Genomic DNA, 57671 nt, shown 5'->3' with positions numbered 1-57671 from the left:
ATGTGCCACTATGAATAGAATAAAGAAAAGCCTCCTGTATAATAACCTTGCATGCTAGCAAGCATGACATTATTATACAGGAGGCTTTTTTATGGTTAATTACCGTAAGATTCTGGAACTTTATCTTGAAGAAGTTAGTCAAAGAACGATTAGTTCTAGCACAGGGCATTCAAGGAATACAGTTTCAGATGTTGTTCAACGTGCCAAAAAACTTGGTGTAGAAAGCTTGAATGACACCATGACCAATCCATGGCTAGAAGCATTTCTCTTCCCAGAGAAACAGGCTGTTGAGAAAGGGTACTTCCCGATTGATTGGGAAAGAGTGCATAAGGAACTGCAAAAGAAAAATGTAACCCTGTCACTATTGCATCACGAGTATTCGACAGAGGCACGTGAAGGTGGAAAGATTCCCTATGCCTATCGTACTTTTTGTGAGAACTATGGAAAATATGCGAAAAAGTATAAACTAACAATGCCTATTCGCAGAAAACCAGGTGAAGTAATGGAAGTGGATTGGGCTGGTACCTACATTGAAGATTAATGACCGTTCAACAGGAGAAACGATTCCAGCGTATGTTTAGGAACATGATATAAAATAAATTCAGTGTAAGGTATGTGTGATATCTAGTTTTAATGGATGTTAATTTACATGTATTATTATTATCAATCTGTTACAATTAAGAAAATAGTAGAGTTCTTTATATATAAAGAGTTTGGAATATTAACCCCTCATCTAATATAGGAGGATTCAGATGAAAATAAAGAATATAAGGCTTAAGAATGTAAAAAACTTTAATGAAAAAACTATAGATTTTTCAACAGTTGATGGTAATAATCCTTCTGTAATAGCACTTCTTGGGGATAATGGAAGTGGAAAGTCTACAATTTTGAAGGCTATAGTATCAGCATTGAGTCTATATAATCCCTCTTACGGTGGTGCCATATTTGATAAGAATGATATTCGGATAGGTGAACACTTCTATCAGATAGACTTGGATTTATTGCTTAATGATATGGAAAGGGATCAATTGAATTCTGAGGACCACCTAAATATACAAAAAAATCACACATTAAAAGTTGGTAAAGTAACATATGAAGATAAAGAGTGTATTGATGTTTTTTTTGTAGAAGATAAAGATAACAAGAGGTTCAATACAATCAAAACTAAATTCTCTTCGAATCATTTTAAAGGGGGATATATTTTTTACTTTGATCCTTTTCGTTTTTTACCTAATGAAGAGTTGGAAGGTCCTAATTCTTTAACAATGCCTAAGAATCCTAGAGAAAATGCTTTAACAAGTTCCATCGTAAATAATTCTTCTCTTAATAAGAAATTTTTATATATTAAACAGTGGCTAATTAATCTGGATTTTAAACGTTTAAAAAGTCCTACCCCTGAAAATGAGTATATTTTTAGACATGTTACTGAGGCATTTAATACTTTATTCAGTCCTTATATTTTCGAGAGAGTCAGTGAAAAAGGACAAATTTTGTTTAGAAATAATGATAAAGTAATTGAGATAGATAAATTAAGTGAAGGGTTTAAAAATTTATTTATAATCATAGGGGAAATCTTCTTTAGGCTATACATTGCTGCTGATAACAATAGCCTGTTTTTTGAAGAGGAAGCAGTAATATTAATTGATGAGATTGATTGTCATATACATCCCAAATGGCAAGTCAATATAGTCCCGTATTTAAAAAAGATGTTTCCTAATTGCCAATTTATTATTACTACTCATTCTCCATTTATTGTCTCAGAGCTTGAAAAAAATGAAATAATAAAATTGGAAGGTGATTGAACTTGAGCACAATCTTAATGTTTGAACACTCGTCAATTCCTTTGGATGATTTTATTTATACTACAGACAAGTATTTCGGAATATCGGACAACCAATATAGCTATACTCATAACATACATCTCTTTGCGGAAAGGGTGAAAAAAGTGAGTGTAGAACATCTGTTCAGAAAGGAAGAATTAATAAGATTTATAAAAGATAATACGAAGAAACATAATAAGGACCTATTGGATGTATACATTTCAAAAGCCCCAATTACAAAATCAAAAATAAAAGATACCTTTGGAAAAACTATATTTGAATCTTTAGACACTAATGGTTGGATGGTTTTTGTTGATCCTTGTAAGATTGCTAATTGGTCTCATCCATGTGAATATTGGTTTGTTGTTGATAATGAACAATTTGAATTTAAGTATGGGGAGAAGTGGAAGCCTTCTTCTGAATTAGAATATGAAAGTATAACAGAATTTTTGGATTATTAGAAAAAATATTAGAGGGAATAATATGAAAAAATATGCACTTTTATTCGCAGGATGTATAGAAGATAAATATAACTATAAGAGATATGCAAATGATTTGGCATACATGTATAATGTTTTGAGTCAAAGCGAGTACGAGCTTATAAAGATTTTGTACTCTGATGGTTCTGATATTGACTATAATGGTGTGTCTCTCAGAACGGCAGAGGGGAGCCTTGCAAACTTTAATCAGGTTATCAGCGATTTGCAACTCTCTATGCAGGAGGAAGACCAGCTGTTCATAATGGTAAGCAACCACGGAAATTTGTTTTCTAATAGAGAGGCTGGTATTAATTGTTGGGGGAATAGTTATATTACCCAATCGTTTTTTTCTAAAAAGCTATCCATAATAAAAGGAACTAAAGTAGTGGTGCTGGGGCAATGTTATGGAGGTAATTTCCTTGAAGAATCTATTCCCAATTCGGTAATAATTAGTGCCAATGTTCCGGATAAAGTATCCTTTGGCTCATTATATACTGAATATGATGAGTTTTTATACCATTTTACTTCGTACTACAATGGTTCATACCCAGATGGAAAACCTTTGAATAACAGTAAGGGTCAAAAGGATATTTACTCAGCTTTTGAGTATGCCAGAGATAATGATTATCATTATTTACATAGCACACCTTATTTTGATTCAAATATTCAACAGCAAGTTGTTATTCATGAAGAACCACAAATTAAACTTAATGATACAAATGCTTCTGAAATATATATAACTTAGTAGAATTAAAGCACAATTTAACTATAGGAACTTAGGAAAAGATAATACTCTGTCAGAAAATGGACACTTAAAGATGACTTCCTGTTTCCCCTACCGCTCTAACGCTTGGTGGCCTCCTGTAATAGATCAGGGGGCCAGATTGGTGTTCTCTTCTTTCCCTGCGATACTTTCGTTCAAAGCCAAGTGTGGAAATAACTATGGTCACAGTGACGCCCCGAGATTTGTCGAAGGTTTTGGGGTGTTTTTTTATTTTTGTTGAAGGTTTTTTGGTTGTTTTGTTGAAGCTTAGGTTATTGGTTTTTTCTTCTGTTTTCTCCCATTCATTATTCTCCTATTGTTACTTCTGTTTTTTTCTTCTTTTTGTTCATTTCTCTTTTTTTATCATCATGAAATTTAAAATTGGAGGCTGGTTTATGATGAGTAAGGTGACGAGTGTTGGTTTGAAGGGTTTGGAGGGCTATCGGGTTGGGGTGGAGGTGCGGATTTCACAGGATACTGAGTCGATGGTGATTGTGGGTTTGCCTGATGCTTCGGTGAAGGAGTCAAGGGAGCGGGTTTTGGCTTCTCTTGCTCATTTTGATTTGGATGTGACGGATAAGAAGGTGGTGGTGAATCTGTCTCCTTCTGATCAGAAGAAGAATGGTGCTTTGTTTGATTTGGCGATTGCGGTTGCTTCTTTGAGGGAGTTGGGGGCAATAAAGTGTGATATTCCACAAGAGACGGCGTTCATTGGCGGATTATCGCTCGATGGTTCGGTTGTGAGCGGGGATGGAATGCTGCCTGCTGTTATTGCTGCCAAAGCGCTGGGAATTAGGCTGATATACTTGCCTGATGATCCGGCAATTCCTCTGCATATGCTGCAGGAGATAGAATGTGTTGTGGTTCGTCATATTGAAGAGGTGGTTCAGCATCTGGAAGGTCAGGAAAGTTTGCTGCTTTCTCCTCGGTTGCGTACTATGGAGCCAGTTAGAGATAAGTCGCAAAAGCATGATAAGGATTTTTGTCATGTGATTGGTCATGAGCAGGCGAAGCAGGCACTGGAGATTGCTGCAGCCGGTGAACATAATTTGCTCATGAATGGAGCACCGGGCTGTGGGAAAAGCTTGCTGGCCGAAACCTTTCCTTCCATTCTGCCACCCCTGACGAATCAAGCCCTCCTTGAAGTCATGAGTTTGTATCAGCTCTCAGGTGAAAAGCGTGTCCACGACCTTTCTGCCCCTTTCCGGCATCCTCATCATTCCGCTTCCGCTGTTGCCATCATTGGAGGCGGTTCGAATCCAAGGCCTGGTGAAATATCGCTGGCTCATCATGGGGTTCTTTTTCTCGATGAGATAGCTGAATTCAGCAAGAAGACCCTCGATATGCTGCGCCAGCCACTCGAAACAGGCAGGGTGACCATCAGCAGGGCCAATTCCACTGTAACGTATCCCTCTGCTTTTATCCTGATCGGTGCCATGAATCCATGTCCATGTGGATATCTTGGATCTCCTCATCATTACTGCACCTGTTCCCAAAAGCAAATTCAAGCCTATCGAAATCGGTTATCCGGTCCTATCTATGATCGTATGGATATTCTTTTATCATTACAATCCATGAATGTCAGTCAGCCCAATAAAGTACAGGAATCTTCTGCCGATATTCGGAAACGGGTAAAGTCTGCCCGCCTAAGGCAGTATGAGCGGTATCAGAAAGAAGTGTCTAATGCCAACGTCCCTTTTGAAAAACTATTGGCGGCCAGTCCGCTTTCAAATGAGCAGAGACAACTGCTCACTCATGTTTCCTCCAAGCAAAATTGGAGCAATCGCGTTCAAATTAAGATTATCCGGTTGGCGAGGACTATTTCCGATTTAGCAGGAGAGGAACAAATAACGGATGGAGGGGTTTGGGAGGCGATGAAGTTACGGAGAAGGGACGTTAATAAACCACAAGTGATTGCGAGGGAAACCTAATTATGCCGTTCAAGAAAAGAATTCATATACCAGAGCGATTTTATCATATTGTCACCAGGGGAAACCGACGGGACGCCTTATTCCGGGATGAAGATGACTTTCAAGCATTTCTCCACATCCTCAACCAAATCTACGAGAAATATCCCTTCGAAATTGCTTCTTTTTGCCTCATGAACAACCATTACCATTTGCAATTGCGTTCGCAGAAAGTGTCCCTTTCAAAAATCATGGGACTGATCAATAAGCGTTACGCCAATTACTATAATACAAAGTACCGGCTTACAGGCCATGTTTACGAAAAGCGTTTTTATGACAAAATCATTGATAGTAAAGAAGGGATGCTGGAGGTCAGCCGTTATATCCATCTCAATCCGGTAGAGGCGAGGATGGTCAGGCGGCCGGAACATTATCCATGGAGTAGTTTTAACTATTATAAGAGCGAACAAGTAGCGTTGCCTGACTTTATGAACCTTCCCAGCTTGCTGGATTATTTTGAAGGGACGTCACACAGAAGAGGGATAAGTATTGCAGTTCCTTCACTTTGTAAGTAAGGGACGAATGATTACTCGTCTAATTTTTTGCTTTACTAGCTTAGAACAGGTTTGTAGGAGAGGCTTTGGAGCCGGCAGTGTATCTATTCGAGATAAACCAAAAATGTTATAATTTCCTTAATGAAGGAGATGAAAAGAATGGAAAGTCGGATTGAATGTATTTTGCAAGAAAAAAGTGCAGAATAGCGCAAAGAATTTTGCAGATTTTTGCCACCCTATTACGAATCACTTTGCCTTTGACAAGGCATTGGAAAGCCTGTAGCTTCCTCCATTGAAAGTTAAAACATGAGCGTGGTGAATCAAACGATCCACCAACGCAGCTGTAAGTCTAGAATCAATAAAAATTCTGTTCCATTGGCTAAACTCCAGGTTTGAAGTAATGATTAAGCTTTTTTGTTCATACCAATCAGCGATTAGCTGAAATAGTAACTCTGAACCTTCTTTGCTAAAGGGTAAGTAACCCATCTCATCTAATATGATCAATTCTACCTTTTCGAATTTCTTCCTAAAAGAAGGCAATTTATCATGCTTTAACGCCTGTTCCAGTTGCTCAATAAGGTAAGACACACGGTAAAACCTAACTTCATATCCCTTCTCGCATGCTTTTCTTCCTAACCCTGTTGCTAAATGAGATTTCCCTGTTCCAGGGGAACCGATTAAAACGACATTTTGCTTTTGCCTAATAAAATCTAGACTCATAAGACCTTCTTTATCAATATGAGAAGGGAATCGGATCCTCTCGTTCCACTCATAATTAGATAGATTCTTTGAGTCTAGAAATTTTGCATTTTTAATTAGACGTTGAACCTTCGCTTGCTCCCGCAATCGAAATTCCTCTTTAAACAGAGCTTCTAAATATTGAGAAGGGGAATCAAAGGAAATCGTTTCGTAAATTTCTGATATATAGGCTAACCTCAATGACTTACACATAGAACGAATAGAATCACTCATGATTGTTCACCCCTTTCTAGAGGAGCCAGGGAATCATATTGAGACCAGTCTAGCCCGAAGGGGTTCTCATTCTTTCCAGAAATTAAATCGTAAAATTCCTCATTAATTCTCTTCATGTCATGGGTCACTAGTAAATTTACGATTTCCTCTAATCGTTCCTTACGGACTAATAGGTCTTCAACCATTAAATACTCAGATACTCGTCCAGGTAAGTATTTTTGATATCTTGAGTAAGGTACTACTCTTGGTTTCCGGATCCAATCCTTAAATATAGAAATCCATGGAATAGCTCGTTTTTTGTTCATGTAAGGTCTGTAATCTTCTAAGAGAATTTCACCTTCAGGTGAGACAGCTTTGAATTTATCCCATGAAAGCACAAAGTAAACGAATGGATAGTTAGCTGCTTTTGGAATATGTACAAGGGTATTATCCAGCTTGGCTTCATTAAATTTATTGACATTGGTTTCAACCTCTTTAAATACTGGATATTCCTCCACAGGTAATTCTAATAAGAAGCTTTTCTCCTTATTCCATAGATCTTCAATCATTACTTCTTTTTCATAATGGAGTCTTTGTCTGTCATTTTCTAATTGAACACGAAGTGTTTCTGTTAAATCTTCAAAACTGGTCATAACTGGTGATGTTGTAAAGAAGTTGTATCGAATATATCCCACTTTATTCTCTACACTTCCTTTTTCATGGCCACTGCGAGGATTACAAACTTGCACTTCAAAGCCATAGTGATTCTGGAATTGGATAAATGCGTCCGTTAACTTTGCCTCTTCAGTCTTTGACCTTACCTTCTTTACTGCCGGTGTTAAGTTATCAATCCTGATTTTTCTCGGTACTCCTTTTGTTTGGTTAAATAAAAGTTTAAGCCCTTGAAGGAAACACTCTTGATTCTCTGATGGCAGTGCTACAGCGAAAGCTGCATTGCTATGTGGATAGGACATAACTAAGACATGAGTGTCAATAAAGTCCCCATCTTTAACAACTTCCATTATTCCGAAATCTACTTGTGCTTCACTTGGAGGATGTTCTAAACGATCATGGCCCTTATCGATTTCTGCATTATGGCTGTTTTCCCAATCGGAAATAAAGTAACAAACGGTCCGGTAGGACCCTTTAAAACCAAGGGTCTGTAATTCTTTAAAGATATGTTTCTTCGTTCTACGCAACTTCATCTTTAACTTGCTATCTTCAAAGAGCCAATCAGAGACAATCTCTCCCCACTTTTCAGTATGCATCATTCCCTTAGGCTGATTAATCTTTGATTTAGGCAATTGATCATCATCTGCATACTTCTTAGCTGTCCTCCAGTTAATTCCTAGAGTTTCCTTGATTTTTGATATAGATAGTCCTTTTTTGTTTCTTAGGTGTTTGATACAATTAATATCAGACATTGCTAGCATCCTTTCTACCTCCACTAATAAATTGCTCGACACAATTAATTTAGTGGGACTTGGGGTGACTGGCAAGTCTTTTTTTTATGCACATAAAATTAGTGCAGGACTCTGCATTTTTCCTTAGCAAAGCTCTGCACTTTTATTTTGCAATAAACAGATTGAAAGAATAGAAGATATGCTTTCGCAATTAATTTCCATGCTAGGAAATATGAAAGTAGAAAATGAACAGCGACACAAAGAACTAATTACTAAGATAGAAAACATAGAATTAGACCAGGATTACATCTGGGAAAAAGTTGTTCGGAATGAAAGAGAGATTGCCCGGATTTCGAAACAGAGAAATTAAACTATTCTATGTGAAGCCTTGGGCATCAAGCCACTCTCATCCTCTTACCTCCCACATACTTTATCCTATGAATGGGTAGATGAACGTTTCCCTCTGTCCCGTAAGCCTCCACACACAAGAAAACTAAGTAGTTTGAGAAAAGACAAAATGATAGACTGCTAATATACAAGTCAAAAAAGAGAAGCCGCCCAACTTTTAAGGAGCCAACATGAAACCAATGAAATTAGATTCTGCATTTGAGCCTTGCCAACCAGTCGAGGGTGAAGAAGTTTTTGCAAACGGAGTAATCAGGTGGAATATCAGCAAGATGCAGGAGTACATTGATGCCCACCCACAAGAAATCGAATTTAAACAAATGGACATAAAACTAATTACAAATGAATATACAAACATCAACCTGAATCATGTCCCAACTGTAAATCTATCAAAGCCTATCATCCTTGTGGAATTCAATCCTAGAATCCAAGACCATCTAATTGACGGCCGTCATCGGTTAACAAGAGCAAGAGAGCTCGGTGTAACCACTCTGCCAGCTTATAAGCTGACACTTGATCAACATATTCCTTTTCTTACAAGTCAAACTGGATATGAAGCATATGTGAGATATTGGAATGAAAAAGCAAGGAATTGGTATGGAGACGAGAGAAAGTTACGATGAATATCGGGTATGACCCCTAGTGCGTGAAAGCGATTGCTGCTAATTCTTCTGCCACCGTTTTTACCACTGCTTGCCGACGATTTTACCAGGTTATTCCAATACAGTTGCCAATATGAATGAAGCCCTACAGGTTAACTCGCAAGAGCCTGGTAGGGCTTATATTTTTTAGCAATCCTCCTCTTCCTCATGGAGTCTTGCTTTTTCTTTGAGATATTGTTCCCAGAGGTAATCTTGACTCATTCCTAATGCATCGGCCAGTTTCCCTATGGTGACGTATTGGGGTTCTACTTTTTGTCCTCTTAGCAGCCTTCCTACATATTTTTCTTCAAGTTTGGCCTGTTCTGCTAAATAGGAAATGGTCCATTTGGGATCGAGTGCTTTCCTTTCCAGCCGTTTTTTTCTTAGTAATCTACCAAGGATTTCTCCATCTCTTTCTTCTTTTTTCAAAGCAATCGTCCTTTTTCACCAATTATCTAGTCGGGAAAAAGGAAGCTAAACGCCCGGGTGGACCCTTTTTGTGTTTCTTTGACGATTAATTATGTATGCTGGCACGATCCCTCTGAATTACCATGGTAAAGGCACTTCGATGCATCTGTTTTCGCAATATATTATAGGATTGTTTGATTAATAGAATTTGATTATTTTTCATTTTTACAATGGAGTGGGTTTTGTTCTGAGGTGATGGTTGTATGGACTGAATATGTTTGGGAAAGAGCCAGCAGCAGTCGAATTGTTGTGGTGAAAGTGTAGGGAAAGCAAAGATGTTTTGCGAAGGAATGATGGGAATCGGAATCTTCTTGTGGTACCCCGTAAAATGTTTGACGGCTGCACGTCTTCCTTCATACGTGGAATAGCCTTCTAAACAGGCTTGTTCAATTAAGCTCAGAATTGGTGTATTGATGTAGTAGGTTTGATCGGTCTCTACAATTTTCGTACAGTAATCAATGTGCCTTTCTGGAAGCAATGCTTGGGTTTTGGGGGAAATGACATACGAGCTAATGATTTGTTTCAGATTCATACACTCCTTTTTATACATAATTAATAGGGTTATGTCATACGCAAGGTGTGTTACAAATATTTACAATTCTATCTTCTGACAGATTTTGCTGGCTGAACACGTCTATATGGGCTCTTTTTGTAGAAAAATGTTGAAATCCTTTTCCAGGTGGCAATATCACTGAAGTCTGATAAAATTTTCTTATAACCTAATAGAAATGGGAGAATACATTTGAAAATGCACAAACTTAGTCTTTTACTAACGATTTTCATAGCACTGGCTGCCTGTTCAAACCAGGAATATGATCGGTATATCGAAAAAGGCCTGGATCATCTAGGTGAGAAGGAGTACCATCAAGCTGCACTGCAATTTGAGAGAGCCCTTCAGCAAAAAGAAGGGGATAGGACTGCAGCGGCTTACTACCATCAAGCCAATGGAATGGACAATGCCCTGGCAGAATACAGCGAAAAGGATTACGACTCTTCCCTGGAATCGCTTGAAGCTGTAATTGAAAGGAAAAATGGACTTGAAACCGTTAAAGAAGAAGCAACCCGGTTAAAATCGCAAATCATGGAGATGGTGAACAAAACAAGGGAAGTTGAGGGTGAGATTAAGCTAATAGAAAGCCTGATTGCGAATGAAAGCTTTACTACGGCTCAAGACAAATTAAACGACCTGCTGCCAAAACTTGAAAAAGATGAAGATCTGGCTGCTTATCAACCTCAGGCCCAGCAACTTATGGAGAAGGCGAATACGGGGCTGAAAGCTATGGATACAAAGGTTCAGGAGGAAGCCCCTAAGAAAGAGCAGAAAGAAGATAAAGCTAAAGTCACTAAAAAAGATTCATCACCTCAAGCGACAAAAGAGATGACCCCAAAATCAAGGGCCTATAATACGTATAACAATGAACGTTTTGGATTCAGCCTGCAATATCCTGAAGGGATGACCATGGACCCGCCATCGACGAATGGTGATGGCGGTACCTTCAGAAATGGCGACCTCACGGTGACTGCTTATGGCGGTCATACCAATACAGTCCAACAAGGGGAAACAATCGGCACCTACTACAAACAAGATCTGGAGAATATCACAGCAAGTATAGCTTACAAAAGACTGGCTGATGACTGGTATGTAATCTCTTATGAAGAAGACGGAACAATCTACTATAAAAAATTCTTCTTCGGGGAACAGTCATTCAACACCTTTATCATTTCATATCCCGCCTCCAAGCAGGATGAATACGGAAGCGTGACCACCCATATCGCTGAAACCTTTACGTCTGGGGCATACTAATTGAGGTATAAAGTTTTACACTTCCCGCAAAAAAGAGACATGGCTGCACGCCATGTCTCTTTTCTGTATGTTGGACAGACACAGGATTGTTAGATGTGTATTGAGATTTTAACTAATTACCATATATACCCCAGATAAGGGAAAATTCTATGTTACTATAGTTAATGGGAAATTAATACTATTTTACAAGGAGTTGCATATGAAAAAATTACAACAAAAAGGTTACTTTATTCTTGGAATCCTCTTTGTATTATTGCTGATCATGCCCAGTGGGATGATGGCAGGGTCTTTTGAAGATAAGCGGATTTATGGAGAAAATCGTTATGAAACGGCGGTGCAAATTTCAAAAGAAGGTTGGAAGGATGGGGCAGATACGGTAGTGATGGCCAGGGGAGACCTGTTTCCGGATGCTCTTTCAGGGGCACCTCTTGCTTATCAATTGAATGCTCCCATTCTACTGACAAAGCCTGGGAAACTCCCGGTTTCTATAAAGGAAGAGATTGAAAGGCTGCAAGCTGAAAAAGTGATCATTCTCGGAGGGGAATCAGCGATCAGCGCAAATGTAGAACAATCGATTACTTCCTTGGGAATGAAGGTTGAACGTATGGCGGGCCTGACGCGGTATGAGACCTCACTGATGATTGCACAGAAACTAAGCAAACAAAGTGACAGAGCCATTGTAGCAACAGGGATGAATTTTCCCGATGCTTTAGCTATTGCCCCTTATGCCTCAGAAAATGGCTATCCTATTCTTTTGACGAAGCCGAATCAACTAAGTGAAGATATTCAAAGCTATGTTAACTCCTTTGAGGAGACCATGGTTGTAGGAGGTATTGCCGCTGTTTCAACTCAGGTTGAGAATCTGCTTCCAAATCCTACGCGTATTTCAGGTGCTAATCGGTATGAAACCGCAGCAGAAATTATACGATACAATTATAAGAAGAATGAACAAATATACATAAGTACAGGTGTGGAATTTGCGGATGCGTTAACAGGATCGATTCTGGCAGCTAAAAACCATACCTCTTTATTGATAGTGGATGAGGATAGGTTACCAGAGGGAACTGATAGAGTTATAGCAAACAATCAAATAAGACGATTCTCCGTACTTGGGGGAGAACAGGCAGTTACTGATAATGTTATTGAAGACATTGACAGTTTAATAGGTGAATTTACGGATTCAGTTGGATCCTTAACAACAGAAAAAGATATCAGAGTGTTAGATTCTGAGGAAATTGAGTTGTTCGAGCAAGCGGCAGATAAGACTGAAATAGTGGATGGTGATACCATTGCTATTACCTTGCCTGAAACAGCAGCTACTTCTCTGAATAGTTATAAGCCTGGCAGCTTATTATACATACCGCCTTCCGGGAATTACCCAATGGGATTCCTTGGCCAGATTTCAAAGGTTGAATCCAACGGAAAACTATTCATTGATCAACCTAATATCGACGAGGTTTTTAAAGAGTTTAATATTCATGAAGACGAGTCCTTAACTCCTAATGAGTTAGTGGATTTCAGGTTAGCAGATGGGGTAACCCTCAATGTAAATGGTGCTGCAGCGAGCTCTATAAGCGATATAAGTGAAAGCAATTCAGGGGTTTCCTTATTGAATGCTGCTGAAGAACCGATTGAGCTAATGATTGATCATACTCTTGTAAGTAAGGGTGACGCAAAATCGGTCAAAATTCAAGGCGGAGTAAAGGTAACTGCAACAGACGTAGATGTAGATCTAAAGAAAAATTTCATAGGTATGATAGAGGAGTTTGATTATCGATTTTCCAGTAATCAAGAGACAAGTATAAAGTTTCTCATGAATTATGAAGGGAAACTATTCGAGGAATTAGATCAATCTAAAAATATTGATTTTGGCGACTGGCTGAAGCTGGAAGGAGTTGACCGGGCAGGGAGGTTATCTCTGGCTACAATGACATACCAAATTGGCACCACACCGATTTTTGGTATAGGGGATAAAGGTTATAAGGAAGTGCCGATAGGCGTTACTGTTTTTGTCACTCTTAATAGCAGCGGTGAAGTGCAAGCGGAATTAGAGGTCGGAATCATTGAACATTCCACCCTTGATGCAGGAGCCGTATGGACTGAAGATGGTTTTGATCCTATTTTTAATCCTGAAGTGGACCGAAAGGAAGTATATCTTAAAGGTGAAGGTTATCTATCTTCTTCTTTAGGAGTCGGATTTGAACCTGCACTGAATATCATGGGGCTGCTGCCTGCTGTGATACAGAATGATTTAACTGCAGATATTGAAATCGAGGGAAATGTTGATGCGAATTATGACCTGAAAGACCAAAAGTCCCTTGTTTCCGGCTGTGTGAAGTTAGACTTTGGGGTTGGGGTAAGTTCCAATCTTAAAGTAAGACTTAAAGCGATTATTGAGAAGTTGAATTATGAAGACAAAATAGAATACAACAAAACTCTTTGGGAGAAAACCTTTTTTAATGAACCGGAAATCGATTGGTGTCAGATTACGGGGGAAGTAAAAGGGAACATCACAGATTCATTAACGGATGAACCGTTACGGGATGTGGAAATTGAAGTGTTTGAAAATGGTGTTTTCTATAAGTCAGCTTCAACTGATGTCGCAGGTAACTTTACCTTCAAGCTAAGCGGTGGAACATACGATATCCTTTTTAAGAAATCAGGGTTTGTTACACATAAGATAGAAGGAATTGAAACTATGGAAGACGTGGAAGAACTTGAAGATTTTAAAATGAATAGGTTACCGAAAGCAGAAGAGTTGGCATGGAACTATGAACCGCATCCTGATATGCATATTTACGATGGGACCATTTCAGATGGAATAGTATATGCAACACTAACAGAAGGAATATATCCGAATGCAGAAGATTATCTAATGGCAGTGGATGCTGAACTTGGCGAAGAATTATGGAGAATTAAATCTTCCATCTGGGAAATGGTTGAAATTGATGACAAGTACCTCTATTTATCTAATTCCGATACAGATGAAATAGTCGGTTACGACAAACGAACAGGCAATATAGAGTTCAAGTTTGACATTTGGGGGAGAGTTGACCAAATTTTTGTTAAAGGCGAAAAGATTTATGTCCCTCAATCATCCCCTGACTATGGAGTTAATCAATTTAAATTGTCTGTTTATAATACAGAAACAGGTGAATTGGTAACGAAAGAGATTATTTATCCTGAGGAATACCTCACTGATTTTTGGGAGGATGGGTATGGAACAGATATTCGTGCTGTAAATTCAGAGGAAATAACCGTGATGTTATATTCATACTTTGAAGGATATAACACTATTATTAAACCTTTTACATTTAACTTTGAGACTGGCGAATTAGAGGTATTAACAAAACCAATAATAGATATAGTTAATGGTGAGCAAACTTGGCTGCCAGAGGGTCAGGTTTTCTTGGGGGAAGGAAATAATAACACCTCTTTCGCTATAGATACACAAGATGATCAAGTGAAGATCCTGGGGTATAATGAGTCGCATATAAAGATGTGGGAAAGGGTCCTTTGGGAACAGAAGCTTCCTCATGAGTTTTTCTCAGGATTTGCAAAGGATGATATCGTTTACTTCTATGATTATGAAGACTTATTTATGATAGACTCTGCAGGCGAAATGAGCCAATATAGTGATTTAGGAAGAATACGGTCAGTCGATGTATCTGCCCCTTATACAATGGTAGTAAGTGATAGAGGGATATCTATGTATACGCCGTTATAGTAAAAAAAGGAATCTCTGCATAATAGTGCGAGATTCCTTTTATTTTTATTTGATGAACTTCTTATCTTGACCAATCAGAATTTTTTATGAAGGGATATTGTGCAGTTGTGATTTTTAATTAATTTGGATTGAACGTCAAGTATATTAGTTCATATATCTTGTTTTTGTGCCTTAAGCAGCCACTTCTAATTGCTGAAGATTGCCAATTCGCTGGTCTGGATCAGGATGACTGGCAGCTAGGTTTGCCCATAATCCTTTTGTACCCTGAACTTCAATTTCATTAAAGCGATCAAGGGTCTGTATCAATGAACTGCCATAGCCGCACTTATGTGCAAATGCATCAGCTTCATATTCATTTTTTCTTACAGAGTGCATAACCAATACAGTTCCAAACTTAGTCCATAACCAATCGGTTAGAAAATGACCGTAGAGAACAAACCTCAAATTTTTCCATAATAGGATTTTTAAATATGATAGACTAGTAGTATTCAACTAGTATTTACTAACATGGGGGTCAAGATTTTGAAAAGAATACTATTAGTGGGATCTCTGGCTGCTTCTTTTAGTTTATTGGGATGCAGCAGCGAGGAGACTGCAGAAAAAACAAAGGAAACAAAAGAAACAATGGAAGAAAAAGAAGCAGAAGAAACTGTGGAAGAAAAAGAAGCAGAAGTGATTGAACAGGAATCAAGTCCGGTTGCTGAAGAAGTTGAAGTAGAGGAAGCCGTTGCTTCTGAAGCAGAGTCATATATGACGTATGCAGAAAAGTTTCATTAGTCTTGATTCGCATGGCCAATGTTTTTATCTCTTCCATTATCATCTCGTCATAAACTTGTGCGAAAATATCTATATAACCTTGATTCCTATTTGGTTCGGCAACTTTAAGCAGCTGTTCAAATTGCACATAAGGTGAATCCGGAGTTACGGTAAAAAAAGTTGAAAGAGGTACATCATACATGTTCCTTAAATTAAACAAATCTATAAGTTCTTGTGACGTCTCAGGATATCCTTTTTTCAGGAATCACTCCCTGACTTTGAGAAGGCCATTATGCTTGTAAATGGCCTGGGAGTTGAGACCTTTCACCTTTATAAATACATACCATTAAATGATGGGTATTCAATTGAAGTTCGTTTATCAGGAATGAACTTTGAACTAAGAGAAGGAATAGAGGAATCAGGTATCGATTGGATAACATAACGATTAATCCAATCTTAGTGGATGAATTAAGTTAATAATCATTAAAAAAGCTGGTTCTGCGGAATCAGCTTTTTCAATAGGTAATGCAATAATACAAATTTAGAGGAATTGCAGAAACATATAATCTATTATGTTACAATTATTACATACATAGTGCATATTTACTAACTAGGGAGGAAACGATGAAAAGATTACTTATTTTGTTAACGGGGGCCGCTATAATTAGTTTGGCTGCATGTTCAGAAACCGCTGAAGAAAACGAAACGGCAACTGTAGAGGCTCAGGAAACAAAGAATGACTCAGGGATAGCACCTTCGGAAAAAGAAAAAGAGGAAGATGTTGAAGAACAAGAAACAACAGCTGCTTCAAATACGATTAATAAAAACTCTCCAGAATATTTATTGGAACAATTAGAGATTGGAAATAACCGAGAAGAAGTCATTAGTTTATTCGGTGAACCTGATGAAGAAGGTTTCAATGAAATTTCAGGTGACGAAACATGGGAATATGAACTTGATAATGAATTAACGTTATTTATCGAATGGGAAGAACAAAGAGTAAAACATTATGCATATATTTCAAAAGACCAGGAGTATAGAGTCTTTGAGCAAGGTATAGTAAAACAGACAAACCTTACTAATGGTGATGTTACATATAAGTATGATGATATAATTTCAGTTCTATCAACAGGCGAATGGAATGTTTGGTATATGGGTACTGAAAAAGTCCCGGAAAACAGTGAAGTAGGAGCATTGAGATTACAAGAAGATGGTAATCAGTTAATAGGTGAGTGGAAGAATCCAAAAGGAACATTTAAAGTGGTTGGGGAAGTAGGCCAGGATAACACTGTAGCCTTAAAGCTCTACTATCAATCACTTGAACATATAAAATCTGATGTGAAGGACTCCATACCAGCAGATGAAAAAGATAAGTTTGCCCAACAGTTATTCGATAGAAAAGATGAATTTTATTCATTGCTTACTATTAATCTAGAAGGTTTAACAGCGACAGGAACTATCAAAGAGATGTCTCCAAGCTGGAATGCTGACACTTATGATGTTGTTGACATTAAGTCTGCGGAGCTGCCGGGACTTGGTACATACAGGTTGGTTAATTCTACTTGGGATTATAATTAAGATAAAGTAGGGTACAGAGGGGGAGGTCCCTCGTCCCGGGACAGAGGGACAGGTTCCTTGTCCCACAATATTTTCACACTGCAGAAAAGACATGTCATCGCGGCATGTCTTTTCTGCACTTTCATTATTGGTTCTTCATCTCCTGCGGCAGCAGTCTGATCGAGGCAATGACAGCTTCAAGCTTCGTTTCAATTCTATGAAGCAGATACATTGTCACGACAATCGGAAAGCCCACTTCTGAGACGAACGACATTACTTCTTCCAACGGATTCACCTCCTTCATTAAATAAGGTGCCCTTTAGCCATAGCCTGGGGGCACCTTTTCATTGTTGGTAGGAAACTATAAAAATTGTCGGTTGTTTGATAGTAGAAATGTTTTCTGCATCCAGCTCCAGCGCCTAGCCCCTCGGGGTCATAAACCAATCCGGCAAGAAGGTTAAAGAGCAACCTTCCCGCCGGCTCGTCTTATGCCTGTCGGGGCTGATCAAGGCACTTGCGCTTTTGTTCTTACACTTCGTATTCCGTGACATTGCGCTCGACTACACGAGCTCCCTCAGCAGAGACAAGGGTACCAGTGTTGCTTTGGAAGACATTCGTTGCGATGATTGTATCCATTACTTGCTTCACCTGGACAGGGTCTACAGGCTCGATGGGTTCATCAACGGAAAGTCGTGCTGTTTCTCCAAATTGGGTAAGGAATTGCAGTTCCAATGTTTTTGCCATTACGTTTCACCTCCATTATCAAACAACTAATCCACTTCATGAGAAAGGCGATAGAATATTGAATTTATCAAAGACTAAAAGACTACAGCTGGTATTTCTGTTGGGGTCACTTGCCATTTTAGGTCCATTCACGATTGACACGTATTTGCCTTCATTTCCTACTATTGTTGATGATTTTCATACAAATGCTTCGCTGGTTCAAATCAGTTTAACCACTTGTTTATTGGGGCTCGGATTAGGTCAATTGATTATAGAGCCTATGAGTGATGTGCATGGCCGCCGTAAACCATTGGTCATCTTCCTCACTTTGTATTTTTTATCCTCTGTAACTTGTGCCATTGCACCAAATATTTATACATTGATCGTTTCTCGTTTTATTCAAGGCTTTGCAGCTGCAGGAGGGCTGGTTATTTCAAGAGCCATTGCACGGGATCTGTTTAATGGGCGGGAACTGACGAAGTTTTTTGCTTCTTTAATGTTGGTTGGAAATCTTGGTCCCATTATTGCGCCAATTATAGGGGGTGCAATTCTGACGATTACGAGCTGGAAAGGAGTCTTTATTGTCCTGGCTTGTATCGGTGTTATCTTCACCTTCACTGTTGCCTTGAAACTTGAAGAAACGTTGCCAACCGAAAAACGGGTACCGGGAAATTTCAAGCAGGTCATTAAGAATTTTGGAATGTTATTGAAGGACCGTGAATTCGCGGGATATGCCTTTACTCAAGGATTTATAACTGCCGGGATTTTTGCTTATGTCTCGGGTATTTCTTTTGTCTACCAAAACATTTATGGCGTTTCTCCTCAAGTATTCAGCTTCTTATTTGGCGTGAATGGAGTGGGACTAATCATAGGGACTCAACTGGTTGGCCGGCTGTCAGAATATATACCGGAAAAGACATTCTTGAAAATTGGATTAGGGCTTTCCAATACAGCTGCTGTATTATTGCTAACAGCCATTATTTTAAAGGCACCGCTAATATTTGTAGCGATTCCTATCTTCTTTTTAGTCATGTGCATCAGTATTATCGGAACAGCGTCATTTTCCCTGGCGATGGAGACGAAAGGGCATGTGGCAGGAAGTGCATCTGCTTTATTAGGGGTGCTGCCGTTCCTGCTTGGTTCCTTAACAGCGCCACTTGTTGGAGTAGCGGGTGAGTACTCCGCTCTTCCAATGGGGATTATTATATTGGCTGCAAGCTTTTTGGCTTTTTTGTCTTACTTCTTATTAGTGCGGAAAGGGTCTTTGCATCTGAAAGGGCCAGACGCTTCTGTTCACAACAATCTGTAATAAATACAATTTAAGAAACACCACTCTATTCGATACCGGATCGAAGGATGGTGTTTTTTTATATTTTCATGAAGGGATGATGTACCTGTCCCTCCGTCCAGCCAGCACATTTCCAAAGAGTGAAAACTCTCATGATACAAAAGGAATGTTTCGACAGTTTTAGTGGCTGTATTAACGTAACGGTCCCATGTTCAGGATCGACTGACTTTCTTTTTTATAAGGAGTAAACTGGATTTCCTGAATCCCTCAGATCTGACGTTGCTTTGTTAATAACAAGTAAGCGTGTCCTCCATAAAACTGCTTCTATTCCACTCTGTTTATTGTTTTTATATAATTTCAAACTAACTGGAATGATATCTGATTTATTAGGGTAATCCGGGATAATTAATTGAAAAACCCATTTGAATCTGTTTTAGCAATCATAGCTTAGCCATCAAGTGCAGCTGTTTCTGTAAATCATATCTCCGAATTTTTCATATCCTGCTCCATACTCTCTTATATCTTCTTAAGCAGTTTCCATTAACAGATTATCGCCATTTTTACTATTTTAATATAACGAATGTGTTAGCAACTTATGTATTGGCTTTGGAGTTATTATCTTGTATAGGGGGTTGGTTTTTATTGGTCTCAACCTGCCCCTATGTCCTGTTAGTACACTTCCCCATTAGTAAAACCTCTCCTGAATCAAAAGTACTGTTTCGACAAAATGAGTGAATTATTTTACCTTGCTGGGGCGATGCACCTGTCCTTTTATGTAGAAAACGCTTTCATAATATAATTTTTAATTTAAATAATTTTTTAACAAAAAACCATTGACCCATCCTATCAGAATAGGATAAACTTACAAACAATTTAAACAATTCAGAAAGAGGGGATCAGATGGCGAAGCAGATTTTCTTGAAAGGCGGCTTGTTGATTGATGGAAATGGTGGAGGAATTCTGGAAAATGCCGGGGTGTTGATAGACGGGGAAAAGATAGCAGCCGTTGGTTCCGCAGGTGAAATTCCTGTTCCTGAGAATGCGGAGGTAGTCGATCTGGATGGCAAGGTGATTATGCCGGGTCTTATCGATGCCCATATCCATCTCGTCGGGGTGAAGAACTTGAACTTGATGCTGGCGGCATTTGAACCGACAGAAGTTCAGATGGGACGAGCATTAAAGGATCTGCCGAAACTTATTGATGCAGGTGTGACGGCTGTCCGTGATGTTGGAAGTTCCATTGCACTCCACATAAGAAATCTGATCCATGAAGGTGTCTATGAAGGTCCAAGAATAAAGACCTCCTACAAAATCCTGGGGCAGACAGGCGGACACGGGGATATACATATGCTCCCTCCAGAGTTTAATACCAACCGCACCTGTGATGGTGTGGATGATTGCCGGAAAGCAGCGCGTGAACAGTTCCGTGCCGGAGCCGATTTCATCAAGATTTGTTCTTCAGGAGGAGTTCTTTCCGAAAAAGATGACCCGCGCTCGCCGCAGATGACTGTAGAAGAAATTGCCGCAATCGTATACGAAGCAGAAGCTGTAGGATCTTACGTTGCTTCCCACGCGCAGAGCACCCAAGGCATCATAAACGCGCTGAAAGCAGGAGTTAAAACGATCGAACATGGAATTCTCATCGATGATGAAGGAATTCAACTGATGCTTCAAAACGACGCTTATCTCGTTCCAACGTTAGCCATCGTGAAAAGAATTGTGGATGAAGGAGCAAAGCATGGTGTTCCGGAATTCGGCCTGAAAAAGGCCAAAACCTATTATGATATCCACATCCAGAATATGAAAAAATCCTATGCAGCCGGGGTGAAAATTGCCGCTGGTACCGACTTCGCAGGCTGTGATCCTGTTGACCATGGCGGAAATGCGTTGGAACTTGAATTGCTTGTAAATGATGTCGGGCTGTCCCCAATGGAAGCAATTGTTTCGGGAACCAAAATATCTGCTGAAGCCATCGGGCTCGGCGGGGAAGTTGGAACCATTGAAACAGGGAAGCTCGCAGACTTGATTGTCGTTGAGGGCAACCCCGCGGAAGATATATCCGTTCTATTAAACACCAACAATATTAAACAGGTATACGTCGGCGGCAAACGTTACAAAAACAATTTGGCCGTTAAGAAAGAAGTAGAGCTGGTTTAAGAGGAGGATCTAAAGGAAAGATGATTTGATGGTGCAAGCCTCCTGCTGGAGTATTTACCAGGTGGCTAACCTCATGCCCCGCGAAGTCAAGTACCTGAAGTGGAATTCAATGGATATTCCGTCTATTATCCACAATATTAACGATATGCTTTTTTTCTAAAACATTGTTGCTTTTTAATTAGTTCTTCAAGTTTTGTTACGAAAGATGATTGGAGCGGAAGGTGCCGGCCTCCTGCGGGACTAGCGGGACAGGTGAGACCCCGCAGGCGCAGCCGAGGAGGCTCACCGCCCGCCCCGCGGAGTCGCGCACCTGTAGCGCAAATCAACTACTTATTCAAAGTAACAATCAATACGAAAAGTGCTTAACGAAAAAAGGAAGAAAAAGATAAGCCTAATAATTAACTAGAAGGGAAGGGATTTATTTGTTAAATGAACCGGTAGTAGCCACTATGATCATCCTTGCTTTGATTGCAGTTGGGGAAGTGATCTCCATCAAGACCAGAGCGAGAGTACCGATGCTGTTAGTTGTGTTATTAGGCTATCTTGTCTTAATGTGGGTCGGAGTCATTCCGAAGGACCTTGTTGCGAACTCCACTTTTGCAACAGTTGGGGCCGTGTTGATCGCACCCATGATCGTCCATATGGGTACGCTCATCCCTATGAAAATCATCAGACAGCAGTATAAGTCAGTCGTCATCGCCCTGATGGGAATCATCATTGCTGCTGGAACAGTCCTGTTGGTTGTATCACCAATCTTTGGTTACAAGACAGCAGCGGCGGGAACCGGGCCGCTTACCGGGGGAATTATCGCTTTTGTTGTAACTTCTGAAAAATTACAGGCATTAGGGTTGACAGCCCTTATAACGATCCCTGTTCTTGTCCTTTCTCTTCAAAGCTTGATCGGACTTCCATTAACTACTTTCTTCCTGCGCCGCTATGCAGAAAAAGTAAAAGCGCAAATGGGAAGTAAGCTGTATGTGGCTGCAGCAAGTGAAGCTGTGGTTCAACAGGGTTCAGTTGATAAATCGGAAGAGGTAGTGGAAAAATCAGTGAAGAAAAACTGGATTCCTGATCGTTACGCAACTTCATCTGTGCTGCTGTTTCAATTGTTTGTGGGCGGATCGATTGCAGTTGTCGCCGGAAGTTATACAGGAATCCACTATAGTATTTGGGCACTGGTGATCGGTTTAGCCGGGACATTGAGCGGTTTCTATCGTGACAAAATGATGGAGCGCGCAAATTCCTTCGGGGTAGGAATGGTCGGTATCATTTTCGTTATCATCCCTTCTATGAATCAAGTAACGTTCTCACTATTTTTACAAAACCTGCCGGCAGTATTCACGATTCTATTGATCGGTGCCGGGGGAATCATTCTTGGAGGCTTCCTTGGAGCAAAGCTGCTAAAGTGGGATGTTAACAAAGGAATTCCGGTTGCGTTAACAGCCATGTACGGATTCCCAGGAGATTACCTTGTTTGTGAGGAAGTCAGCCGAAGTGTCGGAGAAACAAAAGAGGAACAGGAGTATATCTTCAATGAAATTCTCTCTCCGATGCTTGTTGGTGGATTTACGACCGTTACGATCGCTTCGATTTTCGTCGCAAGCGTGCTGATGGGGACATTATAGCGGGACACGGGGGCTGGTTCCTTGTCCCTCGCCAAATTTGCTAGTTTCAAAAATATACAATTTCTAAGATGGGGGAAAATATGAAGACTAAAATAACAAACATTCAGCTATTTGATGGAACAGGCTCACCCCTGACAAAGACCACTATCCTATTTGATGAAAAAACAATCCTCGCCATAGGTGACATGGCGAGAGATGCCGAGGCAGATCAGGTTGTCGATGGAGAAGGCTTAACGTGTGTACCTGGTTTGATCGACTGCCACGTCCACCTCACAATGGACGGAAATGCAGACCCTTTCGTTGACAGCCTCGGAAATTCCGAAGCGGATGATGCTTATAAAGCATACCGAAATGCACAAAAACAGATTGAGAGCGGTGTCGTGACGGTCCGTAATGTTGGCTCCAAAGACAATGTCGATATTGCGCTCCGCAATGCGATAGAGAAAGGGGTGGTCAAAGGACCAAGGATCGTTGCTTCCGGGGAACCGATCGTCATGACAGGCGGCCATGGACATACGATGGCAATTGAAGCTGATGGTGTCGATGAGGTCCGGAAGGCGGCCCGTACCCAGTTGAAGAAAGGGGCAGACCTTCTGAAGTTGATGGCAACCGGAGGCGTCATGACGCCTGGTGTAGATCCAAACTCTCCGCAACTTGGTGAAGATGAGTTGCGGTGCGCCTGTACCGAAGCGACAAATGCGGGGAAAACAACCGCAGCCCACGCACAGGGCGTGCAAGGAATCAAAAATGCGATCCGTGCCGGCATCACTACTGTAGAACATGGTATCTACCTCGATGATGAGGCGATCGACATGATGCTTGAGAGGGGAACGTTCCTTGTTCCGACACTTGCCGCTCCGTATAATATTGTGGAGTATGGACTCGAATCTGGGATCCCGGCACATGCCGTTCAAAAAGCAGAGAGCGTCATGGAAGACCACCAAAAGAGCTTTTATCAAGCTTATAAAAGAGGCGTGAAAATCGCTGCTGGTACAGATGCGGGGACGCCGTTCAATAGGCACGGTGATTTTGTCACAGAGCTGGAGCTGATGGTGAAGAATGGGATGAGGCATGAGGATGTACTGCGTTCCGCAACGAAAGTAGCTTCGGAAGCCATGAAGATCGATAACAAAACAGGAACAGTGGAAGTAGGAAAGGCTGCCGACCTGCTGCTTGTCCAAGGCAACCCGTTAGAAAACATTTCCGATTTGCGCAAGGTCGTTAAAGTCTTCAAAGAGGGCGAATGCTATTTTTCAAAAGAGGTCAAAGAAACAGCTGTAGTAGGCTAACGCGGGACACGGAACCTGTCCCACTAATAATAAAATAGGATGGTGTTAATGTAATGGAAAAATTATATCAACAGCTTGATCACTTGTACGATGAAATGGTGGAAGTTTTCCGCCACCTGCATATGCATCCCGAACTTTCTTTTGAAGAAGTGGAAACGCCTAAATTTATCGCCAACTACCATAACCAACTGGGGCATGAAGTTCGAACAGAAGTAGGCGGCCGCGGTGTTGTGGCGAAACTTACAGGTGGAAAACCGGGACCAACCATTGCTTTGCGTGCCGACTTTGACGCCTTGCCGATTCAGGAAGAAACGGACCTTCCTCACAAGTCCAAGGTGAATGGTGTGATGCATGCCTGCGGACATGACGGCCATACTGCGGAACTGCTTGTACTGGCCAAAGCGCTTAACAGTATGAAGGACGAGCTGGAGGGTACGGTTGTGTTCATCCATCAGCACGCTGAGGAATACCAACCGGGCGGTGCGATTGCCATGATCGAAGACGGTTGTCTTGAAGGGGTGGATGTGATCTTCGGTACTCACCTATGGGCGAATGCGCATGTGGGGGAAGTAGGTTTCCGTTCTGGTCCCGTGATGGCTGCGGCAGATCGTTTCCATCTGAAGATTCAAGGGAAAGGCGGGCACGGTGCTCAGCCTCACCTGACAAAAGACTCTGTTGTAGTCGCATCCCAAGTGGTGACAAGCTTACAGCAAATTGTTGCGCGCCGGGTGGACCCGCTTGAATCCGCCGTTGTGTCCATCGGGAACTTTGTAGCAAAGAATGCGTTTAATGTTATTGCCGATTCAGTGGAGTTAACCGGAACAGTAAGGACGTTTAAGGAAGATGTACGCAATCTAGTAGAGAAGGAAATCGAGCGTGTGGTGAAAGGGACGTGCCTCTCAGCTGATGCTGACTATAAATTTGAGTTTGTCAGAGGTTATCCGGCCTGTGTCAATCATCCGGAAGAAACTGAATTCGTCGCAGAGCTCGCTGAATCTGTTCCGGGCGTAAAAAATGTATATGAGCCAGCTCCACAAATGGGCGGGGAAGACTTCTCTTATTATCTGCAGCACGTAAAAGGAACCTTCTTCTTCACAGGAGCAGGCGACCCGGACTGGGAGGAAACGTATCCTCACCACCATCCTAAATTCAAAATCAATGAAAAAGCGATGCTCGTTGCTGCCAAAACACTTGGAAAAGCTGTGATTGAATATGCGAAAAAACAATCCCGGGTTCCTGTGGGACAATAAGATTATTTTAGCAGATTGACGGTTCTCAGGTAACAAGATAAAAGGGGATAGAAGGACCGGCACCCCACGTCACTATATATCGGAATTTGGGGATTCGCGGCATTACGCTGCTTCAAATGAGCATTATGTTCAGGAAAGCAGTCGCATTGCATACATGATAGTGATATCATTTAAAAAGCGCTTATTTGATTGAAACGAATCAAATAAGCGCTTTTGTCATTATTGATTCTTCATCTCCTGCGGCAGCAGCCTGATCGAGGCAAACACGGCTTCAAGCATTTCAATTCTATGAAGGAAGCTAATCAACCTTGTATCAGAATTGATTAGCTTATTTCTCATGCTTGGTTATGGCTGTTTTCTACTGGAACTATATGTCTGTTCTCGCTGATAACATAAATAGAAGAAAGAATGACAACTGATATTCCAATAATACTTAATGTATTTTCTGAGGTATAACTATAGAGCCAGCCGAAGAAGAAGTTACCAAATGGCATACATAGAATAGCGACTGTAAATACTACACTAAATATTCTTCCTAAGTAATTTTCATCAGAGTTCAGTTGAATATAAGAGATAAAGCTTATGTTAAATAATGTAATAAAGAAACCATAAGCAAATATACAGACGATGAATACTATTTGATTTACCGTTATAAAAACAGGTAGTAATGTAATTCCAGTTAAAAGTAAAAAGTAGGGTAAAGGGATCATCTCTACTTTCTTCTCGAATCGATGTGTAATAAAGGTGGCTAATACTCCCCCTAATGATTGGAAAAGCAATACTTTTGCATACATGTTAGAAGTGAAAAAATCTAAAGAGTGGAAGGGCAGTATAAGAATATAGCCAGCCAAGAAAAAATTAACAAGCGACGCTAAAAGGAGAATCCTCATAAGTTGTTTGTGATTCTTAATATAAATCAGCCCTTTTTTGAAGTCCTCCCAAACTGTCTTATAATCATTCGATGTCTGTTTGTTGTTTTCTGGGTTGTATGTGTATTTAATTCGACTCTCTAAAAAGGCGGCTGCTAAAAATGAAATACCATTTACCAGGAATATCCCCTTGATACCAATTAAACCTATTAGAAATAGACCAATTACAGGTCCGGAAATCTTGATAAGCTCACTGATTCCATTCAAAGAGGCGTTAAATTTAACAATTGAATCTTTATCAATTACATTTGTCACGATTGATTTAACTGTAGGTGAATAAAAAGAGTATGTGATAGCTAACACAACATTGATTATAGAAACCAACACTACATTTACTTCATTCTCTTTTATAAAAAACCATAATATGAAACAGGCAAAACCGCTAATGATATCTGTTACTATGAGTATTTTCTTTTTATTTCTCGCATCGGCAAGAACACCACCTATTGCATTAAAGAAAACACTGAATAATGTTTCAATAGATAATATGATGGCTAGTAACATTGCGCTGCCTGAAACGGCTGCAACCCACCACTTAATAGCAAATTCGAAGACAAAATCACCAAGTTGAGTAATTAATGCTCCTCCTAAAAGAAGGCGCTTATTTGAATTATACATATTCGAACCTCCCCCTCATTGGAACTAAGGGTCCACAGCTAATAAACATTGTTGTAAGACTATCAATCTTCATAATAGACACTGCCATTGAATGCTTTTATGGTTTCTTCACAAATTTGGACACCATTCAGAGGAACTATAATTAGTTTTTTATCGGTCTGAAAACATGTCACATAATGTTTAGTTAAAGAAAATGTTTTTAGAACAATGTTTTTTTCTTTAAGTTCTCTCACGAAGTTCTGAATATCGTTACACTTAATGCCTCCAAGATAGTTAGAACTTACTTTTTGATTATCATCTATAAATAATTCGTATTCTTTATGTTCTTGCTTAACGGAAGGATAGTTATAGTAAAGAATATTATTAATGTTTACTCCTTCTTCAGCTAATTTATATAGATAGGCAAACCGCTCATAGTACTTCGAATAACTCTCACCTGAGTAACTGATTAGAGGGATTGTGGTATGAATATCACCAATCAGATTCGATGCGTCAAAGTCAGTAAATTCCCTTAAGTCAACAAGGCTGCCGCCAGAAATCACATCTAATTGTTGACCGGCCATTATAGCTTGCATAATGACATAATTTAAGTAAGCAACACTTTCGTTTGTGCCATTACCCTTGTAGTCCAATTCTATATACTGAATTTCTTTGTGAGATGGCTTTAGATTTTCTTGAGTTACCAAATCAAAACCGAAATCGAATATCCTTGATAATGTCTCTTCTTGGGTCTCAATGGATCGATTTTGATACTTAATAAATTCAAAATAATTTCTGTCTGGATTTGATATGTTTTTGACTCCTTGCAGTTCATTGGAGATCTTCACCAACAGTAAGTTCAGAGATGCTTGGTCACAAATATGATGGTTAATAAAAACATGTAAATACGAGTTTCTATTATCAGATATAACTAAGAAATATGATAATATCTGCAATTTCAACTCTTTTATATAATTTATTACTTCATCTCTAGCTGCTTCATCAAAAGAGCATTCATATTCTCTTAGTTGAAAGTTAAAGGAGTCTGCACATTTAAAGAACAATTGATTCTCCACCATAGCCAGATATGAACGGAGTAGTTCATTATCTGAAATCACTTTATTTATAGCCTTTTCAATATCAGATAGCTTATAAGAATCGGGCAGGAGAATTTTGTCGTACAATACTTGGTCAAAATGATCGTGATAATAACATTTCTGAATATAGTAAGTTTCTTGCAAAACCGCCTCTCTATTTAATAGGTTGTAAGTGTTTGCAGTAATATTATCTTTAATATAAGGCAATACTTCAGTCCTGGTACTTTCTTTGTCATCATTGATTTCATTCTTTTTGTTATTTGTCAGGTATGCATATAAATCTTTAGGAGTTCTATAGTTAAGAAGGAGGTTACTATCAATCTCAATATTAAAGTATTCCTCCAGGCCGATTGTTATCGCTACTTGATCTAAGGAGTCGATATGAAATTTATTTAATAAATTGTCGTGATAATCTACCTCTTGATTCACGACATCAGTAAAGATTTTTAGATATTCTTCATCTGCATTTAGAGGTGTCTTCAGATCTTCTTGGGTACTTTCAAGTGAATTCTCATAAATATTTATCAGCTTTTTTTCGTCGACTTTTCTATTTAGTGTTAAAGGAAGCTCCTTGATGCTTATAATCTTAGAAGGAACCATATAGTAGGGTAGAAGGGAAGCAATCTTTTGCTCCAATTTCTTTTCGTTCATTTGAACATCGTCAACAATAAAAGAAATAATTTGCTTCTTATAGTAAATGGTTTTATTTTTATTGCTCCCTATTAATCTGGATATAGTATTATCAATCTCGTTTAATTCCACTCTAATACCGTTTATTTTGACTTGAGAATCTATTCTTCCATCAAATATAATGTCTTTCCCATCATAATAGCCGTAGTCACCTGTTTTATAAAATCGCGTGCCATGGATCGTTTTGAATTTTTCATCACTTAGTTTATGATCATTTAGATAACCTAGAGAAACACCATCTCCAGCAATATAAATTTCACCATATTCATTTGTAATTTCATTATTTTGATCTATTAGCACGACCTGTGCTCCTGGTAATGCTTGGCCAATCGGCACCTTGCTGCTCACTGCCTCATTCACTTTCTTATATGTAGCATAAATTGTCGTCTCAGTAGGGCCATACAGGTTGAAAATATTTAAATCTTCTAAGCTTAATAGAGATTTGGCAAGGCTGGCCGGTAATTCTTCTCCAGCTAACAAGAGGTATTTTAATGTTATATTTTCTTTATTTTCTCCAATAATATTATAAATGCTTTTGCATACAGATGGAGAAAGGGCTAAGTGGGTAACCTCTTGATTAAGTAAGTATTTAGGTAATTTTTTAAACTTATCCAAGGGGCTGGCCCCATTTATCAAGAGAACCTTCCCATCCCCATATATCCATGACAGCATCTCATGAAAACAGACATCAAAAGAGGGTGGTGTTGAGATAAGAAATGTGTCATCATCCTTAAAAGGAATCAAGGTATTCATAGTTTCCAGCAGCCAATTCAAGTTTTCATCCGATACTTCTACTAATTTTGGAGTGCCCGTGGTACCTGAAGTTGTCAGTACATAAGAGGTTTTATTTGCAGGCAGAGAAAGATCAATATCAGCGAATCCTTCAATTACTTGCAGGTCATAATTAACCGCATCATTATGTATATTAGCAAATGACTCAATATCGGTTAGCACTTTACTGGCATTTAGCCTTACTGTAATGTCTTTGATTCTTTCATTTGGTGTATCTGAATTAAATGGAACATAAATCTTGCCAGCCTTCCAGATCGAGATCATTCCTAAAATATATTTAATGTCATTTGTAGAATATACGGGTACATGTTCTTGTTGATCAAATTCCTGAACGATATAGCTGGCTAATTTATTTGTGAGTGTTTCAATTTCTGATAATGTATAAGTTTTAACCTGGGATAAAATCACCTCTTTATTTGGATGGGAGATTGTTTTATCTTTTAAAGCTCTAAGAATTTTATTCATGGTATACTCCTTCTTTTAGTGGATTCTCTATTATGGCCAATCCAAATAAGTCGCTTATTTTCCTGCTGTATCCACCATCAATATCTTCTATCTTTTCGTCTATAAACAAATGGTTCTTTACATCACCGGACCGGTAACCTGTTGTGGTTCCATCCAGCAGTTTCATACAACTTATAGAACCAAAGAGAAAGTCTAAGTCATGTCCACTTTCCTCGAATATAGTTAAACTTTTTCTTTCTACAGGGGTTAAATCCATTCCGATAACTTTGTAAATATAGCTTACTCTTTGACACTTCATACAGACTCCACAAGCAACATCATCTTCAGATGGATACCAGCATGAATTAAAGCTTCTCAACCCATCTTCTCCGAATTTACTTTTTAAAATAGTATAAATAGCAAAAGAAGTAGCAGAGGCAAGAGGTACAATCACTTTAAAGTTCACCAGCCCATAGTTTTTGAGCAGATTTTCAAATGTCTTCACTGATTTATATGTTTCAGTAAGACCGAATTCACTGATTAAACCACCATTATCATCGTATACATAATGGTTAATCACATCGAATTGCAGACCAACAGATAAATGAGAAGGACTCATTTCCTTTACGGAAAAATACGGCGCAGCAAAACAGCAGTGCAGATCCTCTTCTTGATAGTAGTTTTTTCCGCTTTCTTCGTATAAGAATTTAGTTGATACCTTTTGGTAGTACGTGCTATTAACAATTTCTAATTTCTCATGGAATTCACTTTTAAATTCTTCTTCATCGAAGTTAATCTTGAATTTTTTCACTTCTGCAAAATCATCCTTAATAAGGTCTAAACATAATTTCGAGTCTTTTCCCCCTGAGTATCCTATATAACACTTGTTAGTATCTAAGTTGATCTTTTTGGAAGGGGAATCAGCGAGCTGGTTATATAGAATTTTCGGGCTGTTTATTTCTAAGTGATGATACCCTTCGCTATAATCAAGCATGTTCTGTATCTCACCGTTTATATAATCAATTTCACTTTGTGTCAGACCCTCTTCAATCTCGTACTCATCAATAGCCAGGCAATCCAGGATGGCATACCGAAGTAGTGTAATGAATACCAGCCTTTTTCCAAGTTCGGTTCCTGGATTTCTTGACTTAAATATATAATTAGAAATATTTTGTTCCCCATCATAAAATCCTACCTTGACTTCTTTATCAGTTATCAAGCTTTTAAGTTTTTTCATTTTCATCCTCCTTTTATATGGTCTCAAGGTTTAATCAGTAATGGCTCTTTGGAATTGTGGGAAGGTTTTGACCCTCTAAGTTTTAAATAGATAATAAGGTTTTGTAAATCATCTAAATACTTGTCCGTGATTCGGCTTAAGTTAATTCGAAAAGAAAATCCAAAGCAAGGGTTCATGTGATTTCTGGAACCAGGTATGAAGCTGATACCAAGATCCAGGATGATAGTTTTAATAAAGCTATCACTGTCACCAAGGCTTGCGTCTAATTCCGAGAAATACAAGGACATGAAACATCCATCAGCGCTTTTGTCGTATTCGACGTCATAGGTTTCACACAATTTTTCAATGGATTTATAGTTTTGATATGTCAGTTCACGGAAGAAAGATTGAAGTTGAACATAATCATCTGATAAAAAGTGATGGATGGCTTTTAGGTTTGAAATAGAAAGACAGCCAGAGATTATATCTATCCATGCATTAAATATTCGTGAGTGTTTTTTTGAAGTGATTATTCCCGAGAATTTATTTCCATTAATACATAGTGATTTATGTGGAGAACATATACTGATTACGTTTTCATGTTCATAATAGTCCCTGATCAACTCATTACCATATAGGCAGAGTGCCTCATCAAAAATGATATACTTCCCTTGCTTAATCCATTTATCAATCAATGAATGAAACTCATCTGAATAATACACACTCGCGCAATAAACAGGGTTGGTAATCCATACAACATCATAATCATCTATTTGTCTAATTGCATTTTCAGTAAGGTGATATTCCTCGTTGTTTCTATCCATATAAAAATGACTGTAGTCAATTGATAAGTTTTCACATACGTAGGGGACGGTAAAGTAGACAGGTGAAAGTAATGCAATAGAATCAATTCCTTTATACTTCAAAAAGTTGACAACATTGTAAATGGATAGAGAGCCGCTCTGTGTGATGATAATGTCATTCACTTCTGTTTCACATCCAAATTTCCGAATTAATTGATCCTTCAATATATTGCTTATTTCATAAGAAAAGATATAGTTAGTCGTCTTAATATCTTCATAGAATGGTATCTTTTTAATCATTTTTTCTGCAAGAGGGGGAAAAGCATTCCAATAGGATAACCGGGTAACCTCTTTGCCTGTTTTTTCTTCATATGCCTTCTCATAATTTTCAATATCATCAATAAATTCCTCTGAAACATCGATCATATGATCACCTCATTAATATAAGTTATATTTACTTTTTCGTAATCCACTGGATGTAGGACAGATGAAAGGTTGTTGAATGTGGTGGGACTTCAACAATAAAGTCATTTATTTCACCGTGTAATTCTATAATTTTACTAATGGTATTTATTAAATCTGCAAGTTGCGTTTTTTCTACTCCCTTGCTTTCAGGGGAGACCATGTAGCCTATCCCTAGGCCAGATTTCGAACTTTCAACCAAATAATCCCAATCCGTATGGTTTAGGGTTACTAGTGGATGAATAAGTTCTTTCTGTATATCGAGCTTAAATACTCCTTTTGATTTAATGTCATAAATAGTATCCTTCTCTAACACTAGGATTAGAGGAACTATAGAGAAATCGTTGATGTCTTTTTGTTTATATCCCTCATACATTATTTGAGCCAGCGTATCCAGGTAGACAATAGGAGAGGGCTTATCAAGATACATGTCTTCATGGGTATAAGGGTTTGCAGCTTTTATTATTTGTATGGGGATCCCTTTAGCATTGTCTGACATACAATCACCTCCCTTAAAGGTATCTACTAAACACTATAGGTAAATTGAATGGTTTAATAAAAGGAGTAAAATTACATTAAGAAAGAATGGAGTTATTCTCAGAATTCACGGAGTAGTTTTACCATTATGTAGGAAGTTACAAATAAAAAAAGAGATGATACTGCTGTTGGAACAGCAGTATCATCTCTTTTTCACATAGTTATTAGCCCTTGATAACAAACGGCCCTGGTTGATTTTCATCGTTTATGGACATCTGTTTGTCGTTACTGTGTAGTTCGGCAGGTACATCTACCTCTATATAGTTATTGAATAGCAGAATTAACATTAGGTTTAAATTTAACAATCCACATATTAATTTTTTCATTTTGAACACCCCTTTAATTGTTAACTTTATTATAGGGGGAAATAGTGGTAAAAATTAACTAGTAAAATATATATATATTATTCCTGAATTTATCATTATTTTACTTAAGTTATTTACTTGATTTTTTTAGTGATTATCTTTATTGGATCTCTTCGTTCATTTGCTCACTATATTTAAGAGCAATTTGATAGTATTTAGCTGCCATTTTATATGCATTAATACTAAAATAATGATCGGCTAACTTGATAGAATGTTTCTTAATTAAAAGGTGTTGATGGTGACTTTCGGCGAAATGAATGATTCGCTGCATTTCTTTTTCGTAACTATAATAGTTATTTCGGACTTTATATAATTCTGCTACCATAGCATGGATCTCTACATGAAGGTACTTCAGATCGTGTTCATTAACCAAGTTAACTGCTTCCATAATGTAATTGTTGACTAAGTTCCATTCTTTTAGTTCAGAATAAACTTCAATTAGCCCCTTTAAGGAATATATTTTTTCTTTTGAGCTGTCCTTATAGAATTCCAAACTCTCATTAAAATACTGAATTGCATGATTGAAATCCTTCATCCCTTGATAGATTCGTCCATAATTATAGTTGATCATGCCTGAAAAAGTTTTGATTTTGTAATCGTTATTCAAAATCTTAGCCCTATCTAAACATTCTTTTGCTTCTTCATACATATCATCCAAGTGATATTGAACCCCAAGGGTGATAAGAACCGATATAATTTTAATGGGCAAGTTGAGTTCTTTGTATAAATTATAAGACTTAAGTGAATAATATCTACTTATTTGCTGGTTCTTTGAAATTCTTTGTTTTACCAGACCCAGATTATAATATAAATTGGCTTTTTGAAAATCATCGGCATCTTCTATAAATTTCTCAGCATTTGTGTAATAATCATTGGCTCTATGGAATAGCTGCTTATTGTAAAAATAATTACCACATGAAATAAAGTAGTAGACCGATTCTTCAAATTGATAGTATTCGAGTCCTCCATCTGGAAGTAACCTTTGGGAATTCTCATAAATCCTGTCTGCATTGTCGTTTTCTTGTTTACTCACATAATAATGGAGAAGCACCCCATGAATTTTTAGAAGAACTGGGACTGAATGTAGTTCTAAAGCATGCATTTCAAGAAAAGCAATTTCTTTATCAGTCAACTCTGTACTTTCTTTATAACTGTCAGAAATTTTCTGAATGGTGTCCTCAAACTTTTGAATATTGCTATCTACAAGGTAATCTAAATCTATATCAAGACGTTGAGATATTTTTTTGAGAAAATTTTTGGATGGCTTTATTTTTCCGTTTTCTATCCTGCTAAGATATGTAATTGAACAGATGCCGTCAACCAATTCAGATTGGTTCAGCCCTTTATGAATCCTCAATTGCCTTATTCTTTCTGCAAGAAACAATATTGACTCCCCCTTTGTATAATTACATGCCCTTTGGCAGGCTATAAACTTCACTAATCAGTACAATTATTAAAATTATATCAAAATACAGATAATTTGTACGCAATTGTCACAGAGGGAGACATGAGAATAGGTCCCCCGTCCCGCCATATAAAAAAGCGCTTATCTGATTGCATCTAATCAAATAAGCGCTTTTTTCATTATTGATTCTTCATCTCCTGCGGCAGCAGCCTGATCGAGGCAATGACAGCTTCAAGCTTCGTTTCTATTCTATGAAGCAGACGATACATTGTCACCAGGATCGGAAAGCCTACTTCTGAGACGAACGACATTACTTCCTCCAACGGATTCACCTCCTTCATTTAATAAGGCGCCCTCTAGCCAAAGCCGCGGGGCACCTTTTCGTTAATTACACTTCGTATTCCGTGACATTTCGTTCGACTACACGGGCACCTTCAGCAGATACAAGGGCACCCGTTTTGTTCTGGAAAACATCGTTTCTATGATTGTGTCCTTTACCTGCATAACCTGGTCAGTATCGACAGGCTCAGGACCTGGCCACCAGTGCGTTAAAGCCCTAAAGTGAGACAGGTTAAGAGAATCTGCCACCTTGGCCAACTTCTTTACCATTGTTCGCCGAGAAGCTTATCAGGGTACGCCAATGTTTAAAAAGCCCTACAGAGGGAAGCCTGGTTCAGGAAATCTACCCGTCCGGTTTATCGGGAGGCCAGAGGGTGCAAGCCCCGGTTCTACTCTCCTATAAATATTATTCATTATTTTTTACTCCTGTTAATAAACTAAAAATAGGAAAATGAAAAAATATAAAACGGTAAATACTAACAGAAAATACCAAAAATAGGTTATAGTTGTTACTAGGTCCAAAAACCTATTCATTAAATATTAAAGGGGAATGGTAGATGAAGAATGGGAAGCTATTGAGAATGATAGTTGTTTCGGCAGTCACAGTGAGTTCTTTATTGTTGAGCGGTGGAAGTACGCTCGGAATTGAGACGGCAGGATCGCATAATTCTATTAAAAAGGGAATACAGGATATTCCTTTTGATACACCGTCAGATTACGAGAGTGAAAAGCTGAATGAGGCGGTTTCCAGGGTGAAAGGGAAGGTTGGGAAAGGTACTTCAGCAGATGAGATGGAATTGCTCGGGGAAGTATATGAGGCAGAACCGAATGATACTTTTGATCTTGCAGATCCTATTAATCTTGGAGATTATGTCATCGGATCATTCGGCTGGTCCCAGGACGTTGATTTTTTTAAGATTAAAATAGATTCCACACAGGATTTGGGATTGGTAGGAACTCAGGAGTCCTATTACAATGATTTAGGATTCATTTTGGTGGATGCTTCTTATAATGCTCTGGAGCCTGATGATGCCGCCATAGAAGACGGTACTAAAGCAATAGTCTATTATGATGTGAGTCCTGGAACATACTACATTTTCGCTGCAGACCTTTTAGAGAATGGTGGAGGCGGACTGTATGCACTGGCTGCCTTCTCTTTGGAAGAAGATGTTCCTTATTATGACAATATTCTAAGGGTTTCGGGCGATAACAGGTATGAAACGGCAGTAGAAATATCGAATATGGGATGGCCGTATGGGGCCGATACAGTCATTTTGGCAAGGGACATTACATTTCCAGATGCATTGGCTGGAGCCCCGCTTGCCTATCAAAAAGATGCCCCCATTTTATTGAACCCTAAGGGTACTTTGCATAGTGCTGTAAAAGCACAGATTCAGAATTTAGGTGCATCGAATGTCATTATCCTTGGGGGAACTAACGCCATATCTTCAAGTGTCGAAAGAGAATTAAGGGAAGGGACGGGGGTGAACGTAAGACGCATAGGAGGCGAGAACCGTTATGATACTGCTGCAAAGATTGCTGCAGAACTTGGTGGTTATAATAAAGCAGTTATCGCCTTTGGTGGGAATTTTCCTGATGCCCTGTCGGTGGCTCCTTATGCAGCTGTAAACGGACTTCCTATTTTACTGAGCGATAAGGATTCTCTGCCGAGTGAAACACAGTCTGCATTGCAGAACGTTAATCAAACTGTTGTTGTAGGTGGAACAAGTGTCATTACAAATAACGTGATCAACCAGTTGAAATCAAAAAATCCACAGAGAATAGCTGGAGAAAATCGTTATGACACATCGGTCCGTATTGCAAAATCCCTACCTATGGCAAGTGATATGGTAACCATCGCAACCGGTGAGAACTTTGCGGATGCATTAACAGGTTCCGTTTTGGCAGCCAAATATTCTGAACCAATTATTCTTGTTGAACAAAACCGGGTTCCTGAAACAGTTGAGAGCTATTTGAAACAGCAAGTGCCGCCTTTTTATACCATTCTGGGAGGAGAAGCAGCTGTATCAAACAACGTCCTTGATAAGCTTGCAAGCTACTAATTAAGGGACAGTTTCCTTGTCCCATCATTTATTACACATAATAAGTACAGGGTGTTTAAACCCTGTACTATGACCTTTTTAGGATAAAACAGGATGCTAAGTTATTTTTTATTCATGAATACCGAATAGCATAATGACTTTTACTAATAGATTTTTTTATATAGAAAAGCCGTTTTGTTTTTTAAAAAAAGGGAGAGGGTTAAATGGATAAAAGAAATGTAAAAGCATTAAGTGAGCTGTTTAGGGATACGAGGATTTACTCACAAAATCGTTACTCGAAAAATTCACCACTGCGAATTTTTCAAAAGGAATATCCTAACCACACATATTCAAAAGAAGTAGACGAGTTTATCTCCACTCAAAGTCTGGAAGCGTTTGGTGATGGCGCAGATCTTCCCTGGTGGGGAGATAAGTACTTTTCAGATATAAAGGCACCAAGAGTTATGATCTTAACACAAGACTCCCTTGGTCCGAATAAAGGGAGTGTGGTAGCTTATATGCCATTTCTTATTGATGAAAGTAAATCATCTTCCGATTTAAATGAATATGTAAGAAGATATGATTGGCAAAAGTTCGGAGCGTTTACTCGTTTTCGTAATCTATTTAAAAAGTTGGAATTGGACAATAGATTTTTGTATGTTACGGATGCAAGAAAGGTAAGTGGTGATTGGAAAAGAGTATTAGAGAAGGAAATTGAAATTGTATCCCCAGATGTTATTTTATGTTTAGGACAAACAGGTTTAGAGTACCTTTCTGACATTAAGTCTGGAGTGACGAAGTTGGTTGATCGTAAAGATACAATCGTGGAAATTACCACCGGAAGACTTCCTCAAATGATAAAGAAACCTGTAGTTGTTGCTTCACTTTTTCCAAGTGGAAGTAATGGACATTATACACATGAAAGGGAAGACAATTCTGCAAACACATTTAATATGGTTATTGAAAGACTAAATAGGGATGGCCTGACCCCCAGTGTGTTACAGCATTAGCAGGTAGAGTATTGCCTTAAAAAAGCACTTATTTGGTTACAACTATTCAAATAAGTGCTTTTGTCCTTATTGATTCTTCATCTCTTGCGGGAGCAGCCTGATCGAGGCAATGACTGCTTCAAGCTTCGTTTCAATTCTATGAAGCAGATACATTGTCACTAGGATCGGAAATCCTACCTCTGAGACGAATGACATCACTTCTTCCAACGGATTCACCTCCTTCATTAAATAAGGTGCCCTTTAGCCAAAGCCTCGGGGCACCTTTCATTCATTACACTTCGTATTCCGTGACATTGCGCTCGACCACACGAGCACCTTCGGCAGATACAAGGGCACCAGTGTTGCTTTGGAAGACATTCGTTGCGATGATGGTGTCCATTACCTGCTTCACCTGGACAGGGTCTACAGGCTCGATGGGTTCATCAACGGAAACTCGTGCTGTTTTTCCAAATTGGGTAAGAAACTGCAGTTCCAATGTTTTAGCCATTACGTTTCACCTCCTTTCTATCAGTCTTCTACACTACTTACGCGTTGATGCCGTAACTATCATTCTTCTCGATCAGCATAAGCGGTCTAGAGCTTAGTCCCGCTACTGCCTGAGCAGCCTGAAGAATTTCGTCCGGTGTTGAAGCGTAGTTGATGTTGGAGTAAGTCTTGCTGGAAGACAGCGGCTTGCCATTCTCATCCACTCCGTTATCATAGATCATTCTCAGTTTGATACTTTTCAAATCTGAAGTTGCCATGTGTCTCACCTCCTTTCACCCTCTATATAGGGAGGAGGGGGAGGAAAGGACACCATGAATTTCGTTTTTCAATTTCTTTCGAATGGCTGGACCTTTTAATCGCATCTTCTTTCGGAAATTCACTTGGTGAGTTTTTAAAAAATTACTCAGCATAGCTTAGTTAACTACCAACTTTGTGACATCCTCTGATGTTGGTGCTTTTTTAGAAAGATCTTTTCTTTTTCTTTTTATCTTTTAATTCTTATTGTTGTTTTCCTACAGTTTTTCTGTCATTCGCCCATCGTTTTGCAGCTGTTTTCCCTTAACTAGATCATCACTCTTTGGAATTAAAACATAATTCTCTGGAGAAAAAAGGGCGAATACTGTGGCTGATCAATGGTCTGCTCAGTTGGAGTGGAAAAGTTTAAGGGTTACTTTACGGGCGGTGGCTCTTACAGATGTTTTTTTTCCTTCATGATTCTTAGCAGTAGTAGGGGATAGGGGCGAGGTTTGGAATCTATCTCTGCCATTACTAGTTTTGCTGATGGAAGTGGCAGTAAAAATATTTACGAGAGAAAGGGTGTCCGTTTTCGTTTTTTTCTCCTATATAGAAGTTGAGAAAAAGTAGGAGGTTGAACAAAATGACAAGTGAAAATCAATATGTGGAATGCAATGTGGAAAAGATCTGGACTGAGCCGTTAACTTTGCGGCTTTTTCTGCTGCTTCTAGTAAGGGCAGTACAAGAGGACTTTGTTTGGGTTGATGGGGTGAAGGTGGAGAGAGGGCAATACTTACGGTCTTATTCAATGCTCTCGGAGGATCTGCTTTATGTGGCAAACGGAAATCTGAAGGTTCCGTCCATCAGCACTATCAAAAGCAGCATTGACCGCCTGGTGGAGCTTAAGTACATACAAACAGAGGAAACGAGGTACGGACTCCTTTTCACAATTTTGTCGGACGGTCGGGAGGAGAATTAACACGAAGAAAATGACAGAACAACTGCTGAACAGTCGGTGAACGACGAAAAAACAACTGCAGTACAACAAGAAGAACTTAAGAAAGAGAAGAAAGAAAAGAACGATTAAGAATCAAAAGAATCTTCGAAGGAGGAAGATGATCCATCACAGACAAAAACAAGGAGGTCACCAATGCCTTCCTGAGAATGCTTGATACCGACTCTCTCATTCCACTTATCCAAATCAGAGCGATTGAACGGGTCTGCCGTCTTGAGGCAGGGAGTGAGGACAGCATGCCTGGATGAAGGAGAATATGGAGCGGCTTGTATTTTGAAAGAGCGGTCATGACCAGGTACAAGGGGGAGGATGTTATTGCAACAACTCCTGTTAGTAGGTGGCAGAAGGGTACAGGACAAATCCGTTCTCCCAGTTATTTTTATATAAGGTTTTAGCTGGAAGAGGCATTCTGCTGGGTTTCAGGGTCAACCATTCCAACTGGTTTGTCTGGCTATACCTTGAACGAAATGAGAGGTTCTCAGATTTGAAGTAAGGCTGGAAGCAAAAAGACTGGTAGTATAAGTAATCTTACCCAGTTTATGAATACTTCTTGCGGGGGAATATATAATACATCTTGAGATTGACCCCTATCTACCCCCTTCTGATTATTCAGGAGGGGATTTTTGATTGTTTTGTCTTCAATAATGGAGTATTACATTTACAATTCTTGACCCGGGGACAAGGGATTGTACAAACGACTGTTGGACATTTAAGAGAAGATTTTTTAAAGGATCAATATATTTTTAAAAAAAATGAAAGGACCCGCCAGTTGGCGAGTCCCTTACATGTTTCTATATCCGATCTATTAGTTTAATAAACCCCTACATTATCCCACGCCGTTTTTACAGCATTATAGGTTGTGCTTCCGCTGCCATAAAGGTCGGCTGCTGATTGAAGGAGGGCTGCACGGGCGTAGCTGAAGTTGCTTGTCGGTGTCAGGTAGACAGTCAGCGCTCTGTAATAGATTTTTTCAGCTTTGGCTTTGCCGATGCTAGCAATGGTGTTATAGGCTGCCTTGTTCGGGATGCCCGAATTTGTATGGACGCCTCCGTTATCGGAAGAAGTGTTGACATAATTATTCATGTGTTCCGGCTGGCCGTATTTGGCTGGGTTGGACAGGCTGCGCAGGGCATCTCCTGAGACATTTGGCGTGTATACATCTTCGCCGATCAAGTAATCTCCTGAATCAAGGAAGTAGCCGAATACATCTGAGAAGGACTCATTGAGTGCGCCAGATTGATATTGATACTGCAAGCCTGCTGTTCTTTCCGTGACGGCATGGGTGATTTCATGGGCTACGACGTCTTTCGCGCCTGACAAGGAGCGGAATGTCGTCCCGTCGCCGTCACCATAGACCATCTGGGATCCATTCCAGAAGGCATTATTGTATTTGGATCCGTAGTGGACCGTGGAGCGGATGGTGGCCCCATTGTTATCAAAGCTGTTCCGGTTATGGGTGTTCAGATAGTAGTCATACACAGCCCCGGCATAGGCATGGGCATCCACATCAGCTCTTTGCGAAGTGGCGGTCCAGGCATTATTGCTGTCAACGGAGTAGGAACCTGGAAGGCTTGTCCCGTTTTTGGCCGTACGGGTTTCGATGACGCCGTTCATCGGCTTTGTTACATCAAATAGATAGTACGTTCCGTTCGAGTAATAAGTATTAAGCTGTTTGGAATCCCCTAACACTCCGGTTCCTGATCCAGTTGTTGCGGCGTCCGTTACGGCGTTGTAAGCTTCAAGGATATCACCGCTGACAGCATCTACATACACCTGCCAGTTGGCGCCGTACGGCTCGATGAATTGAAGCTGTACTTTGTAGGCAAGATTGAATTCCCCGTTATTTTCATGGACCACCAAATCCTTTTTGACGGTGGTGTTCTTTACGTCACTGTGTTTAGGAGTGTCGAGAGTCTCACCGGCTGCAGGGATTGTGTCAGACTCGCTGATCCCGATATGCTTCCAGGCCAGGTTCACGGCATCTTCTTTGTTGATCTCCGCTTTTTGTTTCTTCAGGTTTTTAGAAGCAGCCGGATAGACTTGACCGGATGCGTTTGCGATCACATTGTTTTTGTCCGTATGGACCGTGAAGATGGCTCCATCAACAGGAACCCCTTTTACCGACTGAGAGAATTTATAATGAGTCATGCCAAGGTCATCGGTCGTGGTCTCAAGCAGCGTCAATTCTGCCGAAGGATCGATGCCCAGGACCTCCTGGTTTGCTTTTAATAGATTCTTCACTTCTTTTTCCGTTTTTACAACAGATTTTGAAAGTTTCGCAGAGTAGAATTTAGGCTTATCATTTTGTTTCGTCATAATGGTCTTTGCGGCTTCGATCTTTGCTGAATGATCAGCGATGGAGCCGGCAAAAGCCGAAGGAAGGGCAGCACCAAATACCAGTGAAGTACCAAGAGCAATCGTTAATAATTTCTTTGACATAGTCAGTCAAGCTCCTTTAAATGGCTTAAATTTTTCAAAACTAGTAATTCAGTAACCCGCGCGATTAAGAGTAGTTTAGTTGATTTTTTCAGAAAAAGATACAACTGAATATAGATAATTCTGACTACTGTTTTGCCTGTTGGGGTCAGATTTTTAATAATGAGGGTTGTTATCTGGGTCAATCTCACTCAATCTCTTTTTTTAGTTTTTTGGGAATGGGGTGGGGGATTCAGTGTATCCAAACAAACTAGGGGCGGCTGCTTATTCAGCAACCGCCCCAGTGCAACAACCTTTATTCATTTCCACTATCAGTAAGCAAGGATAGTTCAGCATTTATATCCGTCAAATAATAATCCCAGTCCCTTTTGTTCTTTCCGACATAAGCAATCTCAAAATCTTGTTCCTGCTTCAGGTAGTGCTTTAACCTTAGAAAACTGCTTAAAGGAAATTCGTGTTGGGCCCATGTCTCTTTGTAACCGATTATGCCGTGTTTTTTAATTAATACTTCGAGTTCTTTGATTACTTCTGAAAGAAAGTCGTTACTATTACAAGTTGTTTCAATTACTATTTCACCTTGGTCACTTTCCTTGGAACACATATCCTCAAAGGCTTTAATGAGTAATTGCATATTTTTTTCATTCACTAAAGTGAACTCCCATTCAAGGCCGCTCGGCTCTTCATCCATGATAATCGTAAATGACGGTGATCTTTTCCTATTAGGTGCTGTGGTTATTAACAAATAAACCAATCCATCTAATAAATCTCCAAGTACATCCGTTAGATAGCTGGGATTAAAATCGCATCTTTGTGAATTCACTTCAATATATCCTTCAGCCCAGCCTTGACCTCTAAGAAGATAGTTGAATTTCAAAACATCCACCTCAACATTATTAAAATTAGACTCTTTCGATACCCTTGCCGGAAACAATAAAGTGAGGATTCCCATTCTGACTGATGAGTCTCCAGAACTCACTATAATCATCGTCTTCTGAAGAATCCGGGAAAATTTCTAATGCATATTTTTTTGATAACAAGACCTTTAATCCGCCTATATTATCTGAGTCTATGCCGTCTACAATCAAATCTGATTCGTCTTCCATAAAGGATTTTATTCGTTCATCAAATCTATTGCTTCCCTGATCCTCCCAATTGAAGCCCTCTTCATTTTCATCCCAGTCTGAATTTGGAGAATAAAAGTCTTGTGAAGCTACAATGATTTTATTGCCTTTTGTCATTCGCCATGAACACTGAATATGTAATGTATTTTCAGCTGATTCACTCGTTTCGCCTCTTTTGGTTACAGGAAGCAGATCTCCGAACCCAATCCAGAAAAGGTTCGAGGCTCTTCCGGCACAACTTAATTTTAATCCTGAAAGTTTACCTGCTTCATTCCTGATTGCTTCTTTCATATTTGACTCCTTTTTCATCTAGTAAAAAGCTTATATATCTTCTGGTCACTAATATTTCCGTGTTGGAACATCCAGTATTTACAATTGTATCACGCAGTTCCTCTCGAAAGAGCTATTGGATGCTAATCCTGTATGCAAAATTACGTATGTAACAAAAAAGCAGGTCCAATTCATTTTCGAATTGGCCTGCCATTTCAACTCTATATTTCAGAAGGTGGAGTCTATCAGTGTTTATCTTTATTTAATAGTTTTTTCAACAAGTTTTCTGCTTTCTTTTTTGCCTCATTGGTTTCATCTTCAAGGATCACTGCATTTACTATCGATCCATCCTCGGACTGCTCTAACTCGATGATATCTCCCTCTTTTACATGTTCAGGGAGTTTTTCCTTGGAAACATCTAACTGTACAGATTCATCTTTCCTTAGCAGCAATACCGCCAATGAGCCTTCAAATCGATCGAGTGTGTATTTATTTCGCGAGTTCATCAATCTTCACTCCTTGAGGATCGTATAACACAGCGGCATCGCCTGAATTGTTCCAGATGTAGCCGTTCGTCCAGAGCAGCTGTGCCGGAGGATTATGAACGGCACTTCTTCCAGCTGCCACATTGACGGACTGCCCTTTTTTCAATACAAAGTCGGAAGGGAAGTCAAAGGTTTGATTTCCTTCCACGCTGACGAGTTTCCAGCCTGCCATCGGGATGTCTTTTGAATCAATGTTCTTGATCGTTACAATCTCAGCGCTGAGGTCTAAGGCCATGATATCAAGTTTACCGGTTGAAGCGGCTGGAGCTTCTCCTCCACCTGTAAACGGGGAGGCATTGATTGTGTAAGAATCTCCATCCGTTTTTACGACAATATCTCCTGACTCGTAAGTGGAGTAAAGGGTTACCCCTTTATTCTTCAGCCGGCTGACGATTTCACTTGTTGGATGGCCATAACTGTTGTCTCCGTACGAAAGGATTCCTGCTTTTGGATTCACTTCATTCAAGAATTCCTGTGAGGTTGAAGTGGTGGATCCATGATGGCCGACTTTTAAAAAGGTGGATTGGATATCACGAAGATTGAATCTTTCCATCATGTTTGTCTCTGATTCTGTGGTTGCATCGCCGGTCAGCATAAAGCTTACATTGTTGTAGGCGAGTTTTACCACGACAGACCCGGCGTTATTTTCAGTGTAGCCATTGCCGTTATTCAGTACTTTGAAGCTGATCCCTGAATCTAATGTGAACTCACTTCCTACGCTCGGTACATCAAATGGAATGTTTTTAGCATCAATTAGACCTAGGTAATCAAAGTAAGTCTGGGAGGTGTGTGTTAAACCGGAATCCAGTACTTCTCCGACTGGGATTTGATCTAGAACGTCAATTAATCCACCGATATGATCGGCGTCAGGGTGTGTTGCTATGAGGTAGTCAATGGATGATATGCCAGCGGCCTTCAAATAAGAAACAACTTTATCTCCGGCAGTTCTTGTCCCTCCGTCAATCAGAACGGTTTTCCCTTGGGTTTGGATTAACGTGCTGTCTCCTTGGCCTACATCAATAATATGTACAGCCAATTCATTTGGAGTATCGTAGCCATAACCGCTCAAGACATTGTTAGAAATTGCAGCCATTCCACCTAAAACATAGGTGTCCAGGTTTTTCGCGCTTAAATAGGATTTTGTTACATCATACGTCTTGGTTGGGTGAACAAGCAGAATCTTGGCATTTAATTTGTTCGCTAATCCAGACGCCGCGACAGCATCGGGATAATCCTGCTTGGTTGTTTTGACAGATTCACCGCGAACCACGATCAGCTTATTGGAATTGATGTTGAGCTTATTTGCTGCAGCAATACTCGTCTCATATCTGTTGGCACCGGATATACGGTTGATTGTGATTCCTTGTGACTTAAGTTGACTTTCGACAGAAGCAGAAATTACGGCAGTCCCGCCATAAATATCAACTTGCTTGATGTTTGAAGGAAGATTCACTCTAAGTTTGTCTTTCATTGCCAGGTAAATCGGAACTTCATTGATGGCGGAAGCTGCTGAAGCGGATAAAGCATCTGCAACTGTTTCACCGTTCGCTAAGATGGCTTTCGTTCCTTTGGAAGTCCCGGCAGCTTCGTTGATTTTAAGGGCAGTTTCATAGCGGTTCGCCCCGGCAATCCGCTGAACTTTGTATCCTTTTGATGAGAGGGTGCTTTGAACAGTGCTCGAGATGGCCGCCGTTCCACCCAACAAATATACCTTCTCAGCACCTAGTCTTTGAAGTTCGTTTAAAACGGATGTATCGATGCTGTTAGGGTATGTCAGCAGGATAGGAGAATCTTTTACACCCGAAAGGCTGGACGCAGCTAATGCATCGGCAGGATCATCTGCTCTTGCCATGACGACAGCCTTTTCGGGATTCGTTAATCCGCTTGACCAGCCTGCTTTTGAAACTTCTATCGCTGTACCAAGCCGGTTATCCCCGGATAAACGGGTTAGTATACCTGAAGCTTCAGACTGGGAAGGGGAAAATAAAATCGAGCTTAACGTTAATAAGAAAACAAGAATGACACTACTGATTTTTTTCATTGTATCCCTCCGTGATGATTTTTTGCCAACCACAATGGTAACATACGAAGCCAGGCGTGGGGACGGGGGTGTGCGAACCACCAGATATTTACAGGGTTCTCCGTGTCTCTATCCTGCCCATTCAAAGACTTCGTCAGCCGTTTGTGTGATGACTGGTTTGGTTTCCGGTGAAAGTAGGTCCGGGTTTAGGGTGTTTGGCGGTGTGTCTATTGATGGTGGTTGGTCTACGATGTTTACTGCAGCTCCCTTTGGTACATAGTCAAAGATTCCCTGAACATCTTCGTTCAACAGCCGGATGCAGCCGTGGGATTTTTCCTGGCCGATGGACTGTTCGTCGCTGGTTCCGTGGATGGCGTAATCCCCCATGCCCAGACCTGCAGCGCCGAACATATTTTGGTGATCTCCCTGGGGTTCCAAGACCCGATTTTGGATGAAGAATGTCCCTTCAGGAGTGGAGTTGTTTTTGCCTAATCCGATTGGTTTTGTCGCGATGATGTAGGGAGAGTTTTTTACCGTCAGGGTAAAGGTGTTCTTATCAATTTCGATTTCCACCGGATTAAACGGAATATGGATAGCGTCCTTTGAGGAGCTATCCATAATATTGGGATATAGCATTTCGTCTATCGTTTGAGCGTTTGCGTTATAGACCCAGCCGCCGTTTCCGGTGAAGGCGGGGGAAATCCCGTTCGAATTATGGTAAAGCTCTTTTGGAATGAAGCTGAGATAGTTGTCTGGATAATCCGCTGTAAGGTTTTTCAGGTCCGTTGGAGGGGCTCCCTTTTCATCGATGTATGTCTTGAGGGCTGTTCTGAGAAGGTTCGTGCTGATGTAGGTGTAGGTATATGGGTCTTCCTCCTTGTTTGTGTTGTTTAGGAACCGGATTCTGACGGGCTGGTCTAGGGCGGAGTTGTATTCAGCGATGACGAAGGCCTGCTCCTTTATCTGGTTGCTTTTCAATGGCAGGGTTTCAAGTGAGAGCGCTGAGTCTGTTGTGCGGACACCGTATAACAACACATTTTTATTGGAAAGCTCCTTGCCCATACTGAGCGCCTTTTTATATAGAGAGTTTTCGACTTCCTCCGGCGGGGTGTCAGCCGGGATGTAAAATACATAGGGAATGTCTTCCGTTTCATAGACGACTTCCATATCCGTTCCCCAGGCTTTCAGCTGTGAGGCGACCACTGTTAGGGAGTCTGCTTTCCAGAACAGCAAGGCCAGAATGCAAAGGTTCAGTAGAATAAGAGATCCGATGATGGCTTTCAGGCGGAAAGGGACTCTGGATGTTGGTTCCGTTATTTGAGCGGGCGGCTGCTCGATTATTTTCTCCAGGGACTTACAGGCAGCCTTCGCCTGGTAATAGTAGGGCGAGTCCACCTGGGCGGCCTTTTCATAGTGCAGATAGGCCTTCATCAACACGCCTTCTTCTTCCCATTTCTGCGCAAGACGGAAGTGTGCCTCCGGGGATTGCGGGTCCTTATAACGGAGCACCTTTTCATAGTACTCAGGATCGTTCTTTGACAGGTAGAGATTCTTGTGCAGCTTATCCAGGTTCTTTTTCACGTGGCTGTCGAATAGCCGGCTCATGATTTATCCCTCCTTCTGGGACATGGGGTGCTTTTGTCCCGGTGTTGTTTTATATTGTGGTTTTTTTGTTCTTAATAATGAACTTAAGGTTAATGTTAGTTTACAATATTTCTTTTTTGGAGTAAAGGGGGACGGGTTGCGTTTTAATTTAATGAGAATCCATAGGGGACAGGTATTGTGTCAACTTTGCATAGATGGTGAAAATAAAGACTCTTAAAATAAAAAAGTATCAGCTTTGTTCAGCTGATACTTTTTATTATGTTTAGGGTGGTGGGACAATGAGTCTTGCTTCTTTTTGGGGAAAAAGGTTAAAAAATTCATTTTATATTTGAAGTTGTTCTTTTTTCTGGCAAAGGAAATTTTCTATATGGTAGGGATCTAATTTATTAATTTCTAATGGATAAACACTTGGGTCGAAAACTAGATATTCAGGGTCTTCCATAAAGTAGTAAGCCCTTTTGGTTTTGTAGTCATTGCCCAAAACATTCTTGGTCCCTGTTTCGCTTCCAGCATGAATATAAACCATTGTTGGATAAATACCAAAGTAAATACCAATCCTTAAAGCAGTATCATATACTCCTACTGAGGCAAAACCCTCAACTCTATTAGTGTAAACCCATTTCATAATATCTTCAAAAGAAGCAGGGGTACCTAATGATCCTAATGATTCCCTAAGCTTTATTGTCATTTCATCCCTAACTCCATTTTTTGCAGAATAGTTTCTATGACATTCTTTTAATTTAGGAGTCCAAGTAAATACAGCATATTCAATAACTTCTTCAATTGGTCTTTGCCCAGGTTTACACTCGCTTAATATCCAATCATATTTGTTGTTTCTTATATACGCGTCTACAATGTTTTTATGTTTCATTAATTATCCTCCAATTTCTTATCAGATTAAAGTTGATAACATAAGTGAGTTGACATTAATCGTTTTGGTTTAATTTATGGGAAGCAACTATTCCTCGTATTGCTCCAATGAATTCATCTTGCTTAATTTCACCTTGATCAAGTTCGGATAGAAAGGAAGAGAGAAGAGCAATCGTTCTATCCTCTTTTTTGGCTTTGTTAGAATGCCTTTTGGCTTGTATAGGGCTCCAGTCAGGTACTTCGATGTTATATTGCTGTCTAGCAAAGTTATAAAGTTTATGATATGAAGCTTGGCGGAGTCTTCCTGTCTTACCGGTTCCTATAGGCAGCGTGTCTTCACCCTTAAAAACAGGTGCTAAATCACGATAAATTCTATCCAACTCCTTGTTGCTTTCCCCGCGTACATAATCAATGCCTAATTCATCCGCTATCTTAAACATTGATTCAGTCCTGCACTCATATCCCTCTAATGTACGATTTTCAAGCATCTTCTTCATTCCTTTCTAAGTTGTTTAATTAATCATATGCACAAACTTTTATAAAGATGACAAACGTTTGTAAGCTTTGTAAAAAGGTATCCTTTTTTTGAAGAGTTAACCTATTCAGAAGACTGCTCTTGGGTAATTGAATATCTTTCAACCACTTTGAAAAGGATTACAGAGTGAGAAGTGTTTTATGGTATGAGAATATTTCTAATATACCTTAGGCAGAAGGAGCAGTGTGATGGTGACCAAGATCAAGCCAGCAAGATGGACCACTCTATTATTTGCAGGCATATTTTTTGGTGCAGGACTCTTTGAAGGAGAATTCTTGTTAGGTGTATATGTATTTCTGCGGGGAACTTTATCTATGGACTCCCTGTATCTTCGCTATCCAATTTTTAACAAATAATCACCTTATAGGAAGATTCGTGGCTGCAGGAGTTATACATATCTTATTTGGGTTTTTAAGCATTATTATGCTGGATCGCGCTGCTGCATTTGCCGTCATTTATGCGGCCCTTTCTATTCGATGAACGGTGGGGGTGTGAAAGGGAGGGTGAGAGCACGAGCAGGAGGAAGGTCCATACTGCGCAAGCATTGACGATCATACCTGCTGCTTTGGTGAATTGGGGGATTTTTACTATTGATAATTCGGCAGGTGTTGCGGATCTGTCTTTTACGGGAAAGAAAGATATGATCTACCTGATTCCTGAAGGCTATGATATATTAAAGGCGTGCAACATAAAAAGGTTCAGCTCCGTGGAGCTGAACCTTTTTTCTGTGTTGGGGAGTGGAAAATGGGATGGTCCCGGCTGTGTGGAACATCTTCCGTTATTGATTTATTAATATGCAATACATAAAAATAGGCAGATATAATGTGAAATATTAGATATAATTAATTGAATTTATTGGTGGTAGAGATTAGAGGGGATAATCGATTGAGGTGGTTCCATGGTTAATCAATTCTTGAAGTTTAATATGAAGTTATCACCGGTTTACTTGGTTTTAGCATTTGTATTGATATTAGGTATTTTGCTGACAGGAGATAAAGAGACCTATGTAAGTGATATGATAGCCTGATAGCCGTTATAGCGCAAATCACGCTGCTTCTACTGATTCCAAATGTTATCTATATGTTTAAGCATAGAAAACAGGATGGAAGTTTCCTGGGGTTATTAAGTATGATCCCTCTTATTCCGGTACCATTTATTGTTTTAGCCCTAATTATGAGGTTGTTTGTTGTTTGATACGTGGCTACAGGTCTGGTTAAAATACAAGACAAAAAGACTCGTCGATTGATGAGTCTTCTTTTTATACCCATTTTAGTTTTAAAACGTGCGTCATTTGAACTCTTTGTTGGGTGTGGGCCATTTAAAGAGGAACCCTTTACTTTGGTATGCAGTTTTTTACTGTGTATAAGGGCTGTGAGAAGGGGCTCTTCCTGTTGGATTTGAGCGTTGTATTCAGGTCGAATTTTTTGAAAGCTATAGCAATCTAATATCAGCTTCCTCCACAAGTTCAACCTTGCGGAACTCTCCTTTTATCTCCAGGTAACCGTTACCGTAAATCCAGAATACATACCAAATCCTCTCGTCGAATAGTACTTTGTCTCCAATGTTCATGGTAGCACCTCTCTATGCTGCTGTTGGCTCCGGTGTTAGGTAAATGGTACTACACTGTGGTTTGGAATGGTTTTCCTTAGTTGCGTGGAAAAAGAGGGAAAATAAATGATTTTTAAGACTTTGCTTCTCATTTCAATAAAAATATTCTTTTAGGCATATTTTGAGTTTTTTTACTAGAGAACAGCAGGAGAGCGCATAAGTCACAGCCCAATATCTTTACAGGTCCTGTAAAAGTGTTGGAAAATCACTGGTGCGGGTTCTTATGGAGGTGCCTTGAAGTAGTAAAGTAATTTCAAACAGCTGTTTAATTCAGTTTACTATATTGATTTAACACTTCGTCCAGCTTTTGACTGTATCTTATTGTTGTTGGATGTCCTAGTCCTTTTTTGGTTCCATGAAAGATCATATATGAACGAAGTATATGTATTTTAAGTTTTAAGAACAATTTCATAGAGCCACCTCAACGGACACCTTCAAAGTAATTACGTAATAATGTAATAAGTAAATGATAGTTATTAATACCTAGAAAGGGAAGTGTTTCGACAAAAGTTTTTAAAATTCTACATTGTGAGAGGAACGTGAATCATTCATAAATGCAGGGGAGATAGAGTTTAGCCCTTTAAAGCGGTGGGGGACTGTCCCCCACCGCTTTAAAGGGCTAAAGGCACCTGAATTTATTGCCTTTCAGAAGAACGCTTTTGGTAAATGAAATACCTTTTAACCCCTTTGAAGAGGAGTACAGTGGGAGTGGTTTTATGGTATAATAGTATTGTGAAAACATTCACAATGCATCTTAGGCGGAAGGGGAAGTGTGATGGTGACCAAGATCAAGCCAGCATTATATACCACTCTAGTATTTGCAGGCATATCTTTTGTTGCAGGGCTCTTTGATGGGGCATATTGGTTAGGTGTTTATGTCTTTTTCGTTGCAGGAGCCGGGAACTTGATTTACGGAATCCCTGTATCGCTGCTGTCTGATTCCCTAACGAGGAAAATGCCTAGAGGAAGAGTCGTGGCTGCCGGATTTATACATATTTTATTTGGGTTTTTAAGCATTATTCTGCTGGAGGGCGCTGCTGTGTTTGCGGTCATTAATGCGACCCTATTCTTTCTATTCGATGAACGGCTAAAGAGTAAAAGGGAGAGTGAGAGTTCGCGAAGGAGGAAGATCCATACTGCGCAGGCTTTGACGATCATACCTGCTGCTGTTTTGGCGGTTTGGGGGATTTTTACTAGTGATAATTCTCCAGGTGTTGCGGATCTGTCTTTTGAGGAAAAGAAAGATATGATCTACCTGATTCCTGAAGGCTATGAAGGGGCGGCGGTTACCTTTTATAATATCCCGGGGGAACCTGAGCTTCAACAGGAGGGAGAGTTTGGTGTTGTTCCACTCAGCGTTGAAAGTCTGCCTGCTTTGATGGGTACGGATATTGAGAGATACGGCACCTACCGTACTTCGGAAAAGATGAGCCAGGGAATGGTCAATGATCTTTACTTCTATGTCGATGAAGAAGGGAACAGGACACCTATTGATCATTATTGTATAAATAATGGTGTGTATGGCGGTTCCACTGGTGCGAGCGGCCGTGAAATCGAGTTTATGGCCTTTCAAGTCACCAACAGTGAGTGCGGCGAAGAGTTCTTTTTGGATGGGGAAGATCTGTATTCTGTTCAGGAGAGGGAAGTTATTGATTATTGGACGAATTTGTATGATTGAGGGGGAGACAGTTTAGTCCTTTAAAGCAGTGGGGGACTGTCCCCCACTGCTTTAAAGGGTTAAAGGTTAGAGCGGTCTATCATCATAGTCGTAGTCTACTGGGCCTGGTGCGACTCTTGCGTTTTGGAGGGCAGGGGTGTCTTTTCTGGCAATCTGGTAGACGGAGGCTCCGACGATTTCGGCTACTTGCTGGAGTTTTTCTTTGCTGATGTGATCGATGGTATCTTCAGGAGTGTGGTACCAAGGCTCTAAAGGTGCATGGATGAACAATGCCGCTGGAATACCAAGGTTATAGAACGGAACATGGTCACTGCGCCCCAATTCGCCGTAGTCTACTACCTCCGAGATTCGTGCTCCCGCGGCTGCACCCAGATCTGTTACCAGGTTTTTCTCACCGTCAGGAGTAAACATGATGAGGTCGCCTGCATCTTTGCTTCCGATCATGTCCATTTGGAAGTGGGCGACAGTATTATTTACTTCCTCCTCCGTTAATGTGCTGGCATAATGGTAGGAACCTACGAGTCCTTTTTCCTCCGCGCCGAAAGTTAGGAAGCGGATCTCTGTATCTGTAGGGGTTTTAGCCAAGATTCTAGCCAGTTCAAGGACACCGGCTACACCTGAAGCGTCATCGTTCGCACCAGGGCCGCCGTGAACGGAATCGTGGTGGGCGCCGATCATTACGATTTGTCCGGTATCTTTATTTGGGTTTGGCTTCATTTTAGCAATGACGTTATAAGACGTGAGCATTTCGTAGCTTGCCCCTTCAACCGAGACAGTGGCTTCGATTGTTTCAGTGTTTAGCTGGTCTACAAGTTCTAAGCCTTCCTCTCTAGTGATTGCAACGGCAGGGATGTTTTGTCCGTCGTAGGTATATCCAAAATTATTGCCTGATGCGCCTTCACGGTTGAACATGATGACACCGACTGCTCCGGCGTCAAGGACATTTTGAATTTTATCATAAAAGTTGAATACTCCCCGTTCGATTAAAGCGATTTTTCCTTCTAGTTCAGCAGCTTCTACTTCAGTGGGGCTCCCTAACCCGACAAATTCAAGCGGTGCTGTGACACTTTTGTTGACCGAGCCGCTGAACGAACGCACATCTCCGGAGAATGCTGTTCCATTAAGTGTGACAGAGGAAGTACCAGCGTTCCATTCGCCCTCAAGTTTAAATGGCTGGAGTTCTGTTTCATAGCCGTACTCCTCAAATTTGCTTTTGATATACTCAACCGCAATTTTTTCCCCTTCCGTACCTGCTTCGCGGGGCTGCTTTGACAGCAGGTCAACGGTGTTGTACATGGCATCTGCGTCGATCTTCTTAATTACTTTGTTATCAAACGCATGTGATGAACCTCCGTTATTTCCGGGGTTTTCTGCTGCAACTGATAGAGCTCCCGAGCCGAATAGTAGAGTAGTAGATAGAACGGCGGCAATTGCTTTGTTACGATACATAGAATTCCTCCCAAATATTGTATTTATGAATCTATTACAGTATAGTGGAATATTTTGGAGGGTGTAAAATGTGCTTTTTCTACATGTTTCAGCAATTCTTCATACGGTGGTCCTGCTTTTGAGGTGGAAGGAAGGGAGGGTTTGTAAGCTTTTTGCGAATTCTGTCGGTAGAATGGGGCTTTGATTGCAGGGGATGGAGATGGGACGATTATACCAGGTACCTGTCGCTCCGCCCCCATTAAAAAAGGACAGAGAATATATTCCTCTGTCCAGCTATCGCTTGCTGATTGTAAAATTATCATTCAGCAGAGCCCAGTTTTGAGGGTACGGGTAACCCAATGCCCAGTAACTGACTCCCCGCAGGTTATATTGCTTAACCATATCGAACTTGGCTTGAGCACTGCGGGCGTCCTCGAACCAGACCTCATGGCCCTGACCTTGCTCATCGGTATACCGGAACCATGGTGATTGAGTGGTGGTGTCATATTGAATCGCTGCCCCGTATTTCACTGCGCGGCGGATGGCTTCTTGCGGACTGAAGGTTTCGGCTTCCTGTCCCTGTACGTGTGGGACCTTCCAGTCGCGGGCATAAATCTGGAAGCCCAGGAAGATCTTTTCCGGCGGCATGACGGACAGTGCATACTCGACGACACGCCTCATCTGGTTTATCGGCGAGATGGCTTGCGGCGGTCCCATCCGGTAACCCCACTCATAAGTCATGAGCACGACGAAATCGACTATTCTTCCGTGTGCCTCGTAGTCATGAGCTGTGTAGAGCAGTCCTGCCTGGGTCGCACTTACTTTTGGAGCAACCGCCGTTGATACGAAATATCCCTTTGGATGAAAGAAATCGACGGCCTCCTGGAGGAACTGATTATAGAGCTCGCGGTCCTCGGGCAGCACATTTTCAAAATCAATGTTCAGTCCCTTATATCCTTTAGCTTCCATTATTCTAAGCGCGTCATTTAATAAGTTTTTCCGGTACTCCTCAGTGGTCAGGACGGTATGGGCGAGGTTCGAACCTGCTTCCGTGGTCGTGAAATTGGTGATGGACATCATCGGTGTGACGTTATTTTTGATGGCGTTTTCTACCGTCGGTTCGTCTTTGATTGCAGGACTGAGGGTCCCGTTTTGGGTGATCATGTAAGCGAACGGGCTGATGTACGTAAGGAGCGGGTTCAATTCTTCAATCGTTTGAGATGCGTTTGCAGGACTTTGATACGTATAGGAATTGACTTCGATGACGGGCTTCGGCCTTGGAATGCTGAGCTGCAGACCAGGATAGATCAGGTTAGGGTTTTCAATTTTGTTTTCCGCAATGATTTTCTGGACGGTGGTTCCGTAACGCTGGGCGATCTGCCACAATGCTTCCCCTGGTTGAACGGTATGTGTAATAGGTGGAATGATGATGGACATGCCGGGATAGAGGAGGTTAGGGTTGGTGAATTGGTTTGCCTGAATTATAGCCTGGACCGACACGCCGTAACGCTGTGCAAGGGCCCATAGGGTTTCGCCGTATTGGATGGTATGCGAGGTGCCCGGCACGGGAATGACCAGAGCCTGCCCGATGACCAGTTGATTTGGGTTGGGTAACTCATTCACAGTGACAATAGAGTTCATATTCACTTTATACCGGTTGGCGATCTGCCAAAGTGATTCACCGCTGCTGACAACATGGATAATCATATAAATCCCCCCGAATTTTCTTCAATAATCTAGTATACGTATGGGACTGGGCGGGGGTGCGGGGAAGCTGGTTCGTTGTATAAAAAAGGTAAAACTCGCCGTAGTAATTTAAGGGGTTCACATTAAGGGAGGGAAAACCGTAAATCACATCCAAAATAGCAGCAAAGTTAAAAATTAAATAACACTATTTTAACAGTAAAAAACCCAGAATCTATCCCTGCATCAAACGAGGACCGAGAAGCGGATGATGAGCTCAAAGAGTGTCTATCCCTGCATCAAACGAGGACCGAGAAGCGGATGATGTCCTTAAAGAGTGTCTATGCCGGCATCAAAAGGGGAGGACGAAGCGGATGATGTCCTCAAAGCACGTCTATCCCCGCATCAAACGAGGAGAGCGAGGCGGATGATGAGCTCAAAGAGTGTCTATCCCGGCATCAAACGAGGACCGAGAAGCGGATGATGTCCTTAAAGAGGGGCTATTCCGGCATCAAAAGGGGACGACGAAGCGGATGATGTCCCCAAGAGTGTCTATCCCGTCATCAAAAGGGGACGACGAAGCGGATGATGAGCCCAAAGAGTGTCTATGCCGGCATCAAACGAGGAGGATGAAGCGGATGATGAGCTCAAAGAGTGTCTATCCCGGCATCAAACAAGGACGACGAAGCGGATGATGAGCTCAAAGAGTGTCTATCCCGTCATCAAAAGGGGAGGATGAAGCGGATGATGAGCTCAAAGAGTGTCTATGCCGGCATCAAACGAGGAGGATGAAGCGGATGATGTCCCCAAAGTGCTAATGACTATATTATCTACTTGTTCAGTTGAAACATCTATTAACGGAGTATGAAAAAAAATTATTTACTCCAATATTGACGGCACACAGCAGCCAACTCATCAAGAGAGTACTCTTTTTTGTTTTCATCATAGAGATTAATACTTCTTGTTTTTATAAGGAGGTTGCCGCCGATAACTTCATCACTTTTACAACTAACGGATATCCCATCATTTGAAGATTGGGCATTCAGTATCTCTAGTTCATATGCAGCCATTGTGTTTAAATCACTTGTGTATTCCTTCTCATCTCCCCAGATTTCTAACAAAAATTCTTCACATTCCACCAATTCACAATAAAACAGATTAAACTTTTCGTTTATCACTTCAGCCAAGTATTGTATCTCAATTTCCAAGTGAATAGTATCCATTTTTTTATTTATGTTAGTTATTGTTCCATCGTGGAAAATATTAAAAATATCTATTTGGTTGTCCTTTTTCAAGATCCATCACCCGCTTAATGTTTTTTATCGTCTTCATCTATTCTGCCCTTTAGCGGAATATCCATGACTTACAATCGTATCACACAAACCCTCACAAGAGGCTCATCTCGTCAAGAATAGGCTTCGAGATAACAAGTCACTTCCCACGATGTAAACATTTTCACAAGAACAAATAATAAAGCAGGTCATATGCGAATCAGCCTGCTATTTGCGGTGCTATATGTAATTTTCTCTCCTGCAATGGAATCCCTTATAGTAATTGGCGAGTTTCTTTAATAGGATATAAAACCTCATTCACAGGTGATAGAGTTCTATATCGAACAAGGGGGGCAGGGACCTGGCCCCGTCCCGTTCAGGCAATCGTCAATACTTCATGCTTGCTGGCAAGATCGATAAAGTGACCCATGCCGCTGATTTCACCTGCGATTAGTTGTGCTTCTACATCATAATAGTCAACGCAGGTTTTGCAGGCATACACCGGAACCCCGGATTCTGCGATTTCTTTTAGATGGACCAAGACCAGAGACTGCTCTGTTAGCGTCAATAC

55 protein-coding genes (1 of these 55 only partly in view) are annotated in these 57671 nt (G+C 40.3%); 24 read left to right on the top strand and 31 right to left on the bottom strand.

The features are described from left to right. Window positions 1-91 precede the first annotated feature (91 nt). From ACOJQI_RS21075 to ACOJQI_RS21050, 6 genes are all read left to right on the top strand, one after another. Window positions 92-541 (top strand): transposase, encoded by a 450-nt coding sequence (locus ACOJQI_RS21075; RefSeq protein WP_421381798.1) that lies wholly within the window; start codon window positions 92-94, stop codon window positions 539-541. A gap of 211 nt (window positions 542-752) precedes the next feature. Continuing rightward, a complete protein-coding gene (locus ACOJQI_RS21070) occupies window positions 753-1802 on the top strand; it encodes an AAA family ATPase (protein ID WP_421381796.1) in 1050 nt (349 codons plus the stop codon). Window positions 1803-1945: 143 nt separating this feature from the next. Beyond that, window positions 1946-2281 (top strand): hypothetical protein, encoded by a 336-nt coding sequence (locus tag ACOJQI_RS21065; protein ID WP_421381794.1) that lies wholly within the window; start codon window positions 1946-1948, stop codon window positions 2279-2281. Window positions 2282-2303: 22 nt separating this feature from the next. Beyond that, on the top strand, window positions 2304-3044 hold the full coding sequence (locus ACOJQI_RS21060; RefSeq protein WP_421381792.1) for a C13 family peptidase: 741 nt from the start codon (window positions 2304-2306) through the stop codon (window positions 3042-3044). A gap of 413 nt (window positions 3045-3457) precedes the next feature. Next, window positions 3458-4993, top strand: coding sequence for a YifB family Mg chelatase-like AAA ATPase (locus ACOJQI_RS21055; protein ID WP_421381790.1), 1536 nt, complete (start codon window positions 3458-3460; stop codon window positions 4991-4993). 2 nt (window positions 4994-4995) lie between these two features. Then, on the top strand, window positions 4996-5544 hold the full coding sequence (locus ACOJQI_RS21050; RefSeq protein WP_421381788.1) for an REP-associated tyrosine transposase: 549 nt from the start codon (window positions 4996-4998) through the stop codon (window positions 5542-5544). 225 nt (window positions 5545-5769) lie between these two features. Here ACOJQI_RS21050 and istB read toward each other — a convergent pair whose 3' ends face one another. Both istB and istA read right to left on the bottom strand, forming a co-directional pair. Further along, window positions 5770-6495 (bottom strand): IS21-like element helper ATPase IstB, encoded by a 726-nt coding sequence (istB, locus tag ACOJQI_RS21045; protein WP_421379120.1) that lies wholly within the window; start codon window positions 6493-6495, stop codon window positions 5770-5772. Next, window positions 6492-7907, bottom strand: a complete 1416-nt coding sequence (istA, locus tag ACOJQI_RS21040; RefSeq protein ID WP_421379118.1) for an IS21 family transposase — start codon at window positions 7905-7907, stop codon at window positions 6492-6494. The genes istB and istA overlap by 4 nt, the downstream gene beginning before the upstream one ends. Before the next feature lie 548 nt (window positions 7908-8455). Here istA and ACOJQI_RS21035 point away from each other — a divergent pair. Beyond that, entirely contained in the window at window positions 8456-8905 is a 450-nt protein-coding gene (locus tag ACOJQI_RS21035; protein ID WP_421381786.1) for a hypothetical protein, read from the top strand. A 165-nt stretch (window positions 8906-9070) separates the two neighbouring features. On the opposite strand, the gene ACOJQI_RS21030 is transcribed toward ACOJQI_RS21035, so the two are convergent. Beyond that, window positions 9071-9352 carry a helix-turn-helix domain-containing protein gene (locus ACOJQI_RS21030; RefSeq protein ID WP_421381784.1) on the bottom strand — a complete coding sequence of 94 codons (282 nt, stop codon included), beginning with the start codon at window positions 9350-9352 and terminating at the stop codon, window positions 9071-9073. 85 nt (window positions 9353-9437) lie between these two features. Then, the gene (locus ACOJQI_RS21025) at window positions 9438-9923 is read right to left on the bottom strand and encodes a competence protein ComK (protein ID WP_421381782.1); all 486 of its coding nucleotides are present in this window, start codon (window positions 9921-9923) and stop codon (window positions 9438-9440) included. Between the two features lie 210 nt (window positions 9924-10133). Between ACOJQI_RS21025 and ACOJQI_RS21020 the strand changes: the two genes are divergently transcribed. Both ACOJQI_RS21020 and ACOJQI_RS21015 read left to right on the top strand, forming a co-directional pair. Next, window positions 10134-11195, top strand: a complete 1062-nt coding sequence (locus ACOJQI_RS21020) for a hypothetical protein (RefSeq protein ID WP_421381780.1) — start codon at window positions 10134-10136, stop codon at window positions 11193-11195. Between the two features lie 199 nt (window positions 11196-11394). Beyond that, on the top strand, window positions 11395-14922 hold the full coding sequence (locus tag ACOJQI_RS21015) for a cell wall-binding repeat-containing protein (RefSeq protein WP_421381778.1): 3528 nt from the start codon (window positions 11395-11397) through the stop codon (window positions 14920-14922). A gap of 171 nt (window positions 14923-15093) precedes the next feature. Here the strand turns inward: ACOJQI_RS21015 and ACOJQI_RS21010 are convergent, their stop codons facing one another. Beyond that, window positions 15094-15303 (bottom strand): M48 family metalloprotease, encoded by a 210-nt coding sequence (locus tag ACOJQI_RS21010; protein ID WP_421385530.1) that lies wholly within the window; start codon window positions 15301-15303, stop codon window positions 15094-15096. 141 nt (window positions 15304-15444) lie between these two features. On the opposite strand from ACOJQI_RS21010, the gene ACOJQI_RS21005 reads away from it, so the two are divergent. The 3 genes from ACOJQI_RS21005 (at window position 15445) to ACOJQI_RS20995 (ending at window position 17256) form a co-directional block, all read left to right on the top strand. Next, window positions 15445-15699, top strand: a complete 255-nt coding sequence (locus tag ACOJQI_RS21005) for a hypothetical protein (protein WP_421381776.1) — start codon at window positions 15445-15447, stop codon at window positions 15697-15699. 271 nt (window positions 15700-15970) lie between these two features. After that, window positions 15971-16120, top strand: coding sequence for a hypothetical protein (locus tag ACOJQI_RS21000; protein WP_421381774.1), 150 nt, complete (start codon window positions 15971-15973; stop codon window positions 16118-16120). 182 nt (window positions 16121-16302) lie between these two features. Then, window positions 16303-17256, top strand: coding sequence for a hypothetical protein (locus tag ACOJQI_RS20995; protein WP_421381772.1), 954 nt, complete (start codon window positions 16303-16305; stop codon window positions 17254-17256). 124 nt (window positions 17257-17380) lie between these two features. Here ACOJQI_RS20995 and ACOJQI_RS20990 read toward each other — a convergent pair whose 3' ends face one another. Continuing rightward, window positions 17381-17521: a YvrJ family protein gene (locus ACOJQI_RS20990; RefSeq protein WP_421381770.1), complete on the bottom strand. Its 141-nt coding sequence runs from the start codon at window positions 17519-17521 to the stop codon at window positions 17381-17383. Between the two features lie 242 nt (window positions 17522-17763). Then, window positions 17764-17979 carry a DUF2922 domain-containing protein gene (locus ACOJQI_RS20985; RefSeq protein ID WP_421381768.1) on the bottom strand — a complete coding sequence of 72 codons (216 nt, stop codon included), beginning with the start codon at window positions 17977-17979 and terminating at the stop codon, window positions 17764-17766. A 55-nt stretch (window positions 17980-18034) separates the two neighbouring features. Between ACOJQI_RS20985 and ACOJQI_RS20980 the strand changes: the two genes are divergently transcribed. The 5 genes from ACOJQI_RS20980 (at window position 18035) to ACOJQI_RS20960 (ending at window position 25567) form a co-directional block, all read left to right on the top strand. Next, window positions 18035-19267, top strand: coding sequence for a Bcr/CflA family efflux MFS transporter (locus ACOJQI_RS20980; RefSeq protein WP_421385529.1), 1233 nt, complete (start codon window positions 18035-18037; stop codon window positions 19265-19267). Window positions 19268-20146: 879 nt separating this feature from the next. Further along, the gene (locus ACOJQI_RS20975) at window positions 20147-21403 is read left to right on the top strand and encodes an amidohydrolase family protein (protein ID WP_421381766.1); all 1257 of its coding nucleotides are present in this window, start codon (window positions 20147-20149) and stop codon (window positions 21401-21403) included. 422 nt (window positions 21404-21825) lie between these two features. Beyond that, window positions 21826-23028, top strand: a complete 1203-nt coding sequence (locus ACOJQI_RS20970; protein ID WP_421381764.1) for a hypothetical protein — start codon at window positions 21826-21828, stop codon at window positions 23026-23028. An 80-nt stretch (window positions 23029-23108) separates the two neighbouring features. Beyond that, window positions 23109-24317, top strand: a complete 1209-nt coding sequence (locus ACOJQI_RS20965; protein WP_421381762.1) for an amidohydrolase family protein — start codon at window positions 23109-23111, stop codon at window positions 24315-24317. 53 nt (window positions 24318-24370) lie between these two features. Then, window positions 24371-25567: a M20 family metallopeptidase gene (locus ACOJQI_RS20960; protein ID WP_421381760.1), complete on the top strand. Its 1197-nt coding sequence runs from the start codon at window positions 24371-24373 to the stop codon at window positions 25565-25567. Between the two features lie 335 nt (window positions 25568-25902). On the opposite strand, the gene ACOJQI_RS20955 is transcribed toward ACOJQI_RS20960, so the two are convergent. From ACOJQI_RS20955 to ACOJQI_RS20925, 7 genes are all read right to left on the bottom strand, one after another. After that, the gene (locus tag ACOJQI_RS20955; RefSeq protein WP_421381758.1) at window positions 25903-27114 is read right to left on the bottom strand and encodes an MFS transporter; all 1212 of its coding nucleotides are present in this window, start codon (window positions 27112-27114) and stop codon (window positions 25903-25905) included. A 62-nt stretch (window positions 27115-27176) separates the two neighbouring features. Further along, on the bottom strand, window positions 27177-30137 hold the full coding sequence (locus tag ACOJQI_RS20950; protein WP_421381756.1) for a non-ribosomal peptide synthetase: 2961 nt from the start codon (window positions 30135-30137) through the stop codon (window positions 27177-27179). Next, a complete protein-coding gene (locus tag ACOJQI_RS20945) occupies window positions 30130-31353 on the bottom strand; it encodes a hypothetical protein (RefSeq protein ID WP_421381754.1) in 1224 nt (407 codons plus the stop codon). Before ACOJQI_RS20945 ends, ACOJQI_RS20950 begins: the two co-directional genes overlap by 8 nt. A gap of 23 nt (window positions 31354-31376) precedes the next feature. Continuing rightward, entirely contained in the window at window positions 31377-32561 is a 1185-nt protein-coding gene (locus ACOJQI_RS20940; RefSeq protein ID WP_421381752.1) for a hypothetical protein, read from the bottom strand. A gap of 28 nt (window positions 32562-32589) precedes the next feature. Further along, window positions 32590-33096 carry a hypothetical protein gene (locus tag ACOJQI_RS20935; RefSeq protein WP_421381750.1) on the bottom strand — a complete coding sequence of 169 codons (507 nt, stop codon included), beginning with the start codon at window positions 33094-33096 and terminating at the stop codon, window positions 32590-32592. Between the two features lie 503 nt (window positions 33097-33599). After that, window positions 33600-34883 (bottom strand): helix-turn-helix domain-containing protein, encoded by a 1284-nt coding sequence (locus tag ACOJQI_RS20930; protein ID WP_421381748.1) that lies wholly within the window; start codon window positions 34881-34883, stop codon window positions 33600-33602. Between the two features lie 200 nt (window positions 34884-35083). Continuing rightward, window positions 35084-35227, bottom strand: a complete 144-nt coding sequence (locus tag ACOJQI_RS20925; protein ID WP_421381746.1) for a YvrJ family protein — start codon at window positions 35225-35227, stop codon at window positions 35084-35086. A gap of 573 nt (window positions 35228-35800) precedes the next feature. Here ACOJQI_RS20925 and ACOJQI_RS20920 point away from each other — a divergent pair. Both ACOJQI_RS20920 and ACOJQI_RS20915 read left to right on the top strand, forming a co-directional pair. Continuing rightward, a complete protein-coding gene (locus ACOJQI_RS20920; RefSeq protein ID WP_421381744.1) occupies window positions 35801-37306 on the top strand; it encodes a cell wall-binding repeat-containing protein in 1506 nt (501 codons plus the stop codon). A gap of 203 nt (window positions 37307-37509) precedes the next feature. Further along, window positions 37510-38295, top strand: coding sequence for a hypothetical protein (locus ACOJQI_RS20915; protein ID WP_421381742.1), 786 nt, complete (start codon window positions 37510-37512; stop codon window positions 38293-38295). 66 nt (window positions 38296-38361) lie between these two features. Here ACOJQI_RS20915 and ACOJQI_RS20910 read toward each other — a convergent pair whose 3' ends face one another. From ACOJQI_RS20910 to ACOJQI_RS20900, 3 genes are all read right to left on the bottom strand, one after another. Next, complete coding sequence (locus ACOJQI_RS20910) at window positions 38362-38502, bottom strand: YvrJ family protein (protein ID WP_421381740.1); 141 nt, start codon at window positions 38500-38502, stop codon at window positions 38362-38364. A 64-nt stretch (window positions 38503-38566) separates the two neighbouring features. After that, complete coding sequence (locus tag ACOJQI_RS20905) at window positions 38567-38782, bottom strand: DUF2922 domain-containing protein (protein ID WP_421381738.1); 216 nt, start codon at window positions 38780-38782, stop codon at window positions 38567-38569. A 37-nt stretch (window positions 38783-38819) separates the two neighbouring features. Next, complete coding sequence (locus ACOJQI_RS20900) at window positions 38820-39038, bottom strand: DUF1659 domain-containing protein (RefSeq protein WP_421381736.1); 219 nt, start codon at window positions 39036-39038, stop codon at window positions 38820-38822. A 620-nt stretch (window positions 39039-39658) separates the two neighbouring features. Between ACOJQI_RS20900 and ACOJQI_RS20895 the strand changes: the two genes are divergently transcribed. Continuing rightward, on the top strand, window positions 39659-39994 hold the full coding sequence (locus tag ACOJQI_RS20895; protein WP_421381734.1) for a hypothetical protein: 336 nt from the start codon (window positions 39659-39661) through the stop codon (window positions 39992-39994). Window positions 39995-40840: 846 nt separating this feature from the next. Here ACOJQI_RS20895 and ACOJQI_RS20890 read toward each other — a convergent pair. From ACOJQI_RS20890 to ACOJQI_RS20855, 8 genes are all read right to left on the bottom strand, one after another. Beyond that, entirely contained in the window at window positions 40841-42469 is a 1629-nt protein-coding gene (locus tag ACOJQI_RS20890) for a M4 family metallopeptidase (protein ID WP_421381732.1), read from the bottom strand. A gap of 292 nt (window positions 42470-42761) precedes the next feature. Next, window positions 42762-43340 carry a hypothetical protein gene (locus ACOJQI_RS20885; protein ID WP_421381730.1) on the bottom strand — a complete coding sequence of 193 codons (579 nt, stop codon included), beginning with the start codon at window positions 43338-43340 and terminating at the stop codon, window positions 42762-42764. A gap of 25 nt (window positions 43341-43365) precedes the next feature. Then, window positions 43366-43878 (bottom strand): hypothetical protein, encoded by a 513-nt coding sequence (locus tag ACOJQI_RS20880; protein WP_421381728.1) that lies wholly within the window; start codon window positions 43876-43878, stop codon window positions 43366-43368. Window positions 43879-44102: 224 nt separating this feature from the next. Continuing rightward, window positions 44103-44363, bottom strand: coding sequence for a DUF3006 domain-containing protein (locus ACOJQI_RS20875; protein ID WP_421381726.1), 261 nt, complete (start codon window positions 44361-44363; stop codon window positions 44103-44105). Continuing rightward, window positions 44347-46443 (bottom strand): cell wall-binding repeat-containing protein, encoded by a 2097-nt coding sequence (locus tag ACOJQI_RS20870; RefSeq protein WP_421381724.1) that lies wholly within the window; start codon window positions 46441-46443, stop codon window positions 44347-44349. The genes ACOJQI_RS20875 and ACOJQI_RS20870 overlap by 17 nt, the downstream gene beginning before the upstream one ends. Before the next feature lie 108 nt (window positions 46444-46551). Then, a complete protein-coding gene (locus ACOJQI_RS20865) occupies window positions 46552-48027 on the bottom strand; it encodes a L,D-transpeptidase family protein (RefSeq protein WP_421381722.1) in 1476 nt (491 codons plus the stop codon). Between the two features lie 322 nt (window positions 48028-48349). Then, window positions 48350-48898: a hypothetical protein gene (locus ACOJQI_RS20860; RefSeq protein ID WP_421381720.1), complete on the bottom strand. Its 549-nt coding sequence runs from the start codon at window positions 48896-48898 to the stop codon at window positions 48350-48352. 55 nt (window positions 48899-48953) lie between these two features. Further along, on the bottom strand, window positions 48954-49385 hold the full coding sequence (locus ACOJQI_RS20855; protein WP_421381718.1) for a hypothetical protein: 432 nt from the start codon (window positions 49383-49385) through the stop codon (window positions 48954-48956). 492 nt (window positions 49386-49877) lie between these two features. Here ACOJQI_RS20855 and ACOJQI_RS20850 point away from each other — a divergent pair, with 492 nt between their 5' ends. Further along, a complete protein-coding gene (locus ACOJQI_RS20850; RefSeq protein WP_421381716.1) occupies window positions 49878-50225 on the top strand; it encodes a hypothetical protein in 348 nt (115 codons plus the stop codon). 105 nt (window positions 50226-50330) lie between these two features. Continuing rightward, a complete protein-coding gene (locus ACOJQI_RS20845) occupies window positions 50331-50459 on the top strand; it encodes a hypothetical protein (protein WP_421381714.1) in 129 nt (42 codons plus the stop codon). Window positions 50460-50863: 404 nt separating this feature from the next. Here the strand turns inward: ACOJQI_RS20845 and ACOJQI_RS20840 are convergent, their stop codons facing one another. Beyond that, on the bottom strand, window positions 50864-51001 hold the full coding sequence (locus ACOJQI_RS20840) for a hypothetical protein (RefSeq protein ID WP_421381712.1): 138 nt from the start codon (window positions 50999-51001) through the stop codon (window positions 50864-50866). Between the two features lie 304 nt (window positions 51002-51305). After that, a complete protein-coding gene (locus ACOJQI_RS20835) occupies window positions 51306-51452 on the bottom strand; it encodes an aspartyl-phosphate phosphatase Spo0E family protein (protein ID WP_421381710.1) in 147 nt (48 codons plus the stop codon). Between the two features lie 363 nt (window positions 51453-51815). Between ACOJQI_RS20835 and ACOJQI_RS20830 the strand changes: the two genes are divergently transcribed. Then, the gene (locus ACOJQI_RS20830; RefSeq protein ID WP_421381708.1) at window positions 51816-52718 is read left to right on the top strand and encodes a DUF6843 domain-containing protein; all 903 of its coding nucleotides are present in this window, start codon (window positions 51816-51818) and stop codon (window positions 52716-52718) included. A gap of 66 nt (window positions 52719-52784) precedes the next feature. Here ACOJQI_RS20830 and ACOJQI_RS20825 read toward each other — a convergent pair whose 3' ends face one another. Both ACOJQI_RS20825 and ACOJQI_RS20820 read right to left on the bottom strand, forming a co-directional pair. Continuing rightward, a complete protein-coding gene (locus ACOJQI_RS20825; protein WP_421381706.1) occupies window positions 52785-54167 on the bottom strand; it encodes a M28 family peptidase in 1383 nt (460 codons plus the stop codon). 273 nt (window positions 54168-54440) lie between these two features. Further along, window positions 54441-55853 carry a LysM peptidoglycan-binding domain-containing protein gene (locus ACOJQI_RS20820; protein WP_421381704.1) on the bottom strand — a complete coding sequence of 471 codons (1413 nt, stop codon included), beginning with the start codon at window positions 55851-55853 and terminating at the stop codon, window positions 54441-54443. A gap of 419 nt (window positions 55854-56272) precedes the next feature. Here ACOJQI_RS20820 and ACOJQI_RS20815 point away from each other — a divergent pair, with 419 nt between their 5' ends. Continuing rightward, window positions 56273-56524: a hypothetical protein gene (locus ACOJQI_RS20815; RefSeq protein ID WP_421381702.1), complete on the top strand. Its 252-nt coding sequence runs from the start codon at window positions 56273-56275 to the stop codon at window positions 56522-56524. A gap of 180 nt (window positions 56525-56704) precedes the next feature. On the opposite strand, the gene ACOJQI_RS20810 is transcribed toward ACOJQI_RS20815, so the two are convergent. Together ACOJQI_RS20810 and ACOJQI_RS20805 are read right to left on the bottom strand one after the other, a co-directional pair. Beyond that, window positions 56705-57124, bottom strand: coding sequence for a hypothetical protein (locus ACOJQI_RS20810; RefSeq protein WP_421381700.1), 420 nt, complete (start codon window positions 57122-57124; stop codon window positions 56705-56707). Window positions 57125-57476: 352 nt separating this feature from the next. Then, window positions 57477-57671 carry the 3' portion of a DsrE family protein gene (locus ACOJQI_RS20805; protein ID WP_421381698.1) on the bottom strand. 144 nt of this gene lie beyond the right edge of the window, so 195 of the gene's 339 nt are visible here — the last part of the coding sequence; its start codon lies off the right edge, out of view; it ends in the stop codon at window positions 57477-57479.

Source organism: Bacillus salacetis (assembly GCF_049177075.1).
Taxonomy (GTDB): domain Bacteria; phylum Bacillota; class Bacilli; order Bacillales; family Bacillaceae_B; genus Rossellomorea; species Rossellomorea salacetis_A.
Note: the sequence above shows the minus strand (reverse complement) of the source record. Positions and strands in the feature narration are given on the sequence as shown.

Coding starts and splice junctions, on each gene's coding strand:
- ACOJQI_RS21015 (WP_421381778.1), top strand. CDS start 11,395: ATGAAAAAATTACAACAAAAAGGTTACTTTATTCTTGGAATCCTCTTT.
- ACOJQI_RS20830 (WP_421381708.1), top strand. CDS start 51,816: ATGGTGACCAAGATCAAGCCAGCATTATATACCACTCTAGTATTTGCA.
- ACOJQI_RS20915 (WP_421381742.1), top strand. CDS start 37,510: ATGGATAAAAGAAATGTAAAAGCATTAAGTGAGCTGTTTAGGGATACG.
- ACOJQI_RS20825 (WP_421381706.1), bottom strand. CDS start 54,167: ATGTATCGTAACAAAGCAATTGCCGCCGTTCTATCTACTACTCTACTA.
- ACOJQI_RS20950 (WP_421381756.1), bottom strand. CDS start 30,137: ATGAATAAAATTCTTAGAGCTTTAAAAGATAAAACAATCTCCCATCCA.
- ACOJQI_RS20855 (WP_421381718.1), bottom strand. CDS start 49,385: ATGCTTGAAAATCGTACATTAGAGGGATATGAGTGCAGGACTGAATCA.
- ACOJQI_RS20880 (WP_421381728.1), bottom strand. CDS start 43,878: ATGAAAGAAGCAATCAGGAATGAAGCAGGTAAACTTTCAGGATTAAAA.
- ACOJQI_RS20875 (WP_421381726.1), bottom strand. CDS start 44,363: ATGAACTCGCGAAATAAATACACACTCGATCGATTTGAAGGCTCATTG.
- ACOJQI_RS21075 (WP_421381798.1), top strand. CDS start 92: ATGGTTAATTACCGTAAGATTCTGGAACTTTATCTTGAAGAAGTTAGT.
- ACOJQI_RS20945 (WP_421381754.1), bottom strand. CDS start 31,353: ATGAAAAAACTTAAAAGCTTGATAACTGATAAAGAAGTCAAGGTAGGA.
- istA (WP_421379118.1), bottom strand. CDS start 7,907: ATGCTAGCAATGTCTGATATTAATTGTATCAAACACCTAAGAAACAAA.
- ACOJQI_RS20965 (WP_421381762.1), top strand. CDS start 23,109: ATGAAGACTAAAATAACAAACATTCAGCTATTTGATGGAACAGGCTCA.
- ACOJQI_RS21070 (WP_421381796.1), top strand. CDS start 753: ATGAAAATAAAGAATATAAGGCTTAAGAATGTAAAAAACTTTAATGAA.
- ACOJQI_RS20905 (WP_421381738.1), bottom strand. CDS start 38,782: ATGGCTAAAACATTGGAACTGCAGTTTCTTACCCAATTTGGAAAAACA.
- ACOJQI_RS20900 (WP_421381736.1), bottom strand. CDS start 39,038: ATGGCAACTTCAGATTTGAAAAGTATCAAACTGAGAATGATCTATGAT.
- ACOJQI_RS21035 (WP_421381786.1), top strand. CDS start 8,456: ATGAAACCAATGAAATTAGATTCTGCATTTGAGCCTTGCCAACCAGTC.
- ACOJQI_RS20820 (WP_421381704.1), bottom strand. CDS start 55,853: ATGATTATCCATGTTGTCAGCAGCGGTGAATCACTTTGGCAGATCGCC.
- ACOJQI_RS20865 (WP_421381722.1), bottom strand. CDS start 48,027: ATGAGCCGGCTATTCGACAGCCACGTGAAAAAGAACCTGGATAAGCTG.
- ACOJQI_RS20835 (WP_421381710.1), bottom strand. CDS start 51,452: ATGAAATTGTTCTTAAAACTTAAAATACATATACTTCGTTCATATATG.
- ACOJQI_RS21050 (WP_421381788.1), top strand. CDS start 4,996: ATGCCGTTCAAGAAAAGAATTCATATACCAGAGCGATTTTATCATATT.
- ACOJQI_RS20840 (WP_421381712.1), bottom strand. CDS start 51,001: ATGAACATTGGAGACAAAGTACTATTCGACGAGAGGATTTGGTATGTA.
- ACOJQI_RS20920 (WP_421381744.1), top strand. CDS start 35,801: ATGAAGAATGGGAAGCTATTGAGAATGATAGTTGTTTCGGCAGTCACA.
- ACOJQI_RS20995 (WP_421381772.1), top strand. CDS start 16,303: ATGAAAAGATTACTTATTTTGTTAACGGGGGCCGCTATAATTAGTTTG.
- ACOJQI_RS20975 (WP_421381766.1), top strand. CDS start 20,147: ATGGCGAAGCAGATTTTCTTGAAAGGCGGCTTGTTGATTGATGGAAAT.
- ACOJQI_RS21000 (WP_421381774.1), top strand. CDS start 15,971: ATGCTTGTAAATGGCCTGGGAGTTGAGACCTTTCACCTTTATAAATAC.
- ACOJQI_RS20890 (WP_421381732.1), bottom strand. CDS start 42,469: ATGTCAAAGAAATTATTAACGATTGCTCTTGGTACTTCACTGGTATTT.
- istB (WP_421379120.1), bottom strand. CDS start 6,495: ATGAGTGATTCTATTCGTTCTATGTGTAAGTCATTGAGGTTAGCCTAT.
- ACOJQI_RS20895 (WP_421381734.1), top strand. CDS start 39,659: ATGACAAGTGAAAATCAATATGTGGAATGCAATGTGGAAAAGATCTGG.
- ACOJQI_RS21025 (WP_421381782.1), bottom strand. CDS start 9,923: ATGAATCTGAAACAAATCATTAGCTCGTATGTCATTTCCCCCAAAACC.
- ACOJQI_RS21060 (WP_421381792.1), top strand. CDS start 2,304: ATGAAAAAATATGCACTTTTATTCGCAGGATGTATAGAAGATAAATAT.
- ACOJQI_RS20845 (WP_421381714.1), top strand. CDS start 50,331: ATGGTTAATCAATTCTTGAAGTTTAATATGAAGTTATCACCGGTTTAC.
- ACOJQI_RS21055 (WP_421381790.1), top strand. CDS start 3,458: ATGATGAGTAAGGTGACGAGTGTTGGTTTGAAGGGTTTGGAGGGCTAT.
- ACOJQI_RS20860 (WP_421381720.1), bottom strand. CDS start 48,898: ATGAAACATAAAAACATTGTAGACGCGTATATAAGAAACAACAAATAT.
- ACOJQI_RS20940 (WP_421381752.1), bottom strand. CDS start 32,561: ATGATCGATGTTTCAGAGGAATTTATTGATGATATTGAAAATTATGAG.
- ACOJQI_RS20960 (WP_421381760.1), top strand. CDS start 24,371: ATGGAAAAATTATATCAACAGCTTGATCACTTGTACGATGAAATGGTG.
- ACOJQI_RS20955 (WP_421381758.1), bottom strand. CDS start 27,114: ATGTATAATTCAAATAAGCGCCTTCTTTTAGGAGGAGCATTAATTACT.
- ACOJQI_RS20870 (WP_421381724.1), bottom strand. CDS start 46,443: ATGAAAAAAATCAGTAGTGTCATTCTTGTTTTCTTATTAACGTTAAGC.
- ACOJQI_RS20935 (WP_421381750.1), bottom strand. CDS start 33,096: ATGTCAGACAATGCTAAAGGGATCCCCATACAAATAATAAAAGCTGCA.
- ACOJQI_RS20985 (WP_421381768.1), bottom strand. CDS start 17,979: ATGGCAAAAACATTGGAACTGCAATTCCTTACCCAATTTGGAGAAACA.